Below are 53961 nucleotides of genomic sequence, written 5' to 3'. Positions count from 1 at the left end.
CCGCCACCGGGCGGTTGATCCGGGGGCTCGTCCTGGGGCAGACTCCACCTGTCGATCTGGCCCCCTTCAGTCCACAACGGTTTTGATTTTTCGGGTTTTGATTTTCGAGGAACGACATGGCCAAGAAATCCTTCTTCTGCATCGACGGCCACACTTGCGGCAATCCGGTGCGGCTGGTCGCCGGCGGCGGGCCATTGCTGCTAGGTTCGACGATGATGGAACGGCGCGCGCATTTCCTCGCCGAGTATGACTGGATCCGCACCGGATTGATGTTCGAGCCGCGCGGTCACGACGTGATGTCCGGCTCGATCCTCTACCCGCCGACGCGCGAGGATTGCGACATCGCCATCCTGTTCATCGAAACCTCGGGCTGCCTGCCGATGTGCGGCCACGGCACCATCGGCACGGTGACGATGGCGATCGAGCACGAGCTGATCAAGCCGAAGACGCCAGGCGTGCTGAGGCTCGACACGCCGGCCGGCCTGGTCATCGCCGAATACAAACAGGTCGGCGAATATGTCGAGGAGGTGCGCATCACCAACGTGCCGTCCTTCCTCCATGCCGAAGGTTTGACGGTCGAGTGTCCCGGGCTTGGCGAGATCACCGTCGATGTCGCCTATGGCGGCAATTTCTACGCCATCGTCGAGCCGCAGGCGAACTACCGCGACATGGCCGACTATTCCGCGGGCGACTTCATCGCCTGGAGCCCGGTGGTGCGGCAGCGGCTCAACGAGAAATATACTTTCGTGCATCCTGAGAACCCAGGCATCAACCGGCTGTCGCACATGCTGTGGACCGGCAGCCCAACGGTCGCGGGAGCCGACGCCCGCAACGCCGTCTTCTACGGCGACAAGGCGATCGACCGCTCACCCTGCGGCACAGGCACCTCGGCACGCATGGCGCAGCTTCACGCCAAGGGCAAGCTCAAGGCCGGCGACAGCTTCGTCCATGAATCGATCATCGGCTCGCTGTTCAAGGGCAAGGTCGAAAAGAAGGTCACGGTCGCGGGAAAGCCGGCGATCATTCCCTCGATCGGCGGCTGGGCGCGCACGACCGGATTGAACACGATCTTCATCGATGACCGCGATCCGTTCGCGCACGGGTTCATCGTCAAATAGTCGATTCATCACGCCAGGGAAGGCGCGCAAACGCAAAAGGGAATTCTGTCAGGAACGCAACGATTCTTCTCATCACCTAATTTTGACGGCGATTTCTTCGAAGCGGGGCGCATGATGAAGTCGAATCGTCAAAGACATTGCGTTATGCCAATGGTAGGGTCCGCGATAGTCCAGGGGTCGGGAGCGAAAAAACGGGCAATCGGACGGCGTGCCGCCAAAACACGCATCACGATTGAAAAATCACGTTGCAATCCGGCCTCGAAACTTTACGACTAGGGGAAATACGAAAAGGAATGCGTCTGCATGGGCGACATTCCAGGGGAGCCATGTACACATGCAGTATTTTGTCCAGCAGCTTATCAACGGGCTGACGCTGGGATCGATCTATGGGCTGATCGCGATTGGCTATACGATGGTCTACGGCATCATCGGCATGATCAACTTCGCCCATGGCGATATCTTCATGGTGGGCGCCTTCGCGGCGCTGATCGTGTTCCTCATCCTCGGCGCGCTGTTCTACTCGGTGCCCGTGGTCATCGCACTGCTGGTCATGATGATCGTGGCGATGCTGCTCACCAGCCTCTACAACTGGACGATCGAGAAAGTCGCCTACAGGCCGCTGCGCGGCTCGTTCCGCCTGGCGCCGCTGATCACCGCTATCGGCATGTCGATCGCACTGTCGAACTTCGTCCAGGTGACCCAAGGACCGCGCAACAAGCCGATCCCGCCGATGGTCTCCGAGGTCTACAACATCAACGGTGTCAGCGTGTCGCTGAAGCAGATCATCATCGTCATCGTCACCGCGCTGTTGCTGGCGCTGTTCTGGTATCTGGTCAACAAGACCTCGCTTGGCCGCGCCCAGCGCGCCTGCGAACAGGACCGCAAGATGGCGGCGCTGCTTGGCATCGATGTCGACCGCACCATCTCGATCACCTTCATCATGGGCGCCGCCCTCGCCGCCGTCGCCGGCACGCTGTTCCTGATGTACTACGGGGTCGTTGCCTTCTCCGACGGCTTCACGCCTGGTGTGAAAGCCTTCACGGCCGCAGTGCTCGGCGGCATCGGCTCGCTGCCGGGCGCCGTACTCGGCGGGCTGCTGATCGGCTTCATCGAAAGCATGTGGTCGGCGTATTTCTCGATCGACTATAAGGACGTCGCGGCGTTCTCGATCCTGGCGATCGTGCTGATCTTCCTGCCTTCCGGCATTCTGGGCCGGCCAGAAGTCGAAAAGGTCTGAGATCATGGCCGTCACCGTATCTCCCGAGCGCGACACCGTCGCCACTCCTGTCCAACGCGCCCTCAAGGAAGCGTTCTATGCCGGCGCCATCTCGTTTGGCCTGTTCGTGCTGTTCATCGGGCTGAAGACCGGCCAGAACATGTCCAATGAACTGGTCGTGACGACGCGTTGGGGCCTGCTCGCCGCCGTGGTCATCGCCACGGCCGTCGGACGCTTCCTCTATGTCGCCTACGGCCAGCCGTTTATGGCCAGCCAGAAGATAACCAATGTTGCCACCGGCCTGTTGCCGGCCAGCGTGGCGTCACGGTTCTTCCAACTGCCGTGGTTTATCGCGGCCGTTGTGGCGGTGGTGCTGCTGTTTGCATTGAACAGTTCTCTCGCCGGATGGGTGGGAGCAGAACCGGCTGGCTATCTGCAATTCCTGCGCGCCGTTGCGGTCATCTACGTGCTGGCTTGCGTGATCTACTACTTCCGCGCCTTCATCCATGCCAACTTCACCAAATTGGGCATCACGGCGTTGGTGCTGTACCCGATCCTAGTGATCGCGGTGCTGTCGCTGAACGCCTGGTCGATTGTCGGCGGGATGCAGGGTTCGCTGAAATGGGTCGATAATTTCGGCATCCAGATCCTGATCTATGTGATGCTGGCATGGGGCCTGAACATCGTCGTCGGCCTCGCTGGCCTGCTCGACCTCGGCTACGTCGCCTTCTATGCACTTGGCGCCTATGCGTATGCACTTCTCGCCACGCATTTCGGCCTGTCTTTCTGGATCCTGTTGCCGGCCGCGGGCGCCATGGCGGCGCTGTGGGGTGTGCTGCTCGGCTTCCCGGTGCTGCGCCTGCGCGGCGACTATCTGGCAATCGTCACGCTGGCTTTCGGCGAGATCATCCGCCTGGTGCTGATCAACTGGCGTGAGGTCACCAACGGTTCAGCCGGCATTTCCGGCATTCCCAAGGTCAGCTTCTTCGGCCTGATGTCGTTCAACGTGTCAGACCCGAACTACATTGCCAAGGTACTGGGCATCGCCCAGTCGGGCGCCTACTACAAGATCTTCCTCTACTACCTGATCCTTGGCCTTTGCCTGCTCACCGCCTTCGTCACCATCAGGCTGCGCCGTCTGCCTGTCGGCCGTGCATGGGAAGCCTTGCGCGAGGACGAGATTGCCTGCCGCTCGCTCGGCATCAACACCACCACCACCAAACTGACCGCCTTTGCAACCGGTGCCATGTTCGGTGGCTTCGCCGGCTCTTTCTTCGCCGCGCGGCAAGGCTTCGTCAGCCCGGAATCCTTCGTCTTCCTGGAATCGGCCATCATCCTGGCCATCGTCGTGCTCGGCGGCATGGGATCGCTGGTCGGCATCGCGGTTGCCGCGATGGTGATGATCGGCGGCACCGAGGCGCTGCGCGAACTCGACTTCCTCAAGCAGATCTTCGGGCCGGACTTCACGCCCGAACTCTACCGCATGCTTTTGTTCGGCATGGCCATGGTCATCGTCATGCTGTGGAAGCCGCGTGGCTTCGTCGGCAGTCGCGAACCGACGGCTTTCCTGAAAGAGCGAAGGGCGGTCTCCGGGTCCTTTACCAAGGAAGGACACGGCTGATGAATGCGAACCCGATCGAGAAGACCAACACCGGCATGAACGACGCTATCCTGCAGGTCGAACACCTGTCGATGAAGTTCGGCGGCCTGGTCGCCATCGGCGACCTGTCCTTCACCGCCAGGCGCGGCGAGATCACGGCGCTGATCGGTCCCAACGGCGCCGGCAAGACCACCGTGTTCAACTGCATCACCGGCTTCTACAAGCCGTCGGAAGGCATGATCACGCTCAACCGGGCCGACGGCTCGAGCTACCTGCTGGAGCGGCTGCCCAACCACGAGATCCCGGCGCGCGCCACGGGGGCGCGCACCTTTCAGAACATCCGCCTGTTCTCGGGTATGACGCTGCTGGAGAACCTTTTGGTTGCCCAGCACAACAAGCTGATGAAGGCATCCGGTTATACGGTGCTTGGCCTGTTCGGCTTCAGCGGTTATCGCAAGGCCTCGGCCGAATCGGTGGAGCTCGCCAAGCACTGGCTGGAGAAGGCGGATCTCGTCGACCGTGCCGACGATCCGGCCGGCGATCTGCCCTATGGCGCGCAGCGGCGGCTCGAGATCGCGCGCGCCATGTGCACCGGGCCGGAGCTTCTGTGCCTCGACGAGCCGGCAGCCGGTCTCAACCCGAAGGAATCGCTGGCCCTCAATGCGCTGCTGATGGACATCAAGAATACGTCGGGCACCTCGATCCTGCTGATCGAGCACGACATGTCAGTGGTCATGAAGATTTCCGACCACGTCGTGGTGCTGGAATATGGCCGCAAGATCTCCGACGGCAACCCGCAGTCGGTGCGAACCGATCCACGCGTCATCGCTGCCTATCTCGGCGTCGACGACGAGGAGGTCGAGACGGTGCTGACCGAAGTCGGCGACGAGGACGTCATCGAACAACTCGACACCGGTCCGGATTCCGCGCATGGGCCGGGCACGTCGTCGTCGTATCTCGCTGGGCCGGTGAGCGACACGGTTAGCCACAGCGAAGGTGAGCGCGTCACGGTGTCCAAGGGCGCCTCGAAGGCGGCGCAGGTCGATGCGCGCGCGGCGAGCGTGGCAAGCAGGCCAATCGTCGCCAACCCGGCCCCGGCAGCCAAGCCGGCGGCGAAACCGGCAGCGAAGAAACCGGCGGCCAAGAAAACGGCCGCGACGAAAACGGCCGAGACGAAAACGATGGGCAAGGCGCCGGCGGCGAAGGCCGAAGGCGTTTCGAACCGCCTCGCTGCCCCACGTGGCGGCAAGGCCGACAATCTGACCCGCATCAAAGGCATCGGTACGGTCAACGAGAAGAAGCTCAACGAACACGGCATCTTCCATTTCGACCAGATCGGCGCCTGGAAGAAGGCCGATGTCGAGGCGGTCGAAGCCTATCTCGCCTTCGATGGGCGCATCGCGCGCGAGGAATGGGTCAAGCAGGCCAAGCTGCTCGGCCAAGGCAAGGATACGGAATTCTCGCGCCGCGTCGATGCGGGCAAGGTGGCGACCAGCCATGCTTCCGGAAAGGCTGCAAAAGCGGCTTCGAAGACTACAAACGTGGCTTCAGAGAAGACCGCAAAATCGGCTTCGAAGACCGCAAACGCGGCTTCCGGGAAGACTGCTGCCAAGCCTGCCGCAGGCAAGCGCGGAGGGGGCAAGTGATGGCCGGGACAACGCTGCTCGATATCAAGGGTGTGCAGACCTACTACGGCAACATCCGGGCGCTGAACGGCGTCGACGTTACCGTCAAGGAGGGTGAGATCGTGGCGCTGATCGGCGCCAACGGCGCCGGCAAGTCGACGCTGATGATGACCATCTTCGGCGCGCCACGGGCTCGCGCGGGCACGATCACCTTCGCCGGCACCGACATCACCCAGATGCCGACGCACGAGATCGCGCGCATGCGCATCGCGCAATCGCCGGAGGGGCGCCGCATCTTCCCGCGCATGACGGTGATGGAAAACCTGCAGATGGGCGCCAGCCTCGACAACCTCAAACATTACGACGAGGACGTCGAGAAGGTGTTCACGCTGTTTCCCCGCCTGAAGGAGCGCATCGCCCAGCGCGGCGGCACGCTGTCGGGCGGCGAGCAGCAGATGCTGTCGATCGGACGCGCGCTGATGGCGCGGCCGAAACTGCTGCTGCTCGACGAGCCGTCCCTGGGGCTGGCGCCGCTGATCGTCAAGCAGATATTCGATGCCATCCGCGAGTTGAACCGCACGCAAGGGCTGACTGTGTTCCTGGTCGAGCAGAACGCGTTCGGCGCGCTCAAGCTCGCCACGCGCGGCTACGTCATGGTCAACGGCAATGTGACGATGAGCGGCACCGGCAAGGAACTGCTCGCCAATCCGGAAGTGCGCGCCGCCTATCTCGAAGGCGGACATCATTGAGTTTGGAGCGGGATGTGCATCCGGCATTCCGCTCCAAATTGTTTGTCACATGATCTTTGTCCGAAAGTCTGGAACTTTTCGGGATCATGCCAGGGAGACTTCACCATGCAAGGCATTCTCTATGAGGAACCGTCGATCTGGCAGTTCTTCTTCGTCACCTGCCTGCTCGGCGGCTGGGCTGCCTGGATGACCGGCAAGGCCAGCGCCCAGACGTGGCGCAGCTTTATCCAGCTGTTCGCCTATCTGCTGGGGCTCGGCATCGGCATCCGCTTCATCCATCATGCGCTGTTCGACGGCACGATGTTCTCGCTGCATTACTATGTCGTAGACACCATCGTGCTGATGATATTGGGCTTCGTCGGCTATCAATACACACGAACCAACCAGATGGTCACACAGTATAATTGGCTCTACGAAAGAGCTTCGATTTTGAGCTGGAAACCGAAAGGTTGACGTTCATCATTAACGCCGCGTCAGGGATGAAACGGCGTGACAAGTGCCTGAAAATCGGCAAACTATGCTTTCTGCGATAAGGGTGGGCATCGCATGAAAGCTTCATCCACGCCCACTCCGTTAATGGGAGCGTTTAAATGAAAAAGTCACTTTTGTCCGCCGTGGCCCTGACCGCGCTTATCGCGTTCAGCGGCAATGCGTGGGCTGACGTACTGTTCGCCGTCGCCGGTCCGATCACCGGCCCGAACGCGGCCTTCGGCGCACAGCTGCAGAAGGGCGCCGAGGCGGCCGTCGCTGCGATCAATGCCAAGGGCGGCATCAATGGCGAGCAGATCAAGCTCGAAATCGGCGACGACGTCTCCGATCCAAAGCAGGGCATCTCGGTCGCCAACAAGTTCGTCGGCGACGGCGTCAAGTTCGTGATCGGCCACTTCAACTCGGGCGTGTCGATCCCGGCCTCGGAAGTCTACGCCGAAAACAACATCGTCGAAATCACGCCGGCCGCGACCAACCCTAAGTTCACCGAGCGCGGCCTGTGGAACGTGTTCCGCACCTGCGGACGCGACGACCAGCAGGGCGCCATCGCCGGCGCCTACATCGCCGCGAATTTCAAGGATGCCAAGGTCGCCGTCATTCATGACAAGACCCCCTATGGCCAAGGCCTTGCCGACGAAACCAAGAAGGCAATGAATGCCGCTGGCGTCAAGGAAGTCATGTATGAAGGCATCAATGTCGGCGACAAGGACTTCTCGGCGCTGATCGCCAAGATGAAGGAAGCCGGCGTCACCCTGATCTATTGGGGCGGCCTGCATACCGAAGCCGGCCTGATCATCCGCCAGTCCGCGGATCAGGGCCTGAAGGCTCCGATGATGTCGGGCGACGGCATCGTGACGGACGAGCTTGCGGCGATCGCGGGCGACGCCGTTGCCGGTACGCTCAACACGTTCGGCCCCGACCCACGCCTGATCCCGGCCAACAAGGAACTCGTCGAGAAGTTCCGCGCGCAGGGCTTTGAGCCGGAAGCTTACACGCTCTACGCCTACGCCGCCGTGCAGGTGGTCGCCGAGGCGGCCGCTGCCGCCAAGACGAACGACCCGCAGGCCGTTGCCAAGGCGATGCATGAAAGCGGTCCGTTCCCGACCGTCCTGGGCGATCTTGCCTATGACGCCAAGGGCGACCCGAAGCTGCCGGGCTACATCATGTACGAGTGGAAGAAGAAGGACGACGGAAAGTATTCCTGGTTCCCGAAGTCGTAATCCGCTCAGACAGATCTGAGACCAATGATGCCCGGCGCCACGCGCCGGGCATTTTCTTTGGGCGCATTCCTGTGGCCGATGACCCTTCTTCGCCGGCTCCCCTTGGGCCGGAGAGATCGCATCCAGGATCGAAATTGTCGCCCTTGTTCCGTCCGTTCGCGCGAATGCGTGCGAGTGTTGGCCGGATAATTGATTTAAATCGGTTTAAATGCGCGTTGATTTTGTTTGCACTGCAGCATTTTCACGCTAATCATGGCGCCGGTTTCTCTTCCCTTCCGCTGCTGGAGCCCAGTCCTTGGCCATCACGAAGATCCTCGTCGCCAACCGGTCAGAAATCGCCATCCGCGTCTTTCGCGCGGCCAACGAACTGGGCCTTAAAACCGTGGCGATCTGGGCCGAGGAAGACAAATATTCGCTGCACCGCTTCAAGGCCGACGAGAGCTACCAGGTCGGGCGCGGCCCGCATCTCACCAAGGACATGGGGCCGATCGAGAGCTATCTGTCGATCGAGGAAGTGATCCGCGTCGCCAGGCTTTCGGGCGCCGATGCGATCCACCCGGGTTACGGGCTTCTGTCGGAGAGCCCCGAATTCGCCGAGGCCTGCGCGCAGGCCGGCATCACCTTCATCGGGCCGAAGCCGGATACGATGCGCCGGCTCGGCAACAAGGTCGCGGCGCGCAATCTGGCCATAGAGGTCGGCGTGCCGGTGATCCCCGCCACCGATCCGCTGCCCGACGTCATGGACGCGGTCAAGAAACTGGCCAAGGAGATCGGCTATCCGGTGATGCTGAAGGCCTCGTGGGGCGGCGGCGGACGCGGCATGCGCGCCATCCGCGCCGAGGCCGATCTCGCCCGCGAAGTCACGGAAGGCAAGCGCGAGGCGAAAGCCGCCTTCGGCAAGGACGAGGTCTATCTCGAAAAGCTGATCGAGCGCGCCCGCCATGTCGAGGTGCAGGTGCTTGGCGACACCCATGGCAACGCCGTGCATCTGTTCGAGCGCGACTGCTCGATCCAGCGCCGCAACCAGAAAGTCGTCGAGCGTGCGCCCGCGCCCTATCTCGAAATGTCGCAGCGCGACGAGCTTTGCGGCCACGCGCTGAAGATCGCGCGCGAAACCAGCTACATCGGCGCCGGCACGGTCGAGTTCCTGCAGGATGCCGATACCGGCAAGTTCTATTTCATCGAGGTCAACCCGCGCATCCAGGTCGAACATACCGTCACCGAGATGGTGACCGGCATCGATATCGTCAAAGCCCAGATCCACATTCTCGACGGCTTCGCCATCGGCACGCCGGAATCGGGCGTGCCGGCGCAGCGGGACATCAGGCTGAACGGCCATGCCTTGCAGTGCCGCATCACCACCGAGGATCCCGAGCATAATTTCATCCCGGATTACGGCCGCATCACCGCCTATCGCGGCGCCACCGGCTTCGGCATCCGCCTTGACGGCGGCACCGCCTATTCCGGCGCGGTCATCACCCGCTTCTACGATCCGCTGCTGGAGAAGGTGACGGCCTGGGCGCCGACGCCGGCCGAGACCATCGCGCGCATGAACCGCGCCTTGCGCGAGTTCCGCATCCGCGGCGTCGCCACCAACCTCACCTTCCTCGAAGCGATCATCAATCACCCGAGCTTCGCCGACAATTCCTATACGACGAAGTTCATCGACACGACGCCGGAGCTGTTCCAGCAGGTCAAGCGTCAGGACCGGGCGACCAAGCTCGTCAACTACCTGGCTGACGTCAGCGTCAACGGCCATCCCGAGACGCGCGGCCGGCCGATGCCGAAGGCCGATGCGGCGGCGCCCGTGGTGCCCTATCTCAACGGCAACGTCCCCGCCGGCAGCAAGCAGAAGCTCGATGTGCTCGGCCCGGAAAAGTTCGCCGCCTGGATGCGAGAGCAGAAGGAAGTTCTGGTCACCGATACGACGATGCGCGACGGCCATCAGTCGCTGCTGGCGACCCGCATGCGCACGCATGACATTGCCGGCATCGCCGGCACCTATGCGCGCGCCCTGCCGCAGCTTTTGTCGCTCGAATGCTGGGGCGGCGCGACCTTCGACGTGGCTATGCGCTTCCTCACAGAGGACCCGTGGGAGAGGCTGTCGCTGGTGCGCGAGGCAGCGCCCAACCTGTTGCTGCAGATGCTGCTGCGCGGCGCCAATGGCGTCGGCTACACCAACTATCCCGACAATGTCGTGCAGCATTTCGTCAAGCAGGCGGCTGCCGGCGGCATCGACCTGTTCCGTGTCTTCGATTGCCTGAACTGGGTCGAGAACATGCGCGTCGCCATGGACGCGGTCGGCGCCGAGGGAAAGCTCATCGAAGCGGCGATGTGCTACACCGGCGATATTCTCGATCCGGCGCGGGCCAAGTACGACCTCAAATACTATGTCGGGCTGGCCAGGGAATTGCAGGCCGCCGGCGCCCACATCATCGCGGTCAAGGACATGGCCGGCCTGCTGAAGCCGAGTGCTGCCCGCGCGTTGTTCAAGGCGCTGCGCGAGGCGACGGACCTGCCGATTCATTTCCACACCCACGACACGTCGGGCCTGTCGGCGGCGACGGTGCTGGCGGCGGTGGAGAGCGGCGTCGACGCCATCGACGCGGCGATGGATGCCTTCTCCGGCAACACGTCGCAGCCTTGCCTGGGCTCGATCGTCGAGGCGCTGAAAGGTACCGAGCGCGATCCGGGCCTCGACCCGCAATGGATCCGCAAGATCTCGTTCTACTGGGAAGCGGTGCGCAACCAGTACGCCGCCTTCGAAAGCGACCTGAAAGGACCGGCCTCGGAAGTCTACCTGCACGAAATGCCGGGCGGACAGTTCACCAACCTCAAGGAACAGGCGCGCTCGCTTGGGCTGGAGACGCGCTGGCACGAGGTGGCGCAGACTTATCACGACGTCAATTTGATGTTCGGCGACATCGTCAAGGTAACACCGTCGTCCAAGGTTGTCGGCGACATGGCGCTGATGATGGTGAGCCAGGATCTGACGGTCGCCGATGTCGAGAACCCGGCCAGGGACATCGCCTTCCCGGACTCGGTCGTCTCGATGCTGCGCGGCGATCTCGGCCAGTCGCCGGGCGGCTGGCCGCAAGCGCTGCAGAAAAAGGCGCTGAAGGGCGACAAGCCGATCACGGCGCGGCCCGGCTCGCTGCTGAAGCCCGCCGATCTCAAGGCCAGCCGCAAGGAGATCGAGGAGAAGCTCGAGCGCAAGCTCTCTGAATACGAGTTCGCCTCGTGGCTGATGTATCCGAAGGTGTTTTCCGACTTCGCCGCGGCGCAGGAAGCCTACGGCCCGGTCAGCGTCCTGCCGACGCCGACCTATTTCTACGGCATGAAATCGGAAGACGAGATCTTCGTCGACATCGAGAAGGGCAAGACGCTGGTGATACGGTGCCTGGCCATCGGCGATGTCGACGACAAGGGCATGGTCACCGTGTTCTTCGAGCTCAACGGCCAGCCGCGTCGCGTCAAGGTGCCGGACCGGGCGCATGGCGCCTCCGCCGCCAAGGCGCGCCGCAAGGCCGAACCCGGCAACGAGGCGCATGTCGGCGCGCCGATGCCGGGCGTGGTTTCCGCGCTTGCGGTCGCCGCCGGCCAGGCTGTGAAGGCCGGCGACGTGCTGCTCTCCATCGAGGCCATGAAGATGGAGACGGCACTGCATGCCGAGCGCGACGGCACGGTCGCCGAGGTGCTGGTCAAGGCCGGCGACCAGATCGATGCCAAGGATTTGCTGATCGCCTTCGCCTGAAGGCTCACTCAAGCGGGCAGGCTGTCGGCTTCTGTCGGCAGCCCTTGGCGCGCTGTTCGATAACCGCTTGACCCCGTGCCCCCGGTCGGGCATCGAACCGCTGAAATTCGCCGTGGCACGGTCCCCGAGTCGCGGCGCAGAACCGATTTTTTGGAGAAAAACATGGCCGACGATATCACCGAGACCAGCCAGACTGTTGCCGCCGGCCAGCTGCGTGCCCTCATCGAGCGCATCGAGCGGCTCGAGGAAGAAAAGAAGACGATCGCCGACGACATCAAGGAAGTGTTCGCCGAGGCCAAGGGCACCGGTTTCGACACCAAGGCGATCCGTACCATCATCCGTCTGCGCAAGAAGGATCAGGCCGAACGCCAAGAGGAAGACGCCATCCTCGATCTGTATATGGCCGCGCTCGGCATGGTGTAGAGACTGTTTGGAAATTCTACTCTGGCGGCCATCTGATGGCGTTTTCTGCGCTTCCGGTGCTCACGGACCAATGTCCGCTCCGCTCCGGTTCTCGAAACCACCACCATATGACTCGCCAGAGCGAATTTCGAAAAAGCCTCTAAGGGCTCGGCAACGATCTAAACCTGGGTGATGCTGGAGCGGCATCGAACCATGAGCGAATTCGACTTTGGCGGCCGTCGCGCCTCGGAATTCCGCCATCGCGGCTTCTGGTCGCTGTTCGCTGAACGGCATCCGGAAGAAAGGGCGCGGTTGGCGCGGCGTGGACCCTGGTTCTGGCAGCGCGGATTGCCTGATTTTGCCCTGGTCCTGTCCATGTATGTCGCGCCGGCGCAGAACCATGTCGGCGTCTTCTTCGGCCGCAACGAGAAGTTCGGCGCCACGCAAAGCTGGGCGCGGCTGAAGCCGTTCCAGCCGGCGATCGAAGACAGGCTGAAGCTCAGGCCGGAGCAAAGTTGCGAAGGCCTCGGCATCAATTCGATGTGGCGGGTGAACTGCTATGCCGAGGACAACTGGCCGGCGATGACCGACTGGCTGGTGACGGAATGCTCGCGTGTAGAGCAGGCTGTTACCGAAGTGCTGGGGCAGAGCTAGGTGATCGCGGATTTCTTCCGCTCGCGCTGGCTTGGCCAGGTGCCGCTCGACCGGCTGTTCTGGCGCGACATGATTCTCGCCGGGACATTGATCAATATGGCGTCTTCGGCGCTGGCGCTGGTCCTGCTCGGCCTCAAGCTGCCGCTGTGGCTGGTTCTGGCGGTGCATTTCGCGCCGGTGCCCTACAACATCTTCCTGACGTCGGCCGTGTGGCGGACGGCCGAGAGCGGCGCCAAGGCGTCGCTGATGCTGCTGGGCTCCGCACTCTGGCTTATTGCCACCGTGGTCGTCTGAAGAACGGCACCAGGCATGAAAAAGGGCGGCCGAAGCCGCCCTTTTCCGGAGCTATAGGCTGCCGTTCAGGCGGCCGGTTCGAATTTCAGCGCCACACCGTTGATGCAGTAGCGCAGGCCGGTCGGCGGCGGGCCGTCCTCGAATACGTGGCCGAGATGGCTGCCGCAGCGGGCGCAGTGGCATTCGGTGCGGACCATGCCGTAGCTGCGGTCGATGGTGTTCTCGACCGAACCTGGCACCGGATCGTTGAAGCTCGGCCAGCCGGTGCCGCTCTCGAACTTCAGCTTGGATTCGAACAGCGGCTGGTCGCAGCCGACGCAGGAAAATGTGCCGGCGCGCTTCTCGTAGAGCAAGGCGCAGCTTCCCGGGCGCTCGGTGCCGTGGCCGCGCATGACCGCATATTGCTCCGGCGTCAGCCGGGCGCGCCATTCGGCGTCGGTGCGGGTGACGGGATAGGTGTGGGTGTCCATGTGATCTCCTCAGCCTTGGCGGCTCGTTATTGGTTGCAACCTCATATTCGCCCGAAGATAGGCGTTTGTTACCGGCATGGCCAGTTCTGGCGCACTCAATGCTTCCTTGAAAGCTGCTTAGTCGCGCCTTCGAGCCCGGCCAGCGTCAGCGGAAACATGCGGCCGCCGAAGATGTCGCGGATCATCGCGATCGAATGGGTAAAGCCCCAGTTCTTCTCGCTCTCCGGATTGAGCCACACCGCATTCGGCCACTGCCGCAGCAGACGGGCGAGCCAGACAGCGCCGGCTTCCGGGTTCCAGTGTTCGACCGAGCCGCCGGGATGGGCGATCTCATAAGGGCTCATCGAGGCGTCGCCGACGACGATCACCTTGTAGTCCGGCCCGTATTTGTGGATGAGGTCGAAGGTCGGGACCGTTTCGGCATGGCGTCGTCGATTGTCCTTCCACACGCCCTCGTAGAGGCAGTTGTGGAAATAGAAATATTCGAGCTGGCGAAGTTCGGCGCGGGCGGCCGAAAACAGCTCCTCGACGCTTTTGATGTGATCGTCCATCGAGCCGCCGACATCGAAGAACATCAAAAGCTTCACGGCGTTGCGCCGCTCGGGCCGCGTCTGCACGTCGAGATAGCCGTGCTCGGCGGTGGCGTGGATTGTGCCGGGCAGGTCGAATTCTTCCTCAGCGCCCTCGCGCACCCAGCGGCGCAGCCGCTTCAGCGCGATCTTGATGTTGCGGGTGCCGAGTTCGACCGCATCGTCGAAATTCCGGAATTCGCGCTTGTCCCACACCTTCACCGCGCGGCGATTGCGGCTTTCATGCTGGCCGATGCGCACGCCTTCGGGATTGTAGCCATAAGCGCCGAAGGGCGACGTGCCGCCAGTGCCGATCCATTTCGAGCCGCCCTGGTGGCGGCCCTTCTGCTCCTCGAGCCGCTGTTTCAAGGTCTCCATCAGCTTGTCGAAACCGCCGAGCGCCTCGACCAGTCTTTTCTCTTCCTCGGTCAGGTGCTTTTCGGCAAGCCGGCGCAGCCATTCCTCGGGAATGTTGGCGACATCCACCGCATCCGGTCCGCCCAGCGCCTCGATGCCCTTGAAGACATGCGCGAACACCTGGTCGAAGCGGTCAATATGGCGCTCGTCCTTCACCAAGGCGGCGCGGGCGAGGTAATAAAAACCTTCGACGTCGTAGTCGACCAGCCCGGCTTCCAGACCCTCCAGCAGCGACAGATATTCCCTGAGCGAGACGGGAACGCGTGCAGCCTTCAGTTCGAGGAAGAAGGGGATGAACATGGCCGGTTATAGCAAATCATACTCGACGAAGCCCGTGCGGCGGGCGACGTGGTCGTAAAGCTTGCGTGCGGTGGTGTTGGTCTCGTGCGTCATCCAGTAGACATTCTTGACGCCGATCTTGCCGGCTTCCTGCTTGACCGCCTCGATCAGTGCCGCACCGATACCCTTGCCGCGGACGTCCGGGTCGGCGAACAAATCCTGCAGATAGCAGTTGTTTTTCTCCGACCAGCCGGAGCGGTGGTACAGGTAGTGCGTGAGACCGACCGCTTTGCCGTCCAGTGTGGCGATGAAGCCTTTCGGCTCGAATTCACCCGGAGTGAATAGCCGCTTCCAGGTGACGGCGTAGACCTCTTCCGGCAGCTTGGTCTCGTAGAAGGTCAGGTAGTCGGTCCACAGGCGGCGCCAGTCGGCATGGTCGGATTGGGCAAGCGGGCGGACGGTGATCTCGGTCATTTCGTTTCCTCCGAAGGGGTCAGGTCGAAGCTGCCCACCTGTTCGGCTAACGGCAACGGTCCACAGCCGGGGAAAGCGCTAACCCTGCCTGCGCGCCATGAAGGCCAGCCGCTCCAACAGATGGACATCCTGCTCGTTCTTCAGCAATGCGCCGTGCAGCTTGGGCAGCGCGTTCTTCGGGTCGGCGCGCAAATCCTCCGGCGCGATATCGTCGGCGACCAGCAGGCGGATCCAGTCGAGCGCCTCGGAGGTCGACGGCTTCTTCTTCAGCCCCGGCACTTCGCGGATCTCGTAGAACTGGGTGAGCGCCGCGCGCACCAGATCGTGCTTGATGCCGGGATAGTGGACGCCGACAATCCTGTGCAGCGTCTCGACGTCGGGAAAGCGGATGTAGTGGAAGAAGCAGCGGCGCAGGAAGGCGTCCGGCAGCTCCTTCTCGTTGTTGGAGGTGATGATGACAATGGGACGGATTGCGGCGCGGATGGTCTCGCCGGTCTCGTAGACGAAGAACTCCATCCGATCGAGCTCTTGCAGGAGGTCGTTGGGAAACTCGATGTCGGCCTTGTCGATCTCGTCGATCAGGAGCACGACCTTCTTGCCGGCGGCGAAGGCTTGCCAGAGCTTGCCGCGCTTGATGTAGTTCTTGATGTCGTTGAACCTGGTATCGCCGAGCTGGCTGTCGCGCAGCCGCGACACGGCATCATATTCGTAAAGACCTTGCTGGGCCCGCGTCGTCGATTTGACGTGCCATTCGATGAGGTCGAGGCCGAGTGCCGCCGCCACCTGGCGGGCGAGTTCGGTCTTGCCGGTGCCGGGCTCGCCCTTGACCAGCAAGGGCCGCTCCAGCGCGATCGCCGCGTTGACCGCCACCATCAGATCCTTGTCGGCGACATAGGCCTCCGTGCCTTCGAAACGCATTTGTGCTCCTTGGTTCATTCCGGGAGACCGTAAGGAGGCGGCTCGGCCCGCGCAAGGGTGGGGTGTCCGTGACGACCGTGCGAGACCCGCGGGGAAAGAACGCCAATTCTCTGGCGCTTAGCCGACCGGCGGCCTATATTGGGCGGGACGGTCTGCGCTTCCCGGCAGGAGAACATTTTCCCCGGGGCCTTAACGATCCTTAGGGAGCTGTCCCTGGGAAGACCCGTGGGTTTTCTCACACGGCGCCCACCTACTTTGTAGGTTCCCGGGATCGCTCTCTCCACCGGTTGTGTGGATCGTCACTTCTTGCCCATCTCCGCGTATTCCGGTGGATGTTGCGGTAGAAAACGTCGCTCCTAAAACGCCCTCCAGATTTGACCTTTCTATCGTCGCGGCATGACATCTCTCAAAGACCTGAAAAAACAGCTTCGCCTCGAGGCTCTCGGCCGCCGCGATGCGCTTGATGAATTCTGGCGTGTGGAAGTCGCGCTCGAAATGGCCGAGACGGCGCGCGACCAGCTCGCCATCGAACCCGGCCAGATCGTGTCGGGCTTCTGGCCGATGCGCTCGGAGGTCGATGTGCGGCCGCTGATGTTCGCCCTGCGCGAAAAAGGAGCAAGGCTCTGCCTGCCTGCCATTCTCGACAGGACGACAATCGTCTTTCGCGAGCTGGTGCGCGGTGCGCCGATGGTCGAGATGGGTTTTGGCACGGTCGGCCCGCACCACGAGGCCGAGGTGCTCGACCCCTCGGTGATGCTGGTGCCGCTCGCCGCTTTCGACGCGCGCGGCCATCGCATCGGCTATGGCGCCGGCTATTACGATCGCGCCATCGCCAGACTGGTCGACAAGGGCCATGCGCCCCGGCTGATCGGCATCGCCTTCGACTGCCAGGAAGTTCCGCAGGTTCCGGACGAGCCCCACGACATCATCATCCCGGAAATACTCACCGAGACCGGGTTGCGCCGCTTCACGCCAAAATTGTAGATAAATGGACGCATGATCTTTCACTGGCGTCATGCAGCTTTTGCTTCGCTGACTTTCGGTGCGGGATCATATGAGACTTCTCTTCCTCGGTGACATGGTAGGCAAGACGGGACGCACGGCGGTTTGGGAACAACTGCCCGGCCTGATCTCGGACTTCAAACTCGATTTCGTCATCGTCAATGGCGAGAATGCCGCCGGCGGTTTCGGCATCACCGAGGAGATATTCCGCGAGACCATCGCCGCCGGCGCCGATGTCGTCACCACCGGCAACCATGTCTGGGACCAGCGCGATGCGCTGGCCTTCGCGCCACGCGAGGAACGCTTCCTGCGGCCATCCAACTTCCCCAAGGGCACGCCCGGGCGCGGTTCCGGCGTCTACATCGCCAGGAGCGGCGCGCGCGTGCTGGTCGCCAACATCATGGGGCGCGTGTTCATGCATCCCGAGCTCGACGATCCGTTCCAGGCCGGTGAACGCGAGCTTGCCGCCTGTCCGCTCGGCGAGCAGGCGGATGCTGTGGTGATCGACTTCCACGCCGAGGCGACGTCGGAAAAGATGTGCTTCGCGCATTTCGTCGATGGCCGCGCCAGCCTCGTCGTCGGTACCCACACCCACCAGCCGACCGCCGACCACCAGATCCTCAATGGCGGCACCGGTTACTTATCCGACGCCGGCATGTGCGGCGACTATGATTCCTCGCTCGGCATGGACAAGGAGGAGCCGCTCAACCGGTTCCTGTCGAAAGTGCCGAAAGGCCGGTTCGAGGCGGCGAACGGACCGGCGACATTGTGCGGCGTCGGCGTCACCATTTCCGACCGTACGGGACTGACCGAGAAGATCGCGCCGTTTCGTCGCGGGCCGCGCCTGGAAGAAACGGCTCCGTCCTTCTGGTCGTGACATTGATATAGGGGGTCGCAATACCTAACTGCCGGCGACACTGCTCTAGATCGTAGAGGGGACGACCTCCATGCAGCTTATCGAATTCCTTGCGCCGCATTTTCAATTTGTTTCCGATCCAACTGCCTGGGTCGCGTTGTTGACGCTGGTTGTGCTCGAGATCGTGCTCGGCATCGACAATCTGATCTTTATCTCGATCCTGACCAACAAGCTGCCGGAAGCGCAACGCGCCCGCGCCCGCCGGCTCGGCATCTCGGCCGCGCTGATCATGCGGCTGGTGCTGCTCGCCACCATCTCGATCATCGTCCAGCTGACGACGCCGGTGTTCACGGCGTTTGGACACGGCTTTTCCTGGCGCGACCTGATCCTGATCGCCGGCGGCCTGTTCCTGGTGTGGAAGGCAACCAAGGAAATCCATCACACGGTCGATCCCGACGACCACAAGGACTCGATGATGGGCGAGACGCTGCAGATCAGCCTTGCCGGCGCGATCTTCCAGATCCTGCTGCTCGACCTCGTCTTCTCGATCGATTCGATCATAACCGCCGTCGGCATGACCGACGAGATCGCCATCATGTACATCGCGGTGATCGTCGCCGTCAGCGTCATGATGCTTGCCGCCGGGCCATTGGCGGACTTCATCGCCAAGAACCCGAGCATCGTCATGCTGGCGCTGGGTTTCCTGCTGATGATCGGCATGACGCTGATTGCCGACGGCATGGGCTATCACGTGCCCAAGGGCTACATCTATGCGGCGATGGGTTTTTCTGCGCTGGTCGAGGGCCTCAACATGCTGGCGCGGCGACGCAAGAAGGCGAAATCCGGCGACCGGCACTGAGGCTTGCCGGGCGAAACTAATGCCCCGGCACGCCCTTTGGGTGACGGTCGCCGATCAGGCCCAATGTCAGGCCTTGCTCTAGCCAGGCCTTGGCGCCGGCCAGGACGAGCGTGAAGCCGCCGGTCGAGCCGACGGCTTCCTTCACCTGCTCGTCGCCATTGCCGGCAAAGCCGAAATTGCGGACCTCGACAAAGGTCGCATCAGGCATTTCGGTGAAGGTCCAGACCACCGTGGTCGGCGGATCGCTCCATTGCATGACGATCTTCTCGTTCTTGACGATCTCGCTGACGTTGACCGTTGTCGAGACGCCATACATGCGCCATTCCCAGCGAACCTCATTGCCGCTGTCCAGCCGGCTGCTGCCGTCGGTGAACCAGAATTTGGTGGTGATGGCCGGATCGACGATGGCCTCGAACACCTCGGCGACGGGCCGCCGGATCAGCATGCCTGCTTCGGCGGTTGGTGTTTCGCGGATTTCCATGGTGGCCTCCTTCGAAAGGTCGTTCATCGCACGAAAGGTCGTTCATCGCACCGCGACCGGCGTCTACGCGGTTCCAGACAGCAAACGCCAAGCGCCATCCCGGAGTTGCCTCACCCCCAAGTTGCCTCAGGCCAGATTTATCTGCCAGGAGACGCCGAACCTGTCGTTCAGCCAGGCGAAGCGGCGGCTGAAGCCGTAATTGTCAGGCGGCATCAGGAACGCGCCGTCCTTTGCCAGGATCTCGACAATGCGGTTCAGCTCCTCTTCGGAGGAACAGTCCACGTAGAGCGAGACCGAGGGTGTGAAGGTGAAGGCGTGATGCACCGGGCTGTTGAAGGCCATGACCTCCAGGCCGGCGATGGATACGCGCGCCAGCTTGACCACGCCTTCCGGGCCATCCTCGCCGGCGCCGTAGCGCGTTACGTCAAGGATCTTGCTGTCGGGAATGGTCTCGCAATAAAGGGTCATGGCCTCTTCGGCCTTGCCCTCGAACATCAGGAATGGCGTTACTTTCGTCATCGCGAATCTCCCTCTCCCTCATTGTTTCAAATGTTGGTCGCGTTGGCGGGTTCGCCCCTCATCTCGCTGCGGTAATAGCCGTCGCGCAAGTTGATGCTATATTCGACATAGGCCTTCATGCAGGCCAGCATCTGCGACCAGCCCTCGCAGTTGAGGTAGGACTTCTTCAGCCCTACCGCGCCCTCCTGCCAGCCGCTTTCGGCGATGGTGACGAAGGTGCCGCCATCGTCCAGCGGCTCGAAATTCATCTCGATACGGGTCTTGTAGGCGGGCTTGCCGTCGGCGTCGGTGGCATCCCAGCGCAGCACGATGCGGCTGTCCTTGACCACTTCGTCGACCTCGACCGGCACCTTGCCCCACCAGACGACGCCCGCGCCGGCTTCAAGCGGCGCGCTGGCGCCGCCGATGGTGGTGAAATAGCCGCTCAGCTTCTTCGGATTGACGACGGCGTCGAAGACTTCGGCGACCGGCCTGCCGATGCGTCCAGAAACCTTGAATCCAAGAGACATATCCACAGCTCCTTCCTTGATTGACCCGAGAATATGTTATAGAAATATAACATGTCAAGCCGATCGCAAGACGACAATGTTTTCAAGGCGCTGGCGCATCCACGCCGGCGCGAAATGCTGGACCAGCTGAAGGAAGAGCCGAAGACCACGGGGATGCTGTGCGATGCCTTTCCCGACATCGACCGCTGCACCGTCATGCTGCATCTCAAGGTGCTGGAGGAGGCCGAGCTGATCGTGGCGCGCCGCGAGGGACGCGAGCGCTGGAACCATCTCAACGCGCTGCCGATCAAGCAGATCCACGATCGCTGGATCAGCCAGTATGCCGGCCACGCGCTCAGCATCATCGACCGGCTGAAATCGGATCTCGAGGCGTGAGCCGCGCTGTCTCTCCCGCAGCGAACGCGGCGCGGCTGGACGAATTGAGCCGATTTATCTATAAGCCGGCCATTCCGACAGAGAACGCCGTGCTTCCGCGAGTTGCACCCGGGACGCTCTGAAATTTTGAATTCGAGCATTTTGCAAAAGCGAGGTGAGCCACCTCGTCGCAGCGTGCTCTAGCCGAACACGACAGGGGTGCCATGGCTGGCCATTCACAGTTCAAGAACATCATGCACCGCAAGGGCCGTCAGGATGCGGTGCGGTCGAAAATGTTTTCCAAGCTGGCGCGCGAAATCACCGTTGCCGCCAAGAGCGGAACGCCCGATCCTTCTATGAACCCGCGCCTGCGCCTGGCGATCCAGAACGCCAAGGCGGTGTCGATGCCGAAGGACAACATCCAGCGCGCCATCAACAAGGCCTCGATGGGCGATGCCGAAAACTACGAAGCGGTACGTTACGAGGGCTATGGTCCCGGTGGCGTCGCCGTCATCGTCGAGGCCCTGACCGACAACCGCAACCGCTCGGCCTCCAACGTGCGCGCCGCCTTCACCAAGGCCGGTGGGGCGATGGGCGAAACCGGATCGGTGTCGTTCATGTGGGATCGTGCCGGCGAGATCTACTATCCGGTGTCGGCCGGCAGTGCCGACAAGGTCATGGACGCGGCGATCGAAGCCGGCGCCGATGATGTGGAGTCGGACGAGGAAGGCCATACGATCTATTGTGCCTTTGAGAACCTCGGCGAGGTGTCGAAGGCACTGGAAGCCTCGCTCGGCGAAGCGGAATCGGTCAAGCTGATCTGGAAGCCGCAGAACACCGTTCCGGTCGACGAGGAGCGCGCACAGTCGCTGATGAAGCTGGTCGCCACGCTCGAGGATGACGACGACGTCCAGAGCGTCTACGCCAACTTCGAAGTCGACGAGGCGACGCTGGCCAAGCTCAGCGCGGCATGAGCGCAGCTCAACCCGGCGTGGACGAAAAGCGGCTGCCCGGCATCCGCATCACCTATTGCACGCAGTGCCAATGGCTGCTGCGTGCCGGCTGGATGGCGCAGGAGCTGCTCTCCACCTTCGGCACGGATCTCGGCGAAGTGACGCTGGTGCCCGGCACCGGCGGCATCTTCACCATCTCCTGCAACGAGGTGATGGTCTGGGATCGCAAGCGCGACGGCGGCTTTCCGGATGCGGCCAAACTGAAGCAGCTGGTGCGCGACGTCATCGACCCGGATCGCGACCTCGGTCATGCCGATCGGAAAACAAAGGCGTAGAGGTCGCCAGCGCTGCCGTCATTTTCCTCGCCATGCACCGAAGGCGGCGCCAATCGCGATGCCCATGGCAATGCCCACCGGAAAGTCGTCAAGGGCGGTGCCGATCGCGGCGCCGATACCAACTCCGATTGCCATGCCGAAGGCCATAGTCGAATATTGATCCTTCAAAACGCGTCTCCCGACGATCGTCCTGAACTTTTCAGGCGCTGGAAATGACTCCTGCCGTCAACGCGCGGCGAACCAGAGGGATGCCATAGCGGCTATTGCCGTGATGGCGCGGACATGGTTCCACATCACCCATTCATCAAGGTAGCGGCACCACAGCATTGCGCCTTCGCTGCTGGCCGGGTCGACGGCCGCCAATGCATCGTTGAGCGGCACGTTGAAGACCATGGTCACGATCGGGTTGCCGACGAGATAGATCAGCGCGCCGGCGAGAAGCCAGAACGAGCCCGGCTGGCTCCAACCGATGATGGCGCCGGCGATAAGCACAAGGCAGATCAGTCCGGTCCCGAAAAGTGCGGTCATGAAAGCCGGGGTGATGACGGTGACGTTGATCGAGTTCATCGCGGCGATGCCGCTCGCCGCAGGCAGGCGGGCGAGCGCCGGCATGACGAAGTTGGAAAAGGCAAAGAACACGCCGCCGACGACGCCGGAGCCGATTGCGGCGAAGAAGATCAAGGTGGGGAGAGATTTCGCGATCATGTCGGTTGCTCCAGAAAATATGAATAATCCTCACATTTGCAAAACGTGATAAACCCTCGTATTTTTCGAGTCAAGCCATTGCCTGGCCATTTTGTTGAAATCGGAGCCATCATGGAGGACACCGCAGCCCCTGTTTCCCCGCAGGAACAGCTTGCGTCGCCACGGCGCGCGCCAAGCCAGCAGCGCAGCCGCGAGCGGGTCGAGCGCATGCTGGCCGCCGCCTCGGCGCTGATCGCGGAGCAAGGCAGCGATGCCATGCGAATGGGCGAGGTGGCGGAACGGGCAGGCGTTTCGATCGGCTCGCTCTACCAGTTCTTTCCCGACAAGCGGGCGCTCATCTGGGCGCTGGCCGAGCGCTACACCGCCGAGAGCCAGGCCTGCATTTCAGCGGCGCTCAAGGATGTCCGTGATGCAGAAGGTCTGCGGCGGGCCTTCTCGGAATTGGTCGACATCTACTACCGGCTGTTCCTGGCCGAGCCGGTGATGCGCGACATCTGGTCGGGCACGCAGGCCGACAAGGCGCTGCGCCAGCTGGAACTCGCCGACAGCCGAGCCAACGCTGAATTCCTTGTGGCGGTGCTGAAGCGATTGCGTCCGGGCGCCGATCCGGTGGCGCTGGAGACCATCGCGTTTTTTGTCTGGCAGATGGGCGAAGCCGCGATGCGGCTGGCGATCTCGGTCGAGCGGCAGGAGGGCGACAGGCTGGTCGCCGCCTACAAGCGCATGGCGCTGCGGGAATTGCTCGCCGAGTAAGACGCTCTCACCCTCCCCCTCGTGGGGACGGTCGCTGCGAAGCAGCGGGGTGGGGGCGGCGCCGGACCCCCACCCGGACCTTTGGTCCGACCTCCCCACAAGGAGGAGGTAGAGGCCCCAGCTTGAGGCGATCTGCCTTGCGGCCAACAAAAAACCCGCCTCGGAGGCGGGTTTCTGATCTGCGGCAATGCCGAAGTGCGCTTAGAGGCCGAAACCCTCAAAACGCTTCTTGAACTTCGACAGACGGCCACCGCGGTCGAGCAGGGTCTGCTGGCCGCCGGTCCAGGCCGGGTGGGTGGTCGGGTCGATATCGAGGTTCATCGTATCGCCTTCCTTGCCCCAGGTCGAACGGGTCGTGTACTCGGTGCCGTCGGTCATGACGACCTTGATGGTGTGGTAGTCGGGATGAATAGCGCTCTTCATGGGTCGGTTCCTGGCTTGTCGGCGCGGCTCACGGGCCAATGGCCTGCGTCGATGCGCCCCTTTTTAAAACTCGAAGCCGCAGCTATTGAGGAGCCACGGCTTCTAAAACGGTCGGCGTGCCTATACATCAGCCGGAATTGAATCACAAGGCCGCGGCGAGCGCATATTGAGGCGCACACACCGAGGCGGCTAGAGGAAACACCGAGATGGCGCAATCCAGCAGCGCAGACGAGCGTCGACGCTCGCTCAAGCCGCTCAGCCGCCTGTTCCCCTATATAACGCATTACCGCACGCTGGTTGTCGGTGCCCTCATCTCGCTGACCATCGCGGCGGCAACGACTTTGGCGCTGCCGCTGGCCGTGCGGCGCATGATCGACCATGGTTTCTCCTCAGCCAACACCATCTTCATCGCCGAATATTTCGCCGCCCTTGTGGCAATGGCTGCCGTGCTGGCGGCCGCATCGGCCGGCCGCTACTATTTCGTCATTACACTTGGCGAGCGCGTCGTCGCCGATATCAGGCGCGATGTCTTTGCCCATGTGACGACGCTGTCGCCTGCCTTCTTCGACACCGCCCAGTCGGGCGAGATCGTGTCGCGGCTCGCCGCCGACACCACGCAGGTCAAATCGGCAGTCGGCGCCACCGCCTCGGTCGCGCTACGCAACGTCATCCTTGGCCTCGGCGCGGTGGGGATGATGGTCGTCACCAGCCCGAAGCTGTCAGGCCTGGTCATTGCGGCCATTCCCGTCATCGTGCTGCCGCTGGTCGCCTTCGGGCGGTCGGTGCGGCGCAAGTCAAGGCAGGCGCAGGACACGCTGGCCGAAGCGACCGCCTATGCCAGCGAGCAGATCGGCGCGGTGCGCACCTTTCAGGCCTTCACCAATGAGAAGCTGGTCACCGGCCATTTCTCCAGCGCCGTGGAGGCTGCTTTCGAGGCGGCGCGCGCCTCGATCTTCGCGCGCTCCTTCCTCACCTTCTTCGCCATCTTCACCATCTTCTCCTCCGTTGTCGCGGTGCTGTGGTTCGGCTCGCGCGACGTGCTCGAAGGCACGATATCGCCGGGCACGCTCGGCCAGTTCCTGCTCTATTCAGTGTTCGCCGCCGGTGCGCTCGGCGCGCTGTCGGAAGTCTGGGGCGAACTTGCGCAGGCCGCGGGTGCGGCAGAAAGGCTGACCGAGATCCTGGCCGAGAAGCCGGCGATCCAGGCGCCGGCCGATCCGAAGCCGCTGCCGGCGGTCGCCAGGGGAGCGATCGTCTTCGACGACGTCTCCTTCTCCTATCCGGCCAGACCCGACCGCGCCGCCGTCCACGGGCTGAGCTTTCAGGTCATGCCCGGCGAGACGGTGGCGATCGTCGGTCCTTCGGGTGCGGGCAAAAGCACGGTCTTCTCGCTGATCTTGCGCTTCTACGATCCCGAAACCGGCAAGGTGCTGATCGACGGCGTCGACGTGCGCGAGGCCGATCCCGCCTCGGTGCGCGAACGCATCGCGATCGTGCCGCAGGACGTCACCATCTTCGCGGCCACCGCGCGCGACAATATCGGCTTTGGCCGGCCGGGCGCCGGCAAAGCCGAGATCGAGGCGGCGGCGAAGGACGCGCTGGCCGACGAATTCATCCTCAAGCTCGACAAAGGCTATGACAGTCAGGTCGGCGAGCGCGGCGTGACGCTGTCCGGCGGCCAGCGCCAGCGGGTGGCGATCGCCCGCGCCATCCTGCGCGACGCGCCGATCCTGCTGCTCGACGAAGCCACGTCGGCGCTCGACGCCGAAAGCGAGACGCTGGTGCAAACGGCGCTCGAACGGCTGATGCAGGGCCGCACCACCATCGTCATCGCCCATCGGCTGGCAACCGTGCTGAAGGCCGACAGGATCCTGGTCATGGATGGCGGCTCGATCGTCGAGGAAGGCACGCACCATAGTCTCGTCGCCAAGGGCGGCATCTATGCACGGTTGGCCAAGCTGCAGTTCGAGACCGGCGCCAGCGCCTTCCGGGGCGCGGCGGAGTAGGCATTTTCCGATCCGGCGGGCTGTTGCCGCCGGTCGCCGAAAGCCGGAATGGCGCGATGGCCGGTTTCAGCCGCCGTAGCGCTGCTTCAGGTGGTTGACGAAATACGCGGCGTTGAGCTTTTCGCCGGTGGCGCGCTCGAGCAGCTCCGGGGTCGACCAGCGCGATCCTTGCGACCATATCTTCTTGCGGCGCCAGTCGTTGATATCAGCGAAATTCCCTTTCGCCAGATCGTCATCGACCGACGGATGCTCCCGCGTCAGCGCGGCCCATTGCTGCGCCGCCATCATCGCGCCCAGCGTGTAGGAGGGGAAGTAGCCGAAGGCAGCACTTGGCCAATGCACGTCCTGCATCGGCCCGTCGGCAGGATTATCAATGGTCGAGAGGCCGAGATAGTCGCGCATCCTGGCGTCCCAGGCTTCGGGCAGATCAGCCACCTCCAGCCGGCCCGTGACAAGTTCCTGCTCCAGTTCGTAGCGCAGGATGACATGCAGCGGATAGGTCACCTCGTCGGCGTCGACCCGGATCAGGCCGCGCTCGACATGGTGCACATGCGGCAGGATATGGTCGAGCGACCAGGCTTCGCCGAGATGCTTTTCCACCACCGGCAGAGCCCAGCGCCAGAAGGCGGGGTTGCGGCCGATTTGCTTTTCGACGAACAGGCTCTGGCTTTCATGCACGGCCATGCCGCGGGCCTTGCCGAGCGGCCAGTGCGACCATGCCTTGGGCAGGTTCTGTTCGTAGAGCGCGTGCCCGGTCTCATGCAGCACGCCCATCAGCGCCGACAGGAAATCCGATGTCTTGTAACGGGTGGTGATGCGCACGTCGCTCGGCACGCCGCCGCAGAAGGGATGGTGCGACACCGAGAGCGAGCCGTGTGTCAGGTCGAAGCCGACCGCCGCCATCATGGCAAGGCCGAGTTCGCGCTGGCGGTCGATCGCGTAAGTGCCCGAAAGCGGCTTCAGAGGATGCTTGCGCAGCCGCGCTTCCTGCACTGCCAGCGCCTCCGGCACAAAACCTTTGAGGAAGGCCTTCAACTCGGTGAAGACAGGGGTGATGTCGGCGACGCGGTTGCCGGGGTCGTATTGCTCCATCAGCGCGTCATAGGGCGCGAGGCCGAGCACGTCGGAGCGCAGGGCGGCCTCTTCGCGCACCAGCGCCACCACGCCCTCCAGCGCCGGCTGAAAGCCCGCCCAATCATTCTTGGGGCGCAGGTCGCGCCACAGCTGCTCGCAACGCATGCGCGCCGTCGTCTGGCGTTCGACGAATTCGACCGGCAGGCAGGTCAGGTTGGTGTATTGGCGCCGCAGTTCGGTGAGTGCCGCGCGCTGCTCGTCGTCGAGCACCTCACCTTCGGCGGCGGCGATCCAGTCGGATATCTCCGGTGCGGTCGCCCTGGTGTGGTACATGCCGGCAAGGGCCGCCATCGCCTCGGCACGCTTTTCGCCACCGCCCACGGCCATGTGGGTCGCTTCATCGGCACCGAGGATGGCCAGCGCATGCTCGAGCGCTTCGAGCTTGTGGCCGAGATCGTCGAGTTTCTGAAAGGACATGGCGGCTTCCGTGATTGAGGACGGCGCGAAAAGACACCAACGCAAAAGCGTTGGCAACCCTCAGAGATCGTCCGGCAGATGCGCCTTGCGCCGACGCCGTCGCGCATGAAATGCTGACGGGCCAAATGAAGGGGAAGCAAATGATCGGCAACATCCTGGTCGGGCTGGTGGCCTTGGTCCATGTCTACATCGTCTATCTCGAGATGGTGCTTTGGGATACGCCGCGCGGGCACAAGACATTTCGCCTGACGCCGGAATTCGCCAGCGCCTCGAAGGTGCTCGCCGCCAATCAGGGTCTTTACAACGGATTTCTCGCCGCCGGCCTGATCTGGGGGCTCACCCTCGGCGCGGCCGGTTTCCAGGTCAAGGTCTTCTTCCTGTTGTGCGTGGCCATTGCCGGCCTCTACGGCGCGGCAACGGTCGGCCGCAAGATCCTGTTCATCCAGACCGTGCCGGCTGTGCTCGCCCTGATCGCGGTCTGGCTTGGCTGGTAGGCAAACTCGGCCGATCAGGAAAAAGGGCGCCCGCGGGATTGGGGCCCCGAAGGCGCCAGGTGGTTCCTTCCTCTGGGACCTTTCCAGGCGGGATAGCCTCAGCCGTTCGGATAGTTTCCGCCGTCGGAGCCGTCGCCCATCATGAAACCGCTGCCGGTGTCGCCCCTCAGCCGCTGGTCGACATTGTCGAGGCGGCGCAGCAGGTCACGATACTGCGCTGGCGGGATCCTGCCGTGATCCGACGCGGCGATCTTCTCGGCGGCCTGGCTGATCTGGTTGGTGCGCATTTCCAAGTGTTCGGCGACCGCCGGGGTGATGTTGTTAGCCTGTCTTGCGTCCACGATGCCCTGACGGACGCCCTGCGCCTGTTCGATGAGAGCCTCGACACGTGGGCCCTTCACCTCGGTCGGCGGGGCGGCGTCGAGCGCGCCCTTGTGATGGCCCGCGGCATAGGCGCCGGCAAGAGGGGCGGCAATCAGTATTGCGGCAAGGGTTGCAGTCTTGAGAGATGCTGAAGAGCGCATGACGGCGCCTCCTTTTGCTGGGGAAAAGGGAGCGGCCTTGCCGCCCCGCGTTCCGGACGCGGGCCGTCCGGTTCCGTCGCGTCGCGATGGGAGGCATCGCCGGCGGTTCTCGGCCCTGCGCAGCAAGCTAGGAGCGCTCCGGCGCGAAGTGTAATTAAAAAAAGATAATCTTTTCAGGCCTTGCCGGTCGCGCTTTGCGCCCTAGAGTTGAGCCGGCGAACAAATTCGCGTGACATCGCGTGATGATGGATCAACGTTCGGTGAGCTTGAGTTCAATGCGGCGGTTCTTGTTGCGCGCCTCTTCGGTGTCGGCGGGATCGAGCGGCTGGAACTCACCAAAGCCGGCGGCGACCAGCCGGTTGGCAGGCACGCCGTTCTCGATCAGGAACTTGACCACCGAGGTCGAGCGCGCCGTCGACAGTTCCCAATTGTCGCGATAACGGCCGGTGCCGGACAGCGGCTTGTTGTCGGTGTGGCCATCGACGCGCAGCACCCAGTTGATCTCCGGCGGAATTTCCTTCTGCAGCTCGATGATGGCATCGGCGAGTTTCTTCATCTCGACCTTGCCTGCATCGTTGATCACCTCGGAGCCGGTCGGGAACAGCACTTCCGACTGGAAGACGAAGCGGTCGCCGACGATACGGATGTTCTCGCGATCGGCGAGGATTTCGCGCAGGCGGCCGAAGAAGTCGGAGCGGTAGCGGTTCAGTTCCTGCACGCGCTGGGCCAGCGCGACGTTGAGGCGGCGGCCGAGATCGGCGATCTTGGTGTTGGAATCGCGGTCGCGCGTTTCGGACACGTTGAGCGCGTCCTCGAGCGCGCCGATCTGCTTGCGCAGTGCGGCGATCTGCTGGTTGAGGATCTCGACCTGGCTCAGCGCCTGCTGGCTGATCTGGCGCTGGTTGTCGAGTTCTCCGCCGAGCTCCGCGGCCCGCCGGTTGGCGGCGTCGCCGGCGCCGGCGCCTTGCGCCAGCAATTGTTCGAGCCGGCTCTTCTCGGCCTCCGCCGCCGACAGCGATGCCTGCAGATTGGCGAGCGAATCATCCTTGTCCTGTGCTGTCGAGCGCTCCAGCGCCAGAAGCTGGGTCAGTTCGTTGATCTGCGAATTGAGGCGTGACAGCGCCGTATCCTTGCCGGAGATTTCGCGGCCGAGCAGGAACTGCGCCAGCACGAAGACGGTGAGCAGGAACATGATGGCCAGCAGCAGCGTCGACAGTGCATCGACGAAGCCCGGCCAATAGTCGATGCGGCGATCGGCGCGCCGCGCCCGTGCCAGGGCCACGCTAGTGTACTCCCTGCTTCTTCAGGGCGTCGGCGATCTTTTCCAGCGTGTTGCGCATCGCCTTCTGCTCGTCGGACTGAGCCTCGACCCAGTCGCGCATGATCTGCTGCTCGGAACGCATGTTCTTGACCAGGCCGGAAATGCCATCGGCAAGATTGGCCATGGCGGTGGCAACGCGCGGGTTGGAGCCGCCGCCGTTCTCCTGCATGCTGCGCAGCTTTTCGGACAGCACGCGGATCTCGTCGGAGGATTCGGTCTTGGCGGGGTCGGAAACCACGATGTCGGACGAGAGGTCCGTGACCGAGGACAGCCAGTTCTCGAGCTCGGTGTAGAAGCGCGTCTGGGCGCGGCCGGCCTGCAGGTCGAGGAAGCCGAGCACGAGCGAGCCGGACAGGCCGAACAGCGAGGACGAGAACGCGGTGCCCATGCCGGCCAGCGGCGCCGACAGGCCCTGCTTCAGCGAATCGAGCACCGCGGCCGCGTCACCCGTGCCGGGATCGAGCGACTCGATGGTCTCGCGGATCGAGCCGATCGTGTTCAACAGGCCCCAGAAGGTGCCGAGCAGGCCGAGGAACACCAGCAGGCCGACAAGATAGCGCGAGGTGTCGCGGCTTTCATCGAGGCGCGTGGCGATGGAATCGAGCATGGTGCGCATCGAGGAGGTCGAGAAGGCCATCGACGACGAACGGCCGATCATCGCCTTCATTGGCGCCAGCAGCACCGGTTCGGTGGTTTCCGAGCCGGCCCGGAAGGAGTTGACCCATCGCACCTCGCGAAACAGCCGCCCGACCTGGACGAAGGCCAGCAGGATGCCGACGGCGAGCACGCCGACGATCAGGCCGTTGAGGCCGGGATTGGTGACGAAGGCGGTCGAGATCTGGCGGGTCAATATCGCGGCGATAAACGCCACGATGGCCAGGAAGATGACCATGGTGAGCAGGAAGACCTGCGGGCTCGACAGTTTATGTGGATCGTAGATCAGGACGTCGGAGCGCCTGCCCATGCCGAAGGATCTGAGAAAAGCCATTCGTGCCCCGTTTCCGATGCCGCTGCCGCCGATCACGTCGTTGGCGACTCTAAACGGAATTGTGACCAAATTGAATGGCGCTTGGCAATATTGCCGTCGGGCTAATGTGCAGCGCGTCCAATCTCAAATGCGGTTGATTACCAGACAGTCGACCATGGCCGCCAGATGCAGGCCGGCGCCGGTGACGACGAAGCCATGCCACAGCGCGTTGTGGAAGCGCAGTCCCTTCCAGGCGAAGAAAACGACGCCGCAGGAATAGACGACGCCACCGGCGACAATGAGCACGATCGACGTCGTCGGCAGCGTCTCGACGAGCGGCTTGACCAGCACGACCCCGCTCCAGCCGATGGCGAGATAGAAGACGATCGCCAGGCGGTCGAAGCGGCCGGGGAAGAACACCTTGATGGCGATGCCCGTTACCGCCGCGACCCAGACCAACACGATCATCCAATTGGCCAGCGGCGAGCCGTCGAGCTGGGCCAGAAACGGCGTGTAGGTGGCCGCGATCAGGAGATAGATCGCGGCGTGATCGAAACGCCGCAGGACCCATTTCACAGGCGAGGTCACCGGCCACAGATTGTAGGTGAGCGATACCGACAGAACGGTGAGCAGCGAGACGACATAGAAGGCGGCGGCAATGTATTCGCCAGGCCCGACCCGAGACGCCGCCAGCGCCAGCAACGCCGAGCCGGCCGCGATCGCCAGCACGATGCCGACCGCATGGACGATGCCGTCGGCGATCATCTCCGCGCGGGAGTAGTGCCAGCGCCCGACAAAGGGGATTTCGAGTGCGGCGGGGATTTCGAGTTGCGGCGGTGTGTTCGTCATCAATGATCCTGCGTCACCCTATCTGGGCAGCCGCCGGACAGTATTTCAAGCTTTGGTTGCGGTTTTGCGACTGCGGCGGTTCAGCGCGGCGGCATTTGTGCCTTTACGCAATTCCCCAGGGAAAGCTGCGCGCCTTTCCCGGAATTGCTTCAGCGGGGCGCGAGGGGCTTTTTCACCGTCTTCAGCAGCGCGCGCTGGATGATCTCGTTGCCGGCGACGACCGAACCATGGTCCAGCATGTCCTGTCCGCCATCCATGTCGGAGACGAAGCCGCCCGCCTCGCGGATGAGGAGCAGGCCAGCGGCGATGTCCCAGGCCGACAGGCCGATTTCCCAAAACCCATCCATGCGGCCGGCGGCGACATAGGCGAGATCGAGCGAAGCCGAGCCAAGGCGCCTGACGCCGGAGACCTCGGCCATGACGTGGCGCAGCTCGATCAGGAAATTGCCGTGCTGGCCGCGTCCCAGATGCGGCACGCCGCAGCCGATCACGGCGTCGACGAGCTTGGTGCGGCCAGCGACGCGCAGACGGCGGTCGTTCAGAAAGGCGCCGCCGCCGCGCTCGGTCGTATAGAGTTCGTCCATCGCCGGATTGTAGATGACGCCGGCGACGATCTGGCCCTGGCGCTCGAGCGCGATCGAGACGGCGAACAGCGGAATGCCGTGCAGGAAATTGGTGGTGCCGTCGAGCGGATCGACGATCCAGCGGTGCTGGCTGTCGTCGCCGGCGACGATGCCGCGCTCTTCCATCAGGAAGCCATAGCCCGGGCGTGCCTTCGACAGTTCGGCAAAGACGATGTCCTCGGCCTTGCGGTCGGCCTGGCTGACATAGTCGCCCGGCCCCTTCATCGAGACCTGCAGGTTCTGGACCTCGCCGAAGTCGCGCGACAGCGAGCGGCCGGCCTTCATTGCGGCCTGGACCATGACGTTGAGAAGGGCTGAGCGTGCCATCGTATGTCTTCCTGTGCCCGCATTAAACTCTGTCTTGATGCATGTCGGTGACCCAAAACCGGGGCCACTTTTGGGCGACATGCATCAGTCGGCGCGGCGCACGTATGTGATTTCGTTGGTGTCGACGATGATGCGTTCGCCGGCGCCGATGAAGGGCGGCACCAGAACGCGGATGCCGTTCTCCAGCACCGCCGGCTTGTATGAGGATGCCGCCGTCTGGCCCTTCACCACCGGGTCCGCCTCGGTGATCGCCAGGGTCACGTAGTCGGGCAGCGAGATGCCGATCGGCCTTTCCTCGTAGAGCTGCACCGTCACCATCATGCCGTCCTGCAGGAAGGCGGCGCGGTCGCCGACGAAGTCCTTGTTCAGTTCGAGCTGCTCGTAGCTCTGGGTGTCCATGAACACCAGCGCGTCGTCCTGTTCGTAGAGGAAGGAAAAATCCTTCAGGTCGAGGCGGATCTGCTCAACCGTCTCGGCCGAGCGGAAGCGCTCATTGAGCTTGGTGCCGTTGATGAGGTTCTTCAGCTCGACCTGGTTGTAGGCGCCGCCCTTGCCAGGCTTGACGGTGTTGGTCCTGACCGCCACCCAGAGGCCGCCATCGTGCTCGATGACGTAGCCGGGACGGATTTCGTTGCCGTTGATCTTGGCCATGATGAGGTGATCCGGGATGCTGCCAACGGCCAGCCGTTGGTATGGGATTGTCGCTGGGAAAGCGATTTCGGGCTTCCAAGACCACAAATCGCCCGGAGAGGCAAGGGACGCGGGATCGGCTCTGGCCGGCCAGCCGGCATCAGGTCTCGATTTTGATGGCTTCGCCGACGGCCTTTGCAATGGCATCCGCGGCATTCGCCAGCCGGTTGAGGTGCGGGGAGCGCAGCGCCACGACCTGCAGTGAAAGATCTAAATCTTCGATATCGACAAGCGCGAGGCCGTCGGGGAGTCCTCGCGCCGCGAGCCGCAATGGCATCAGGCCGAGGCCGTGCCCACGACGTACCCACTCCATCTGCATTGCCGGATCCTGAATTTCGGCCGTCACAACGAGCCGATGCCGTTCGCCGCCCAAACTTGAGAGGAGTTTCTGACGCGCGTCGCAGGGCTCGGGGCTAAGAACCCAAGACATATGAGCCCCAGCGTCTGCAAGATGGGTTTCGGTGCCGCCAGCCTGCACGATGCAGAGACGTTCGATGCCGAGCGCGTCCGAGCACTGACGATCGGCAGGTCGCAGAACGATCGCCGCGTCGAGTTGGCCGCGTTCGAATTGCTCGATGAGTTCCGTGCTCCAGCCAGTCTTGAGCCGCAGCGATAGTTTGGGGAACGCAGCAGCCGCGCCGGCGATAGCGCCCGCGACGCTTGCATCGGACAAGCCGTGTGCCAGGCCGACACGCAGTACGCCTTGCGGCTCGGCATCTGCAGCGAACGCCTTCAGAGCCTGGACCGAAGCCAGTATGTGCTTTGCACGCGCCAGCACCTCCGATCCCGCTGCCGTCAGGCGCGGAGGCTTCTGCCGACGATCGAGAAGCGTGGTCCCAAGCATCTCTTCCAGCCGCTGGATCTGCCGGGTAACGGCCGGCTGCGTCAAAGGCAGGCGGCGGGCCACATTCTGGATCGAGCCTTCCTCAGCGAAGAGAACAAGCGTGCGCAGCTCCTCCAGCATCGTCGAATTACTCCAGATGCATAATCATTCTGATTATTATGAATTTGAAATCGGCGCGCAGGCAAGCGATTTTCCCTTGGCGGGTTGCCAAAAGGAAAGGGAAGACAATGAAGGCCATCGAATTGCAGGCCCCCGGCGGCATCGAAAATCTCAGACCGGTGGAGCGGCCGATGCCGGAACCAGGCCGCCAGGAGATGATCATCAGGGTCAAGGCGACCGCGCTCAACTACCGGGATGTCGAAATTGCCCGTGGCAGCTACCACACTGCCTTTGCGCTGCCGCTGATTCCGCTTTCGGACGGTGTCGGCGAAGTGGTTGCGGTTGGCGCCGAAGTGACCCGCTTCAAGGCCGGCGACCGCGTCTGCGGCACGTTCTGGCAGCGCTGGGTCGGCGGTAGCTTTGCCATGGCCGAACCTTCCTATCAGCGTGGCGGTCCCATCGATGGTCTGCTCAGCGAGTTCGCGCGGCTGGACGAACAGGCAGCCGTGCTTGCGCCACCGCATCTGAGCGATGTCGAAGCGGCGACTTTGCCTTGCGCCGCGGTCACGGCCTGGCATGCGCTGTTCACTGAAGGCCGGATGAAGCCGGGCGATACGGTGCTCAGTTTGGGCACTGGCGGCGTGTCGCTGTTTGCTGTGCAGTTCGCCGCGGCAGCGGGCGCACGCGTGATCGTCACCTCAAGCAGCGATGACAAGCTCACGCGGGCTAAGGCGCTTGGCGCGCATGACGGCATCAACTACCGCAGCGATCCGGACTGGGCGGGGGCGGTGCTGGCGCTGACCGATGGCCGTGGCGCCGACCACATCATTGAAGTCGGCGGACCACAAAGCTTCGACCAATCGTTGAAGGCTGCGGCGCGCGGTGCCCAGATCAACGTCATCGGCTATCTCGGCGGCAGCGAAGGGTCGATCAATCCGCTCGACATCTTTCGCCGCCAGGTCAGGGCGCGCGGCATACCGGTCGGTTCGCGCGAGTCCTTCGAGGCGATGAACCGAGGCATGACCGTCAACCGGATGAAACCCGTGATCGACAAGGTGTTTGCCTGGCAGGATGCGGCCGCGGCCTTCCGGCACCTCGAACACGGATCGCCCTTTGGCAAGGTCGTCCTGGATCACATGCAATGACCGCATGAGCCGGTCTCAAGGCAGGCGGTTCGCCTTCTGCAAGGCCTGCTTGGTCTGGTCGTCGCTCAGCCCTTGCAGGAAATCATCCATCTGAGGATCGATGAGACCGGCGCGGCGCGCGACGATGTACCAGGCGGCGGCGAGCACCAGGTCGGGGTCGACGCCGATGCCTTCCATATAGAGTTTCGCCAAGCGGTTTTCGGCGGCGACATTGCCGCCTTCGGCTGCCTGCTTCGTCCAGCCGAAGGCGGATTTCAGGTCGCGCGCGCCGCCGCGGCCCTCGATCATCCAGGCGGCGAGGTCGATCTGCGCGGTGTCGTAGTTCTGCCGCGCGGCCTGCGCCAACAGGCGCCTTGCGTGCGCGTCGTCGCGGGTCTTGCCGCCGACGCCGTTGGCATATATCTGGGACATGGCGTACTGCGCGTCGGCGAGGCCGGTCGCGGCGGCGCGCTCATAGTAGGAGACCGCCTTGCTCCAGCCTGCGTCGCCGGGATCCTGCTGGACCAGCATCTGCGCGAAATTGAATTGCGCCAGCCGGTTGCCGGCTTCGGCGGCGGCCTGCATCAGCGCATAGGCCTCCTTCTCGTCCTTCTTGACGTAGCGCCCGTCGAGCAGCATCAGCGCGTACTGGAACTGGGATTCCGGCACGCCCTGTTCGGCGGCAAGCGCATACCATTTCGCCGCCTCCGCCGCATTGAGCGGCACGCCGAGCCCGCGCGACAGGATCTCGGCCACCAGCGTCTGCGCCGCCGGGTCGCCGTTTTGGGCGCGGACCAGCGCGAGGTTGTAGGCGGTCTTGTAGAGCCCGCGCTGGAAGGCGCCGTAGGCCGCGTCCGCCGGCTTGGCCCCGAAACGGTCGGGGTTGATGTTGTCGGCCGATGGCAAGGGCGCGGGCTCTGCCGTGGTGGCGGGCTGCGGCAGCTGGTTTTCGATCGGCTTGTCGGTATGCATGCCGGTATCCGGCTTGGGCTGCGGCAAGGGTACCGTTTCGGCGGCGGCAGCGGTCTGGATCATGACCGCCGCAAGCAGGGCCTGAAGGGGAAGCCTTGCCAGTGCCACGTCAATCCTCGAAGCGCGGCGCGGTTTCGTCGAGCGACGCGTTGGCTTGGGCGATCGCCGCCTTCGGATCGACGCCGTCGGCGAACACCGCACTCGACAGGGCGACGAATTCGGCGCCGGTGGCGGCCACCGTCTCGACGGATGCGAGGTCGGATCCAGCCATGACGATGCAGGGGATCTGGATCATGTCGGCCCACCATCGTCCCAGCGACAGGTTGCGCGGGTGCGGCTCGGGCTTGTTGTCGTAGCCGAAGCGGCCGAAGAAGATGTAGTCGGGCCGCGTCTCGCCAAGCTCAAGCGCATCGTCACGCGTCTTGGCGCCGCCGGTGCCGACCATCATCTTGGCCTGGAAATGCCCAATCGTTTCGGCTAGCTCGGTCTTGGAAACCTCGACATGGATGCCATCAGCCTGGACACGGCCCGCGATGCGGGTGTCGCCGGCAATGATGACGGCCACGCCCGCCGCCAGCCCCCCCCGGACCCTTTTTTAGGCAAACGCCTGGAAGGAGGCCTCGTCCATGCCGTTCTCCGGCAGGATCAGCGAAGCGACGTCGCCGCCGTCGAATGCGGCCGCGATACGGTCCGCCGGCACGCCTGGCGGCGCGATCAGCACAATGCGGCAGCGGTTGGGAGGCGTGGCGTCGTTCATGGTTCTTCGATCCCGAGTTTCGCCTATGCCGGGCGAAGATGGTTGGATTGCGGCATAGAGCAAACTGCCCGCTTTGAACAGGCGGACGGGCGGGATCGCTGGTCGAAACGCGTCCAGGTATCTCGTGAGCGGTTGCGGTCGTCAGGCCGGGACCCGCGACCTCCACAGCGTCCAGCCGAGATTCATCCCGGCGGCAGCGATCAGGATGGCGGCCGCGCCGACGACTTGGCTGAGATGCAAGCGATGGCCGAAGGCGGTGACATCGACCAGGATGGCGACGACCGGATAGATGAAGGACAGCGATCCCTGCAGGTGTGTCGGCAGTTTCTGGATGGCGCCATACATCAGGATGTACATCAGGCCGGTGTGGACGACGCCCAGCGTCGCCAGCATGGCCCAGCTCCATGGGTCGGCGGGGAGATGCGAGAGATTGGCGAAGGGCGCCAGCATGACGACGCCGACACAGACCTGGATAAGCGCGATCAAATGCGGCGGCGTGCCCTTGAGCTTCTTGGTGACGATGGCAGCGACTGCCCAGAAGAAGGCCGCGGCCAGCGCCATCAGGATGCCGGCGAAATAGTTGGTGCCGACATCGCCGGCGTCAGGGCCGGCACCGACGATCAGCACCATGCCGGCGAAGGCTATTGTCAGCCAGGTCAGTTTGGTCAGTGTCAACCGCTCGGCGAAGAAGAGCGCGCCGAAGCCGACCAGCATGAAGGGCTGGGTGTTGTAGACGGCGGTGGCGATGGAGATCGACGCGCGGGAGAACGCACTGAAGAGCAGAACCCAGTTGACGACGATGGCGGCACCGCCAAGCGCGGCGAGGCCGATGATGCGCAGCGTCAGTCCGTTGCGCAGCAGCCCCAGCCCGGCGCAGATGACGAGCAGCGTCAGCGCGCCGAATGCGCAGCGCCAGAACACCACATCCATGATCGGCTGGCCGGACATGATCACGAACCAGCCGATCGTTCCCAGGATCGCCATGGCGGCGGACATTTCGATCGTGCCGCGTACCGTATCGTTCATGATGGACCTCTCAAACCCGTTTGAGGCTGCATAATCTCATGCGATGCGGGTGCTTTCTATCTTCTGAGAAAGGGAATATGGATAGATGTCCTAATTATATTAGGCATCTGGTTCGAATCTGTGAGAAATCTGAAATGCTTGACGATCTCGACCGAAATCTCCTCGAAATACTGGTGAGGGATGCGCGGACCTCGCTGAAGGATCTGGCGGCCCAGGTCGGGCTGTCGTCGCCGAGCGTTTCGGAGCGGCTTCGGCGGCTCGAGGAGCGCGGCGTCATCCGGGCCTTCACCGTCGAGATCGATCCGCTGGCGCTCGGCTATACGCTGCAGGCGATCGTGCGCATCAAGCCTTTGCCGGGCAAGCTGCACATTGTCCAGAAGCTGATCGAGGAGATTGCCGAGTTTGGCGAATGCGACAAGGTGACGGGCGATGACTGCTTCGTCGCACGGCTGTTCGTGCGCTCGATCGGTGATCTCGACGGCATTCTCGACCGCATCGCCGACAAGGCCGAGACCAGCACTGCCATCATCAAGGCGCAGCCGATCCGCCGGCGGCCACCACCGCTCGGGGCACCGCCGGCCTGATTGCCTTGACTCCGCGTGGCCGAGGTGGAAATGCGCGGCCGCCCACCAAATGTCAGTCATCCACCGGATGATTGTCCGGGAACGGTGATTGCCTGAACAACGAGGAAGACATGGCGCAGAATATCTACGACCAGCCGGATTTCTTCGCCGGCTACAGCCAGCTTGGCCGTTCGGTCGAAGGCCTGGAGGGTGCCGCCGAATGGCCGGCGTTGCGTGCGATACTGCCTGAAGTCGCCGGCACAAGAATCGTCGACCTCGGCTGCGGCTTCGGCTGGTTCTGCCGCTGGGCGCATGAGAAAGGGGCGCGAGAGATCCTTGGCCTGGACCTGTCGGAGAAGATGCTCGCCCGGGCGAGAGCCGCCAGCCCGGACACCGGCATCACCTATGAGCGGGCCGATCTCGACCAACTCAGCCTGCCGCCAGGCGCCTTCGATCTCGCCTACAGCTCGCTTGCGCTCCATTATGTCGAAGACGTCGCGCGGCTGTTCGAGACTGTGCATCGAGCCCTTTCGCCCGGCGGCCATTTCGTCTTCTCGACGGAACATCCGATCTACATGGCGCCGACCAAACCCGGCTGGCTGATCGATGCCGAAGGCCGCAAGACGTGGCCCGTCGACCAGTATCTGGTGGAAGGCCCTCGCAAGACCGACTGGCTTGCCAAGGGCGTGGTCAAATATCACCGCACGATCGGCACCACGCTGAACAGCCTGATCCGGTCCGGCTTCACCATAGAGCATGTCGAGGATTTCTGTCCGACGGCCGAGCAGATCGCGGCCAGGCCGGAACTGGCGGAAGAGCTCGAGCGGCCGATGTTCCTGCTGGTTTCGGCGCGGCGATAGCGCCGGCGCCAGCCATTGGCCGGGCGCGCGGCGGCGGCCCCAAATTTGCTGTCGCCCGACGCGCAATTCTAGGCTATTCAGGCCGTTGACTCGCTTTCCCTCCAGACCAGTCCCTCCCCATGTCAGGCCTGCTTCTCGATCCGTGGTTCTACGCGGCCGCCATTCCGGCGGTCATTCTGGTCGGCCTGTCCAAGGGCGGGTTCGGCGGCGCCGTCGGCTTCGTCGGCGTGCCGCTGATGGCATTGACCATGCCGCCGGTGCAGGCGGCTGCCATCCTGCTGCCCATCCTGTGCCTGATGGACATCGTCTCGGTGTGGACATGGTGGGGCGTTTACGACCGCAAGATGTTGATCGACATGATGCCGGGCGCCGTCATCGGCATCGGCCTCGGCTGGCTGACAGCAGCCCTGGTCACCGAGGAGGCGGTGCGGCTCATCGTCGGCGCCGTCGCCATCATCTTCGTGCTGCGCTGGCTCTATCTGCAGTTTCGCCATGGCTCGAGCCACGCCGCCGAACCCAACCGCGTGGCTGCCGCCCTATGGGGAACCGTCGCCGGCTTCACCAGCTTCGTCGCGCATGTCGGCGGGCCGCCCTTCCAGGTCTATGCCTTGCCGATCCGGCTCGACCCCAAGGTGCTGTCGGGCACGGCGGCGATCTTCTTCGCCGCCACCAATGCGTTGAAGCTCGTGCCCTATTTCGCACTCGGCCAGTTCGACACCGCCAACCTGACGGCGTCCGCCGTGCTGATGCCGCTGGCGCCGGCGTCGACCATCGCCGGCGCCTGGCTGGTGCGGCGCATGCGGCCGGAGATTTTCTACCCCTTCACCTATGCCACGGTGGCGGTGGTGGCGCTGAAGCTGCTATGGGACGGCGTCGCCGGCCTTATCTAGCAGGCGAGGCGGGTGTTCAGCCGCTCTCAGTGTTTGGGGGATCAGGCGGCGCTGGGCACAAGGCGACGGCTTCCGCCGAAGGCCAGCACGGCGCCCGTCACCAGGACCAGCACCATGCCGGCTAGAATGCCGATGTCATCCGCGGTCGGCTTGAGCACCATGTCGGCGACGATCACCAGCATCACCGCATAGTCGAAGCGTGCCGCGCTCATCATGCGCTGGCCAATGGCAAGCACGGAAGACGTGACGCCTTCCGTGGCGATCATCGCAGCCATGCGCTCGCCGGTCGGCTTGAAGATGAACATGCCGATCGAGAAGGTGGTGGCGTAGCCGACCAGGCCGATGACGATCCAAAGATCGGAGAAGCCGACCCAGAAGCCGCACATGACAAGGCCGAAGAGCAAGGTAAGCATCGACATCGGTGCGAAGAAACGCCCGCCCAACTGCCCACTGGCACGCATCGCCTGAAGCTTGTCCTCGATGTTGCCGGCGCGTTCGGCAAGCATACCGAGCAGAAACAGTACGAAGCCGCCGCCGACCCACAAGGTGGCTGAGACGATGTGGAGAAATTTGACGATCGAATACCAGTCCATCGGTTGCTCCTGGAATATTTTCGGGTTGCCGCGGCGGAGCGGACATGCGCCAGCCGTCAGAGGAGCGGGCGTTTAGCGCAGCGCCTGTTTCGGAACGATGTCGCGAAAAACCGCCTGTGTTTCGGCGGTTCGATCGGCGCGGCTCCCGGCAACAGCCCGGTGCGCGGTTTCGCCAGAGCGAATTTCGAAACAGGCTCCGAGCCTGAAGCGAGGTTTGGTCCGTGTGCTGTTACGGCACAGGAGCGGGGCGTTCGGTCAAAAAACATCGGCGCCGTTAAGGGTCCATTAAGCTTTACAGGCGTTTACTATGTCCATCCAGTGATCTGGATTCTTACCGAGTGGTTGGAGCCACTTTGTTTGACGCCTCCCTGTTAAACTCCTGAGAGCCGCCTTATCCGCGGCTCTTTTTTTGTCCGCATTCCAGCGACATTGCGCGCACGGGATCGCTGTTAACCTTCTGTTAAACATGTGCTTGCCTTCACCCCTGGCGAAGCGCATTTTCAAGCTTCAGTCTTATAGGGTCCCGGGTGTATCGGCAGTGAGCCGAATCGGCCGGTTGCAAGTGCAGGGGCGTATCCATGAACGAGGCTTCGAAGGGCAGTGCGAAAACCGTCAAACTGGCGGAGCGCCGGGTTTTTTCGCACTCCTTCAAACCGCTCTACCAGGAAGGCATGGGCCTGGTCGAACAGGCAGCGGAATATCTCGACGGCAAGGGCCGGGCCGAGGCCAAGAAGCTGTCGCGGCTGGCCGCCACGCTCTACGCGGCCGAATCGATGCGGCTGACCACCAGGCTGATGCAGGTTGCCTCGTGGCTGCTTTTGCAGCGCGCGGCCAATTCCGGCGAGATGACCCGCGACCAGGTCGCTTCGGAAAAATCCAAGGTGCGCCTCGACACGGCTTCCGCCCATAACGAGGCGGCCGGCTGGGCCGAACTGCCCGACGATTTCCTCGACCTCGTCACTCGCTCGCTGCGCCTGCAGGCGCTGGTGCGCCGCATGGACGAGGAGATCTACGGCGCCAGCGCCATGGTAGACATGCAGCCCGTGGCCCGCCGGGCCAATCCGGTTTCGGACCAGATCAGCCTGCTCAACACGGCTTTCGCCCGCAATTAGCTCCGTTTCTGGTTTGTTCACATTTTGCTGGCATCGCTGTCCGCCGGAGGTAAACTGGCGGGATGGGGGACGCGATTCGCATTATCGGGATTGATCCGGGGCTCAGGCGCACCGGCTGGGGCATCGTAGAGAGCCTCGGTAATTCCTTGCGCTTCGTCGCTTCCGGCACCGTGCGCTCCGAGGACAAGGCGGCGCTGGCAACGCGGCTTTGCCAGTTGCATGACGGGCTCGCCGAGGTTCTGCATGCGGCCATGCCGCACGAAGCGGCCGTTGAACAGACCTTCGTCAACAAGGACGCGGTGGCGACGCTGAAGCTCGGCCAGGCGCGCGGCATCGCCATGCTGGTGCCGGCGCGCGCCGGCCTCGTCGTCGCCGAATATGCGCCCAACGCCGTCAAGAAGGCGGTGATCGGCGTCGGCCATGGCGACAAGAAGCAGATCCACATGATGGTGAAGGTGCTGCTGCCGAAAGCGACCTTCGACACCGAACATGCCGCGGACGCGCTGGCGATCGCGATTTGCCACGCGCATCACCGGCAAAGCGTTGCTTACCGGATGGCGGCATTGGCATCATGAGAGGCTTTGCGGAATGATCGGCAAGCTCAAGGGCACGTTGGACGAGATCGACGAGGATCATTGCCTCGTCGACATCCATGGCGTCGGCTATGTCGCCTATTGCTCGGCGCGCACGTTGGCAGCACTGCCTTCTCCCGGCGAAGCGGTGGTGCTGTTCATCGAGACCTATGTGCGCGAGGATATGCTGCGCCTTTATGGCTTCCAGTCGCAGCTCGAGCGCGAGTGGTTTCGGCTGCTGATGAACAATGTGCCGGGCGTCGGCGCCAAGGTGGCGCTTGCCATCCTGTCGACGCTGACGCCGGCCGACCTCGCCAATGCGATCGCGCTGCGCGACATCGCCATGGTCAGCCGTGCGCCGGGTGTCGGCAAGAAAGTGGCCGAGCGCATCGTCACCGAATTGAAGAACAAGGCGCCGGCCTATGCCGGCGCCGCCTCCGGAACCATCGGCCTGAAGCAGGAACTCGGCGATGGCGTGGCGCCCGCGCCGATCACCGATGCCGTCTCGGCGCTGGTCAACCTCGGCTATTCGCGCGACACCGCCGCCAATGCGGTATCGGCGGCGCTGAAGACGGCGGGCGAGGACGCGGACGCCTCGAAGCTGATCCGCTTCGGGCTGAAGGAACTGGCGCGGTGAGGGCTCGCTTGTCCGTTTCCCGGCCATATGCGAGGAAGACGGCATGAGCCTAGCGCCCCGCCTGATTGCTCCCGAAAAACGCGGCGAGGATGCCGAGCAGACCTTGCGGCCGCAGACGCTTGACGATTTCGTCGGCCAGGCGGCGGTGCGGGCCAACCTCAAAGTGTTCATCGAAGCTGCCAAGGGCCGCAACGAGGCGCTCGACCATGTACTGTTCGTCGGTCCGCCGGGGCTGGGCAAGACCACGCTGGCGCAGATCATGGCACGCGAGCTCGGCGTCAATTTCCGCTCGACCTCCGGGCCGGTCATCGCCAAAGCCGGCGATCTCGCCGCACTGCTCACCAATCTCGAAGAAGGCGACGTGCTGTTCATCGACGAGATCCACCGGCTGAACCCGGCGGTGGAGGAAATCCTCTACCCGGCGATGGAGGATTTCCAGCTCGACCTGATCATCGGCGAGGGGCCGGCGGCGCGTTCGGTCAAGATCGACCTTGCCCGGTTCACGCTGGTCGCCGCCACGACGCGGCTTGGCCTGCTCACCAATCCGCTGCGCGACCGTTTCGGCATTCCGGTGCGGCTTAATTTCTACACGGTCGAGGAATTGGAACAGATCGTGCGGCGCGGCGCGCGCATCCTGCAGATGCCGCTCGGCGACGATGGCGCGCTCGAGATCGCGCGGCGCGCGCGCGGCACGCCACGCATCGCCGGCCGGCTGCTGCGCCGCGTGCGCGATTTCGCCTCCGTGGCCGGCGACGGCCATGTCGACCGCCTGATCGCCGATGAGGCCCTGACCCGGCTGGAGGTCGACGCGCTCGGCCTCGACGCGCTCGACCGGCGCTACCTCTCCATGATCGCCCGCAATTTCGGTGGCGGGCCGGTCGGCATCGAGACGATCGCGGCCGGCCTGTCCGAGCCGCGCGACGCCATCGAGGACATCATCGAGCCCTATCTGATCCAACAGGGCTTCATCCAGCGCACGCCACGCGGACGCATGCTGACGGCCAATGCCTGGCGCCACCTCGGCCTCGACGCACCGAAGGATCTGGCGCAGCAGCAGATCAACCTGTTCCAGGAAGAGTAGCGGCGCCAATGATCAGGCGCGGGTTCCAGACCCAATGATCAAGCATCTGTGAACGCCCTGCGCAAAATCTACTCGTCTTTGCCGATTTGCCGGCGCAATCGTGGACTTTATCGGCGCTGCCTCGCGGCACGACGCCGCGATCCAAGTGCCGGAGCCACAGAATGATAACCAGACGCGGGTTCCTGCGCTTCATGGGCGGGTCGTTCCTGTCGGTCGCCGCGTTCAGCGCCTATGCGGTCGGCATCGAGCCGATGCTGCTGACGCATGTGAAGCGCTATGCGCTGACGCCGCCGCACTGGCCGGATGGGCTGAAGCTGCGTGTCGTCGCCCTGGCCGACATCCATGCCTGCCGGCCGTGGATGACGCAGGAGCGCATCGCATCGCTTGTCGAAGAGGCGAATGCCCTGCAACCGGACCTGATCGTGCTGCTTGGCGACTACATCGCCGGCATGCGCCTGGTTTCGCAAAGAGTGACGCCTCCGCAATGGGCGGGCGCCCTGTCAGGGCTCAAGGCGCCGCTCGGCGTGCTGTCTATCCTTGGCAACCACGACTGGTGGAACGACGGCTTCGCGCAACGGGCAGGGGTTGGTCCGACGATCGCGCGCAAGGCATTGGAGAAGGTCGGCATTCCGGTGCTCGAGAACGACGCCGTGCGCTTGGAAAAGGATGGGCATGGTGTCTGGATCGCGGGGCTCGCCGATCAGCTGGCCCTGCTGCCGACCAAAAAGGGCGACAGGCCCAAGGGGCTGGACGATCTCGACGGCACGCTGGCCAAGGTCAGCGATAGTTCCCCTGTCATCTTGCTGGCGCACGAACCGGATATCTTCCCGAAAGTGCCGTGGCGGGTTTCGCTGACGCTGTCGGGACACACCCATGGCGGGCAGGTGCGGCTGTTCGGTTATTCGCCGATCGTGCCGTCGCGTTACGGCAATCGCTACGCCTACGGCCATGTCGTGGAAAGCGACCGCAACCTGATCGTCTCAAGCGGACTTGGCTTCAGCAATTTGCCCATCCGTTTCGGAATGCGTCCGGAAATCCTGTCGATCGACCTTGGCTGATGCGTGGTTCAGCGCAGGTTGCGGATTGCCTTCATCACGTCGGGCTCGGCCTTGTCGCCGTTGAAGGCGTCGACGATGCCGAACGCGCCGCCATAGCTCCACACCGACCATGAGAAACCGTGCGCCTCGGCGCGGGCGATCATGTCCTTGACATAGGCGGCTCGATACTCGGGCGGCATCACGTAGGAATTGCCGTATTCCTGGCGGATCATGCCGAACTCGCCCAGCGTGATGTTTTCCGGCTTGATGCTGTTGGCCTTCGCCCACGCCTCGACCTTCTTGAACGGCGCGTCCATGAGGCCGTTGAGCTTGTCGGGGCTGTCCATGCTGGCGACCTGTTCGTCGAGATAGGCAAGCAGGCCGCTCTGCCGTGTCCATGGCGCCTCGGCCTTGATCCGGGCGCGGATGGTGTCCAGCGTCATTTCGAGCTGTGCCTTCGGCATGGCGGTCAGCGGATAGGGCAGGCCGGTCACATAGGGGATGAAGTCGCCGGCCCAGGTCGCGCCTTGGTGGGTGAGCAGGAACGGATCGTAGGAATGGAAGGTCCAGATGACGTTGTCGTCGGGGATGGCCTTCGGATCGATCTTCTCCAGCGACGACGCGGCGGAATAGCAGGCGCCGGACAGCACCAAGGTGAGTTTCGTCGCCGAGGATCGGGCGGCGGCGAGCAATTTCTGCTGGCGGTCGGGCCACAGGCTGGTGCCGTCGCTATCGCAATCGACGATCGGTTCGTTCATCAATTCGAAGGCGACCTTCTTGGGATCCTCACCGGCCAGGGTGCGGGCCATCTTGCGCACCATGGCGACATAAAGGTCGAAGGTCCGCGGGTCGTCCATCACCTCTGCCATGCCGATCTTGCGGCTGCCGCCGGCGGGGATCAGATGCATGTCGACGATCACCTTCAGGCCGGCGCGGTTGATCATGCGCACCGAGTCCAGCACGCTGGCATAGAGGTCGTCGCGCAACGCTGTCGTCTGGTCGGATAGCAAGGGCGACGGGTCAACCGGCATGCGCAGGAAATCGAAGCCGGCGTCCTTCAGCCTCCTGAGATCGTCTTCCCCAAGGAATTTGCGCCACTCGGGATAGGGCAGGATGGCCTTGGCGTCGCTCCATTGATCTTCGCCGGGCCAGGTGACCCACTGGTCGAGATTGAGACCGCGCTTCATCGAGAAGGTCGCCGCATGGCCAGGCAGCGACAGGGCCGCCAGCACCAGCAGCAGCCCCGCCATCAAACTCTTGATCATCGCCGTCAACAGTGCCATCCGATGCTAGGTCACGCGGGGAACAGGTGCCTCGCCGCGACTGAAAAAGGAAGCGCAATGGGCGATCATGGTGAATCGGCGACGCTGCTGGCCGGGCTCTCCGGCGTACTGACCGCGTCCGGGCATCGGCTGATGGCGCGAGTCTACTATGCCGACACCGATTTTTCGGGTGTCGTCTACCATGCGCGTTATCTCGAATTCCTCGAGCGCGGCCGCTCCGACTATCTCAGACTCACCGGCGTGCATCACACCGAACTTGCCGACGGCAAGCATGGCGAAAGAATAGTCTGGGTGGTGCGGCGCATGGAGATCGACTTCCGTATCCCCGCCCGCATCGACGACATCCTGACCGTCGACACCCGTACCGAGGCCATTTCCGGAGCTCGCATCTTCATGGTGCAGCAGCTCAAACGCGGCGACGAGGTGCTGGTCGAGGCCAAGGTCGAGGCGGCGATCATCGGCGAGAGTGGCCGGCCGAGACGCTTTCCCAAGGAATGGATCGCGGCGTTCATGCCTAGGTCTGGTGCGTAGGCTGATTGAACGGATTGCCCCTGGCGGCGCTAAAGCTCATCAATCTGGTTTTCAGCGGGGGTGGCGCGCCAGAAAATAGTATGACAGTGTCATACACTGTGCTATGAAACTGTGCTATGAAGGAGGGGCAAGGAAACATTCGCCATGAGAACCAGCAAGCCCATAAGCGTAACGCTCGGACGCCAGCAGAGCAGCCTTGACGCCCGCCTGGCGTCGGGAGCGTATGATTCCGCGAGCGAAGTCATGCGTGCCGCGCTTCGCGCCCTTGACCGCGAGGAACAGGTCATCGCCGCCATCATGCGAGCCAAGGTGCAGGAGGCTCTCGACGATCCGCGCCCGGACATCCCTGCCGAGGACGTGTTCAAGGCATTGCGCGAGCACCATGCAGACCGGATGAAGGCCGCCAAGCGTGACGCATAGGGTGGTTTTCAGACCCTCGGCGCAGTCCGATCTCTTTGCCATTTACAACTACATCGAAAAGGAAAGCGGTGCCGCGCGTGCCGGTGGCTATATCGACCGCATTGAGGCAGCGTGCATGGCACTATCCACGTTCCCGGAACGTGGCATCGTTCGCGACGCCATCGGATCCGGCGTCCGCGTCGTCGGCTTCGAACGTCGTGCGTCGATCCTGTTTCGGGTCGACGCAGAGCAGGTGCTGATCCTGCGTATCCTCTATGGCGGGCAGGACTACCCCACCTATTATGTGGACGAAACGGACTTCTAGCCGCATCGCACAAACCTTATGTCTGCCCTTATGTCTGCGCCCCGGCCACGCCATCGGGCGCGGCAATGCGCCGCGCCTTACGGACTAACCCATCCTTAACCATAACGGTTCATGAAGAGATTGGTGAAGATTGGCGCTATCCAGCGCCTTCCTTTCACCAATATTTGCCCCGAAAAGGCCGCGAAAGGCTCGACTTGGGGTGCCCGGTAGCTTCGTGCGAACCGACCACAAGGGATGCCAGGGGCCAGCCGCCAGCTTCGCCCGGAAATCTTAAGGACGTAACGATGGAAAATATCGCACTCGCCGAACCGGGCGCGCAATTGTCGATTTGGGCGCTGTTCATGCAGGCCAGTTGGGTGGTCAAGCTGGTCATGATCGGGCTGCTTTGTGCCTCGGTCTGGACCTGGGCGATCATCATTGACAAGCTGGTTGCCTATGGCCGCATGCGGCTGGCTCTCAACCGCTTCGAGCAGGTCTTCTGGTCCGGGCAGTCGCTGGAAGAACTCTACCGCACGCTCGCCGACCGCAAGACGTCAGGCATGGGCGCCATTTTCGTCGCCGCCATGCGCGAGTGGAAGAAGAGCTTCGAGAAAGGCGCGAAAACGCCGCTCGGGCTGCAAACCCGCATCGACAAGGCCATGGACCTGGCGCTGACCCGCGAGATGGAGAAGCTGGAGGGGCGCCTCGGCTTCCTCGCCACCACCGGCTCGGCCGCCCCCTTTATCGGCCTGTTCGGCACCGTCATCGGCATCATGACCTCGTTCCAGGCCATCGCCGGCTCCAAGAACACCAGCCTTGCGGTGGTCGCGCCCGGTATCGCCGAGGCGCTGCTGGCGACGGCCATCGGCCTGCTCGCCGCCATTCCCGCCGTCATCGCCTACAACAAACTGTCGTCCGACGCGAGCAAGATAGCGGTGCGCATGGAAGGGTTCTCCGACGAGTTCTCCGCCATACTCTCGCGCCAAATCGATGAAAAAGTCGCGCCGAAGGCCTGAGGAGCACAAAAGATGGGTATGTCCGTAGGCATGGCAGGGCGCGGCGGGCGCGGCCACCGGCGGCGCGGCCGTCACCATGGACTGATGTCGGAAATCAACGTAACGCCGATGGTCGACGTCATGCTGGTGCTGTTGATCATCTTCATGGTCGCCGCACCGATGCTGACGGTCGGCGTGCCGATCGACCTGCCGGATACGCAGGCCAAGGCGATGAATGCCGACACGCAGCCGATCACCGTCTCGATCGATGCCGCGGGTAAGATCTATCTGCAGGAGACCGAGATTCCGATCGAGGAGTTGGTGGCCAAGCTGCAGGCGATCTCGAAGACCGGCTATGAGGAGCGCATCTTTATTCGTGGCGACAAATCCACCGACTACGGCACGGCGATGAAGGTGATGGCCCGCATTTCGGCCGCCGGCTACAAGAACATCGGCCTGGTTTCACTGCAGGAACAGGATCAGTAGCAAGACGATGAAGACCGGCCTCACCACATCGGTGATCCTGCACACGGCGGTGCTGGCCTTCGGCTTGTTCACCCTGTCGGCTCCGGCCGCGCTGCCGTCGGCCGATGTCGAGTCGGTCGCGGTCGATATCGTGCCGATGGAAGCCATCGCGCAGACATTGCAGGGCGACAAGAAGGCCGTGATGCATGAAAAGCCCGCGCCGTTGCCGACGCAGCGTCCCGATATCGTGCCGAATGCGCAGAAAGTCGGCGAGAACAGCGTCGACACCGACAAGCCGATAACGCCGGAAGCCAAGCCCAAGCCGGTCGATACGACGTCGGCTCCGCCACCCGCACCGACTCCCAAGGAAACGCCGAAGACCGAAGACGTGCCGAAGCCGCAGGAAAAGCCGAAGCCCATTCCGGCGACGGAGGTTGCGCCGGCGCCGCAGCCCAAGGAAGAGGTCAAGCCCGAGCCGGTCAAGCAGGTGGAGCCCAAGCCGACGCCGGCCAAGCCGGCGCCGACCCCGCCGCCGCAGGACAAGACCGCCGCTATCGATCCGACGCCCGAGGTCAAGCCTGATGCGGTCGCCGAGGCCATAGCGAAGGACCCGCCGACCGAAGAGACCCAATTGCCAAGCTCGGCGCCGGCGCCGGAAGCGCGGCCGAAGCCGCAGCCGGCACAGGCGGAAAGCGCCAAGGCGCCGGACCGGAAGGATGCCGACAAGCCGGTCAAGGAAGCCTCGTCCAAGCCAAAGTCCGACGACAAGCAATTCAACGCCGACGAAATATCTGCTCTCCTCGACAAGCAGAAGCCGTCCGGCGGCGGCGCCAAGCGTTCGACCCAGCAAGCCTCGCTCGGCGGTGACAAGGATCAGGGCCAGAAGCTCTCGAAGTCGGAACAGGGGGCTCTGGAAAGCCAGCTGGGCGGCTGCTGGACGCTGCCGGCCGGGCTGGAAGGCTCGGAGAGTTTCGTCGTGGTGGTGCGTTTCAACCTGGACAACTCCGGCAAGCTCGATGGTCGTCCATCGGTAGAAAAATCGAGCGGCAACCGGCAGTTCGATGAGAGCGCGGTCCGTGCGGTGCAGAAATGCGACGTGGCCGGGCTGCAGGTTCCCGCCGGCAAGCAAGACATCTGGAACGACATCCGGGTCACCTTCGATCCAAGGGAAATGCTCGGCCTCTAGGTCCGGTTATCCGAAAATCAGTATGAGAAGCGAGAAGACATGAAATCAATCCTCAAGCCGCTCCTGATGGTCGCAGCGATGGCGATGGGCATGACCGCCGCTGGCACGCTGCCGGCACTGGCGCTGGTCGAACTCAACGTCAACAAGGGCAATGTCGAGCCGTTGCCTATCGCCATCACGGATTTCCAGGGCGGCGATGCGCTTGGTGCCCAGATCTCGCAAATCATCACCGCCGATCTCAAGCGCTCCGGCCTGTTCGCGCCGATCGACAAGAGTGCTTTCATCGAGAAGATCTCGAACCCGGATGCCGCACCCCGCTTCGACGACTGGAAGGTGATCAACGCCCAGGCGCTGGTCACCGGCAGCGTCAGCAAGGAAGCCGACGGGCGCATCCGCGCGCAGTACCGGCTTTGGGACACCTTTGCCGGCCAGCAGATGGCCGGCGAGCAGTTCTTCGCCAACGATGCCAACCAGCGCCGCGTCGCCCACATCATCGCCGACGCCATCTACGAGCGGCTGACCGGCGAGAAGGGCTATTTCGACACGCGCGTCGTCTTCATCGACGAGTCCGGCGCCAAGAACGCGCGCAAGAAGCGCCTTGCCATCATGGATCAGGACGGCGCCAACGTCCGCTATCTCTCGGACGGCCGGTCGATCGTGCTGACGCCGCGCTTCTCGCCGAACCGGCAAGAGATCACCTACATGTCCTATGAAAGCGGCCAGCCGCGGGTCTATCTCCTGCAGATCGAGACCGGGCAGCGCGAACTCGTTGGCAACTTCCCCGGCATGACGTTCGCGCCGCGCTTCTCGCCCGACGGCCAGAAGGTGATCATGAGCCTGCTGCGCGACGACGGCAATTCCAACATCTTCGCCATGGATCTGCGCAGCCGCTCGACGACGCGGCTGACCAATTCTACCGCCATCGACACCTCGCCCTCCTATTCGCCGGATGGCAGCAAGGTCGTGTTCACATCCGACCGTGGCGGCCGCGCGCAGATCTACGTGATGGGCGCGGACGGCTCCGGCCAGACCCGCATTTCCTTCGGCGACGGTGTCTATTCGACGCCGGTATGGTCGCCGCGCGGCGACCTTATCGCCTTCACCAAGCAGACCGGCGGCGAATTCCAGATCGGCGTCATGAAAACCGACGGTTCGGGCGAGCGCATCCTGTCGTCGGGCTTCCAGCAGGAAGGGCCGACCTGGGCGCCGAACGGCCGCGTCCTGATGTTCTTCCGCGACGCCAATGGTGGTCCGAAACTGATCTCGGTCGATCTCACCGGCCGCAACGAGCAGCCGATCCCGACTTCGAATTTTGCGTCCGATCCGGCTTGGTCGCCGCTGCTTGAATAGGGGAATTGAAGAACTGAGGAATTGAAGAACTGAGGAATGGAGAAGCAGAGAGGCTACGTTGGGCGCGCCAGGGACCTCGAGGTCTACAAGCGGGCCTATGCGGTTTCTCTCGAGATTCACAAAGCCACCCTTGCCTTTCCGAAGATCGAGCAATATGCGCTCGCCGATCAATTGCGCCGTTCGAGCAAGGCGATCTGCGCCAATCTGGCTGAGGGGTTTGCCAAACAGCCTCACTCCAAAGCTGAATTCGCGCGGTTCATTTCGATGGCGGTGGGATCATGCAGCGAGGTGGAGACGTGGATTTCCTACGCATCCGACCTTGAGTACATCTCGAAGACACAACTCGACAGGTGGCAGCAGTTCTATAGCCATATCTATGGGATGCTGGTGAATCTCAGAGCAGCGCTGAAGTGACCTCTTTCTCCAACTCTTCAATTCTCCAGTTCTTCAATTCCCCTTTTTCCACGCCTTCGTCGCGTTTTGGCCGTATTTCCGCCTAGGGTCCGCGCCAATTGTGGCCTCAAGCCAAACAGCTGCGGACGGGCAGCTAAACCTAATATTAACCGTGTTTCTTGAATGCCGGTTAACCCAAACGTGGTTACTGGGTGATCAACGAAATCACTCGAATACGATCACTCGAAATACGAAGGAGAGGCGGCATGGGCCGTATCGCAGCACTTACCAGAAACCCGGTCATGATCGCGCTGGTGGCGATGCTCGCCATCGCCGGTTGCGCCTCGAAGAAGACGCCGAACAGCGCCGCTGATCTCGGCCTCAACGGCGCGGGTGCCGCAACGCCCGGCTCGGCGCAGGACTTCACCGTCAACATCGGCGACCGCATCTTCTTCGACACGGACTCGTCCTCGATCCGCGCCGATGCGCAGACGACGCTTGCCCGCCAGGCGCAGTGGCTGAACCAATACAAGCAGTATGCCATCGTCGTAGAAGGCCATGCCGACGAACGCGGCACGCGTGAATACAATTTGGCGCTTGGCGCCCGCCGCGCCGCGGCGGCCCGCGACTTCCTCGTTTCCAAGGGTGTCGCTTCCAGCCGCCTGAAGACCATTTCCTACGGCAAGGAACGCCCGGTCGCGGTGTGCGACGACATCTCCTGCTGGTCGCAGAACCGCCGCGCGGTCACCACGCTCAGCGGCGCCGGTTCCTGATCGGCGCAGGGCCGTCCAGCGGTGCGCCAGGAGAGGGCGCTGCGGTAGCGGCAGAAATGCAACACAGCTTTGCGAAAGGCGGCCTCCGGGCCGCCTTTTTCGTATCCGGCTGCCCGAAACAAAATTTGGCCGAAGTCTCGCGCCCTGCTATGAGCCGAGGGCGCTTGGCTGGTCTCATGGTGATTGGAAGGCGCGGACAACTAACGACATACGCGAGAGGCACATGCATTTGAGATCGGTTCTGAGCGGCACGCTTGCGCTGCTGCTCCTATCAGGCGTCACAGCCTCGGCTAGCGGCTTGGGGGCTAGTGGCCCGGGGCAATCAACCGACAGCGGCTTTTCCTTCCATCTGCCGTCGATCGAGTTGCCCAGCCTGTTCGGCGACAAGAAGAAACCGGATCAGGTCCAGCTTGCGCAGCAGTCGAATGGCGCCGGCGCAACCGCGCTCGAGGATCAGCTGCGGCAGATGAACGGCAAGATCGAGGAACTCAATTTCCAGATCCTGCAGATGCAGGAACAGATCCGCAAGCAGCAGGAAGACAACGAGTTCCGCTTCCAGCAGCTCGAAGGCGGGGCGCAAGGCGGACAAGCACCGGCACAGAAGAAGTCGGATGCGGGCACCAACAACGACGTGGCCTCGGCCCCCGCAACCAAGGCGCCGGCCGATGCCGGCGCCGCGGCCGGCCACGATCAGTCCACTGGCGGCAAGCCGGGCGAGGACGTCCTCGTCGCATCGCCCGCTGGGGCCCCGGGCAAGGTGCTCCCC

61 protein-coding genes, 1 other RNA gene and 2 pseudogenes (1 of these 64 only partly in view) are annotated in these 53961 nt (G+C 63.2%); 41 read left to right on the top strand and 23 right to left on the bottom strand.

Features of this window, described 5'->3' with window-relative positions; translation table 11 throughout:
* The 12 genes from LB577_RS12675 to LB577_RS12620 all read left to right on the top strand — a co-directional run.
* Positions 1-86, top strand: the end of a protein-coding gene (locus tag LB577_RS12675; protein WP_224686942.1) for an NAD(P)/FAD-dependent oxidoreductase. It extends 1165 nt beyond the left edge of the window; only the last 86 of its 1251 coding nucleotides appear in the window; its start codon lies beyond the left edge, outside the window; its stop codon occupies positions 84-86.
* A 30-nt stretch (positions 87-116) separates the two neighbouring features.
* Complete coding sequence (locus tag LB577_RS12670; RefSeq protein ID WP_224686941.1) at positions 117-1118, top strand: 4-hydroxyproline epimerase; 1002 nt, start codon at positions 117-119, stop codon at positions 1116-1118.
* A gap of 334 nt (positions 1119-1452) precedes the next feature.
* Positions 1453-2355, top strand: coding sequence for a branched-chain amino acid ABC transporter permease (locus LB577_RS12665; RefSeq protein ID WP_023766091.1), 903 nt, complete (start codon positions 1453-1455; stop codon positions 2353-2355).
* Positions 2356-2359: 4 nt separating this feature from the next.
* On the top strand, positions 2360-3955 hold the full coding sequence (livM, locus tag LB577_RS12660; protein WP_224686940.1) for a high-affinity branched-chain amino acid ABC transporter permease LivM: 1596 nt from the start codon (positions 2360-2362) through the stop codon (positions 3953-3955).
* Positions 3955-5580, top strand: a complete 1626-nt coding sequence (locus tag LB577_RS12655) for an ATP-binding cassette domain-containing protein (RefSeq protein WP_224686939.1) — start codon at positions 3955-3957, stop codon at positions 5578-5580. Before livM ends, LB577_RS12655 begins: the two co-directional genes overlap by 1 nt.
* Entirely contained in the window at positions 5580-6308 is a 729-nt protein-coding gene (locus tag LB577_RS12650) for an ABC transporter ATP-binding protein (protein ID WP_027042060.1), read from the top strand. Before LB577_RS12655 ends, LB577_RS12650 begins: the two co-directional genes overlap by 1 nt.
* Before the next feature lie 105 nt (positions 6309-6413).
* Positions 6414-6761: a DUF6867 family protein gene (locus LB577_RS12645; RefSeq protein WP_023777625.1), complete on the top strand. Its 348-nt coding sequence runs from the start codon at positions 6414-6416 to the stop codon at positions 6759-6761.
* Positions 6762-6898: 137 nt separating this feature from the next.
* A complete protein-coding gene (locus LB577_RS12640) occupies positions 6899-8017 on the top strand; it encodes a branched-chain amino acid ABC transporter substrate-binding protein (protein ID WP_224686938.1) in 1119 nt (372 codons plus the stop codon).
* Between the two features lie 295 nt (positions 8018-8312).
* Positions 8313-11771, top strand: coding sequence for a pyruvate carboxylase (gene pyc / locus LB577_RS12635; RefSeq protein WP_224686937.1), 3459 nt, complete (start codon positions 8313-8315; stop codon positions 11769-11771).
* Between the two features lie 162 nt (positions 11772-11933).
* A complete protein-coding gene (locus tag LB577_RS12630) occupies positions 11934-12194 on the top strand; it encodes a DUF2312 domain-containing protein (RefSeq protein ID WP_010912082.1) in 261 nt (86 codons plus the stop codon).
* Positions 12195-12386: 192 nt separating this feature from the next.
* Entirely contained in the window at positions 12387-12827 is a 441-nt protein-coding gene (locus LB577_RS12625) for a hypothetical protein (RefSeq protein WP_224686936.1), read from the top strand.
* On the top strand, positions 12828-13121 hold the full coding sequence (locus tag LB577_RS12620) for a hypothetical protein (protein WP_224686935.1): 294 nt from the start codon (positions 12828-12830) through the stop codon (positions 13119-13121).
* A gap of 65 nt (positions 13122-13186) precedes the next feature.
* On the opposite strand, the gene msrB is transcribed toward LB577_RS12620, so the two are convergent.
* The 4 genes from msrB to LB577_RS12600 form a co-directional block, all read right to left on the bottom strand.
* On the bottom strand, positions 13187-13591 hold the full coding sequence (gene msrB, locus LB577_RS12615) for a peptide-methionine (R)-S-oxide reductase MsrB (RefSeq protein ID WP_013892492.1): 405 nt from the start codon (positions 13589-13591) through the stop codon (positions 13187-13189).
* 95 nt (positions 13592-13686) lie between these two features.
* The gene (locus LB577_RS12610) at positions 13687-14877 is read right to left on the bottom strand and encodes a vWA domain-containing protein (protein ID WP_224686934.1); all 1191 of its coding nucleotides are present in this window, start codon (positions 14875-14877) and stop codon (positions 13687-13689) included.
* A 6-nt stretch (positions 14878-14883) separates the two neighbouring features.
* Positions 14884-15330: a GNAT family N-acetyltransferase gene (locus tag LB577_RS12605; protein ID WP_224686933.1), complete on the bottom strand. Its 447-nt coding sequence runs from the start codon at positions 15328-15330 to the stop codon at positions 14884-14886.
* A 78-nt stretch (positions 15331-15408) separates the two neighbouring features.
* On the bottom strand, positions 15409-16248 hold the full coding sequence (locus LB577_RS12600) for an AAA family ATPase (RefSeq protein ID WP_224686932.1): 840 nt from the start codon (positions 16246-16248) through the stop codon (positions 15409-15411).
* Between the two features lie 146 nt (positions 16249-16394).
* Here LB577_RS12600 and ssrS point away from each other — a divergent pair.
* From ssrS to LB577_RS12580, 4 genes are all read left to right on the top strand, one after another.
* Positions 16395-16550, top strand: a non-coding RNA gene (gene ssrS, locus LB577_RS12595) — 6S RNA.
* A 94-nt stretch (positions 16551-16644) separates the two neighbouring features.
* Positions 16645-17232: a 5-formyltetrahydrofolate cyclo-ligase gene (locus tag LB577_RS12590; protein WP_224686931.1), complete on the top strand. Its 588-nt coding sequence runs from the start codon at positions 16645-16647 to the stop codon at positions 17230-17232.
* Positions 17233-17302: 70 nt separating this feature from the next.
* Positions 17303-18127 (top strand): YmdB family metallophosphoesterase, encoded by an 825-nt coding sequence (locus LB577_RS12585; protein WP_013892499.1) that lies wholly within the window; start codon positions 17303-17305, stop codon positions 18125-18127.
* Positions 18128-18197: 70 nt separating this feature from the next.
* On the top strand, positions 18198-18965 hold the full coding sequence (locus tag LB577_RS12580) for a TerC family protein (protein WP_031249992.1): 768 nt from the start codon (positions 18198-18200) through the stop codon (positions 18963-18965).
* A 16-nt stretch (positions 18966-18981) separates the two neighbouring features.
* Here LB577_RS12580 and LB577_RS12575 read toward each other — a convergent pair whose 3' ends face one another.
* The 3 genes from LB577_RS12575 to LB577_RS12565 form a co-directional block, all read right to left on the bottom strand.
* Positions 18982-19446, bottom strand: a complete 465-nt coding sequence (locus tag LB577_RS12575; protein WP_224686930.1) for an SRPBCC family protein — start codon at positions 19444-19446, stop codon at positions 18982-18984.
* A 126-nt stretch (positions 19447-19572) separates the two neighbouring features.
* Positions 19573-19965 (bottom strand): VOC family protein, encoded by a 393-nt coding sequence (locus tag LB577_RS12570; protein WP_224686929.1) that lies wholly within the window; start codon positions 19963-19965, stop codon positions 19573-19575.
* 26 nt (positions 19966-19991) lie between these two features.
* Positions 19992-20474, bottom strand: coding sequence for an SRPBCC domain-containing protein (locus LB577_RS12565; RefSeq protein ID WP_224686928.1), 483 nt, complete (start codon positions 20472-20474; stop codon positions 19992-19994).
* Between the two features lie 51 nt (positions 20475-20525).
* On the opposite strand from LB577_RS12565, the gene LB577_RS12560 reads away from it, so the two are divergent.
* From LB577_RS12560 to LB577_RS12550, 3 genes are all read left to right on the top strand, one after another.
* Positions 20526-20849: an ArsR/SmtB family transcription factor gene (locus tag LB577_RS12560; RefSeq protein ID WP_023766111.1), complete on the top strand. Its 324-nt coding sequence runs from the start codon at positions 20526-20528 to the stop codon at positions 20847-20849.
* A 203-nt stretch (positions 20850-21052) separates the two neighbouring features.
* Positions 21053-21802: a YebC/PmpR family DNA-binding transcriptional regulator gene (locus tag LB577_RS12555; RefSeq protein ID WP_023766112.1), complete on the top strand. Its 750-nt coding sequence runs from the start codon at positions 21053-21055 to the stop codon at positions 21800-21802.
* Positions 21799-22116, top strand: coding sequence for a SelT/SelW/SelH family protein (locus tag LB577_RS12550; RefSeq protein ID WP_013892508.1), 318 nt, complete (start codon positions 21799-21801; stop codon positions 22114-22116). Before LB577_RS12555 ends, LB577_RS12550 begins: the two co-directional genes overlap by 4 nt.
* Positions 22117-22134: 18 nt before the next feature.
* On the opposite strand, the gene LB577_RS12545 is transcribed toward LB577_RS12550, so the two are convergent.
* Positions 22135-22284, bottom strand: a complete 150-nt coding sequence (locus LB577_RS12545) for a hypothetical protein (RefSeq protein ID WP_023777640.1) — start codon at positions 22282-22284, stop codon at positions 22135-22137.
* A 57-nt stretch (positions 22285-22341) separates the two neighbouring features.
* Positions 22342-22821: a DUF1772 domain-containing protein gene (locus LB577_RS12540; protein WP_224686927.1), complete on the bottom strand. Its 480-nt coding sequence runs from the start codon at positions 22819-22821 to the stop codon at positions 22342-22344.
* A 111-nt stretch (positions 22822-22932) separates the two neighbouring features.
* Between LB577_RS12540 and LB577_RS12535 the strand changes: the two genes are divergently transcribed.
* Complete coding sequence (locus LB577_RS12535) at positions 22933-23574, top strand: TetR/AcrR family transcriptional regulator (protein WP_224686926.1); 642 nt, start codon at positions 22933-22935, stop codon at positions 23572-23574.
* A 201-nt stretch (positions 23575-23775) separates the two neighbouring features.
* Here LB577_RS12535 and rpmE read toward each other — a convergent pair whose 3' ends face one another.
* Complete coding sequence (gene rpmE, locus LB577_RS12530) at positions 23776-23997, bottom strand: 50S ribosomal protein L31 (protein WP_010912060.1); 222 nt, start codon at positions 23995-23997, stop codon at positions 23776-23778.
* 206 nt (positions 23998-24203) lie between these two features.
* Here rpmE and LB577_RS12525 point away from each other — a divergent pair, with 206 nt between their 5' ends.
* Positions 24204-26003 carry an ABC transporter transmembrane domain-containing protein gene (locus LB577_RS12525; RefSeq protein WP_224686925.1) on the top strand — a complete coding sequence of 600 codons (1800 nt, stop codon included), beginning with the start codon at positions 24204-24206 and terminating at the stop codon, positions 26001-26003.
* A gap of 66 nt (positions 26004-26069) precedes the next feature.
* On the opposite strand, the gene LB577_RS12520 is transcribed toward LB577_RS12525, so the two are convergent.
* The gene (locus LB577_RS12520) at positions 26070-27554 is read right to left on the bottom strand and encodes a carboxypeptidase M32 (RefSeq protein WP_224686924.1); all 1485 of its coding nucleotides are present in this window, start codon (positions 27552-27554) and stop codon (positions 26070-26072) included.
* 140 nt (positions 27555-27694) lie between these two features.
* On the opposite strand from LB577_RS12520, the gene LB577_RS12515 reads away from it, so the two are divergent.
* Positions 27695-28048 carry a DUF1304 domain-containing protein gene (locus LB577_RS12515; protein WP_224686923.1) on the top strand — a complete coding sequence of 118 codons (354 nt, stop codon included), beginning with the start codon at positions 27695-27697 and terminating at the stop codon, positions 28046-28048.
* A 98-nt stretch (positions 28049-28146) separates the two neighbouring features.
* Here the strand turns inward: LB577_RS12515 and LB577_RS12510 are convergent, their stop codons facing one another.
* The 7 genes from LB577_RS12510 to LB577_RS12480 all read right to left on the bottom strand — a co-directional run bounded on the left by LB577_RS12510 (position 28147) and on the right by LB577_RS12480 (position 34313).
* On the bottom strand, positions 28147-28572 hold the full coding sequence (locus tag LB577_RS12510) for a hypothetical protein (RefSeq protein WP_224686922.1): 426 nt from the start codon (positions 28570-28572) through the stop codon (positions 28147-28149).
* Positions 28573-28822: 250 nt separating this feature from the next.
* On the bottom strand, positions 28823-29854 hold the full coding sequence (locus LB577_RS12505; protein ID WP_224686921.1) for a peptidoglycan -binding protein: 1032 nt from the start codon (positions 29852-29854) through the stop codon (positions 28823-28825).
* A gap of 1 nt (position 29855) precedes the next feature.
* A complete protein-coding gene (locus tag LB577_RS12500) occupies positions 29856-30881 on the bottom strand; it encodes a MotA/TolQ/ExbB proton channel family protein (RefSeq protein ID WP_013892516.1) in 1026 nt (341 codons plus the stop codon).
* Positions 30882-31004: 123 nt separating this feature from the next.
* Positions 31005-31709 (bottom strand): PAQR family membrane homeostasis protein TrhA, encoded by a 705-nt coding sequence (trhA, locus tag LB577_RS12495; RefSeq protein ID WP_224686920.1) that lies wholly within the window; start codon positions 31707-31709, stop codon positions 31005-31007.
* Positions 31710-31858: 149 nt separating this feature from the next.
* On the bottom strand, positions 31859-32659 hold the full coding sequence (locus tag LB577_RS12490) for an inositol monophosphatase family protein (RefSeq protein ID WP_013892518.1): 801 nt from the start codon (positions 32657-32659) through the stop codon (positions 31859-31861).
* A gap of 84 nt (positions 32660-32743) precedes the next feature.
* Positions 32744-33310 (bottom strand): elongation factor P, encoded by a 567-nt coding sequence (gene efp, locus LB577_RS12485; protein WP_013892519.1) that lies wholly within the window; start codon positions 33308-33310, stop codon positions 32744-32746.
* A gap of 139 nt (positions 33311-33449) precedes the next feature.
* The gene (locus LB577_RS12480; protein WP_224686919.1) at positions 33450-34313 is read right to left on the bottom strand and encodes a LysR family transcriptional regulator; all 864 of its coding nucleotides are present in this window, start codon (positions 34311-34313) and stop codon (positions 33450-33452) included.
* Between the two features lie 107 nt (positions 34314-34420).
* On the opposite strand from LB577_RS12480, the gene LB577_RS12475 reads away from it, so the two are divergent.
* The gene (locus LB577_RS12475; RefSeq protein ID WP_224686918.1) at positions 34421-35437 is read left to right on the top strand and encodes a zinc-dependent alcohol dehydrogenase family protein; all 1017 of its coding nucleotides are present in this window, start codon (positions 34421-34423) and stop codon (positions 35435-35437) included.
* Positions 35438-35452: 15 nt separating this feature from the next.
* Here LB577_RS12475 and LB577_RS12470 read toward each other — a convergent pair whose 3' ends face one another.
* From LB577_RS12470 to LB577_RS12460, 3 genes and pseudogenes are all read right to left on the bottom strand, one after another.
* Positions 35453-36496: a tetratricopeptide repeat protein gene (locus LB577_RS12470; protein WP_224686917.1), complete on the bottom strand. Its 1044-nt coding sequence runs from the start codon at positions 36494-36496 to the stop codon at positions 35453-35455.
* A gap of 1 nt (position 36497) precedes the next feature.
* A pseudogene (locus LB577_RS12465) lies at positions 36498-37145 on the bottom strand (thiamine phosphate synthase).
* Positions 37146-37286: 141 nt separating this feature from the next.
* Positions 37287-38171 (bottom strand): DMT family transporter, encoded by an 885-nt coding sequence (locus tag LB577_RS12460; protein ID WP_224686916.1) that lies wholly within the window; start codon positions 38169-38171, stop codon positions 37287-37289.
* A gap of 134 nt (positions 38172-38305) precedes the next feature.
* On the opposite strand from LB577_RS12460, the gene LB577_RS12455 reads away from it, so the two are divergent.
* The 3 genes from LB577_RS12455 to LB577_RS12445 all read left to right on the top strand — a co-directional run bounded on the left by LB577_RS12455 (position 38306) and on the right by LB577_RS12445 (position 40484).
* Positions 38306-38755 carry an Lrp/AsnC family transcriptional regulator gene (locus LB577_RS12455; RefSeq protein ID WP_140573076.1) on the top strand — a complete coding sequence of 150 codons (450 nt, stop codon included), beginning with the start codon at positions 38306-38308 and terminating at the stop codon, positions 38753-38755.
* 110 nt (positions 38756-38865) lie between these two features.
* The gene (locus LB577_RS12450; protein ID WP_224686915.1) at positions 38866-39594 is read left to right on the top strand and encodes a class I SAM-dependent methyltransferase; all 729 of its coding nucleotides are present in this window, start codon (positions 38866-38868) and stop codon (positions 39592-39594) included.
* Positions 39595-39713: 119 nt separating this feature from the next.
* Positions 39714-40484, top strand: a complete 771-nt coding sequence (locus tag LB577_RS12445; protein ID WP_224686914.1) for a sulfite exporter TauE/SafE family protein — start codon at positions 39714-39716, stop codon at positions 40482-40484.
* A 41-nt stretch (positions 40485-40525) separates the two neighbouring features.
* Here the strand turns inward: LB577_RS12445 and LB577_RS12440 are convergent, their stop codons facing one another.
* Positions 40526-41077 (bottom strand): DUF2269 family protein, encoded by a 552-nt coding sequence (locus LB577_RS12440; RefSeq protein WP_224686913.1) that lies wholly within the window; start codon positions 41075-41077, stop codon positions 40526-40528.
* Between the two features lie 578 nt (positions 41078-41655).
* On the opposite strand from LB577_RS12440, the gene LB577_RS12435 reads away from it, so the two are divergent.
* The 5 genes from LB577_RS12435 (at position 41656) to LB577_RS12415 (ending at position 45537) form a co-directional block, all read left to right on the top strand.
* A complete protein-coding gene (locus LB577_RS12435; RefSeq protein WP_140573080.1) occupies positions 41656-42189 on the top strand; it encodes a DUF1465 family protein in 534 nt (177 codons plus the stop codon).
* A gap of 62 nt (positions 42190-42251) precedes the next feature.
* Complete coding sequence (gene ruvC, locus LB577_RS12430) at positions 42252-42764, top strand: crossover junction endodeoxyribonuclease RuvC (RefSeq protein WP_013892528.1); 513 nt, start codon at positions 42252-42254, stop codon at positions 42762-42764.
* Positions 42765-42777: 13 nt separating this feature from the next.
* The gene (gene ruvA, locus LB577_RS12425) at positions 42778-43398 is read left to right on the top strand and encodes a Holliday junction branch migration protein RuvA (protein ID WP_013892529.1); all 621 of its coding nucleotides are present in this window, start codon (positions 42778-42780) and stop codon (positions 43396-43398) included.
* A 43-nt stretch (positions 43399-43441) separates the two neighbouring features.
* A complete protein-coding gene (gene ruvB, locus LB577_RS12420; protein ID WP_224686912.1) occupies positions 43442-44479 on the top strand; it encodes a Holliday junction branch migration DNA helicase RuvB in 1038 nt (345 codons plus the stop codon).
* Positions 44480-44640: 161 nt separating this feature from the next.
* Positions 44641-45537: a metallophosphoesterase gene (locus LB577_RS12415; RefSeq protein ID WP_224686911.1), complete on the top strand. Its 897-nt coding sequence runs from the start codon at positions 44641-44643 to the stop codon at positions 45535-45537.
* Between the two features lie 8 nt (positions 45538-45545).
* Here the strand turns inward: LB577_RS12415 and LB577_RS12410 are convergent, their stop codons facing one another.
* The gene (locus LB577_RS12410; protein WP_224686910.1) at positions 45546-46799 is read right to left on the bottom strand and encodes a glycoside hydrolase family 5 protein; all 1254 of its coding nucleotides are present in this window, start codon (positions 46797-46799) and stop codon (positions 45546-45548) included.
* A gap of 57 nt (positions 46800-46856) precedes the next feature.
* On the opposite strand from LB577_RS12410, the gene ybgC reads away from it, so the two are divergent.
* From ybgC to LB577_RS12360, 10 genes and pseudogenes are all read left to right on the top strand, one after another.
* Positions 46857-47330 (top strand): tol-pal system-associated acyl-CoA thioesterase, encoded by a 474-nt coding sequence (gene ybgC, locus LB577_RS12405; RefSeq protein WP_224686909.1) that lies wholly within the window; start codon positions 46857-46859, stop codon positions 47328-47330.
* Positions 47331-47474: 144 nt separating this feature from the next.
* Positions 47475-47750, top strand: a complete 276-nt coding sequence (locus tag LB577_RS12400) for a type II toxin-antitoxin system ParD family antitoxin (protein ID WP_224686908.1) — start codon at positions 47475-47477, stop codon at positions 47748-47750.
* Position 47751: 1 nt separating this feature from the next.
* Positions 47752-48054: a type II toxin-antitoxin system RelE/ParE family toxin gene (locus tag LB577_RS12395; protein ID WP_224686907.1), complete on the top strand. Its 303-nt coding sequence runs from the start codon at positions 47752-47754 to the stop codon at positions 48052-48054.
* A 284-nt stretch (positions 48055-48338) separates the two neighbouring features.
* A complete protein-coding gene (gene tolQ / locus LB577_RS12390; RefSeq protein ID WP_023766137.1) occupies positions 48339-49049 on the top strand; it encodes a protein TolQ in 711 nt (236 codons plus the stop codon).
* A 12-nt stretch (positions 49050-49061) separates the two neighbouring features.
* Positions 49062-49514: a protein TolR gene (gene tolR, locus LB577_RS12385; RefSeq protein ID WP_013892535.1), complete on the top strand. Its 453-nt coding sequence runs from the start codon at positions 49062-49064 to the stop codon at positions 49512-49514.
* A gap of 7 nt (positions 49515-49521) precedes the next feature.
* On the top strand, positions 49522-50679 hold the full coding sequence (locus LB577_RS12380; RefSeq protein WP_023777664.1) for a cell envelope integrity protein TolA: 1158 nt from the start codon (positions 49522-49524) through the stop codon (positions 50677-50679).
* Between the two features lie 66 nt (positions 50680-50745).
* A complete protein-coding gene (gene tolB / locus LB577_RS12375; protein WP_224687015.1) occupies positions 50746-52029 on the top strand; it encodes a Tol-Pal system beta propeller repeat protein TolB in 1284 nt (427 codons plus the stop codon).
* Positions 52030-52065: 36 nt separating this feature from the next.
* Positions 52066-52443, top strand: a complete 378-nt coding sequence (locus tag LB577_RS12370; protein ID WP_224686906.1) for a four helix bundle protein — start codon at positions 52066-52068, stop codon at positions 52441-52443.
* A 245-nt stretch (positions 52444-52688) separates the two neighbouring features.
* Entirely contained in the window at positions 52689-53195 is a 507-nt protein-coding gene (gene pal / locus LB577_RS12365) for a peptidoglycan-associated lipoprotein Pal (protein WP_013892538.1), read from the top strand.
* Positions 53196-53418: 223 nt separating this feature from the next.
* Positions 53419-53961, top strand: a pseudogene (locus LB577_RS12360) (tol-pal system protein YbgF); the annotation flags it as partial.

Source organism: Mesorhizobium sp. B283B1A (assembly GCF_020165735.1).
Lineage (GTDB): Bacteria > Pseudomonadota > Alphaproteobacteria > Rhizobiales > Rhizobiaceae > Mesorhizobium > Mesorhizobium opportunistum.
This window is presented reverse-complemented; position numbering and strand designations above follow the sequence as displayed.

What these genes read in the sequence shown, in the direction of transcription:
- LB577_RS12645 (WP_023777625.1), top strand. Translation starts at nt 6,414, where the DNA reads ATGCAAGGCATTCTCTATGAGGAACCGTCGATCTGGCAGTTCTTCTTC.
- tolB (WP_224687015.1), top strand. Translation starts at nt 50,746, where the DNA reads ATGGTCGCAGCGATGGCGATGGGCATGACCGCCGCTGGCACGCTGCCG.
- LB577_RS12435 (WP_140573080.1), top strand. Translation starts at nt 41,656, where the DNA reads ATGAACGAGGCTTCGAAGGGCAGTGCGAAAACCGTCAAACTGGCGGAG.
- LB577_RS12500 (WP_013892516.1), bottom strand. Translation starts at nt 30,881, where the DNA reads ATGGCTTTTCTCAGATCCTTCGGCATGGGCAGGCGCTCCGACGTCCTG.
- pal (WP_013892538.1), top strand. Translation starts at nt 52,689, where the DNA reads ATGGGCCGTATCGCAGCACTTACCAGAAACCCGGTCATGATCGCGCTG.
- ruvC (WP_013892528.1), top strand. Translation starts at nt 42,252, where the DNA reads ATGGGGGACGCGATTCGCATTATCGGGATTGATCCGGGGCTCAGGCGC.
- LB577_RS12600 (WP_224686932.1), bottom strand. Translation starts at nt 16,248, where the DNA reads ATGCGTTTCGAAGGCACGGAGGCCTATGTCGCCGACAAGGATCTGATG.
- LB577_RS12380 (WP_023777664.1), top strand. Translation starts at nt 49,522, where the DNA reads ATGAAGACCGGCCTCACCACATCGGTGATCCTGCACACGGCGGTGCTG.
- LB577_RS12655 (WP_224686939.1), top strand. Translation starts at nt 3,955, where the DNA reads ATGAATGCGAACCCGATCGAGAAGACCAACACCGGCATGAACGACGCT.
- LB577_RS12515 (WP_224686923.1), top strand. Translation starts at nt 27,695, where the DNA reads ATGATCGGCAACATCCTGGTCGGGCTGGTGGCCTTGGTCCATGTCTAC.
- LB577_RS12565 (WP_224686928.1), bottom strand. Translation starts at nt 20,474, where the DNA reads ATGTCTCTTGGATTCAAGGTTTCTGGACGCATCGGCAGGCCGGTCGCC.
- LB577_RS12555 (WP_023766112.1), top strand. Translation starts at nt 21,053, where the DNA reads ATGGCTGGCCATTCACAGTTCAAGAACATCATGCACCGCAAGGGCCGT.
- efp (WP_013892519.1), bottom strand. Translation starts at nt 33,310, where the DNA reads ATGGCCAAGATCAACGGCAACGAAATCCGTCCCGGCTACGTCATCGAG.
- LB577_RS12525 (WP_224686925.1), top strand. Translation starts at nt 24,204, where the DNA reads ATGGCGCAATCCAGCAGCGCAGACGAGCGTCGACGCTCGCTCAAGCCG.
- LB577_RS12410 (WP_224686910.1), bottom strand. Translation starts at nt 46,799, where the DNA reads ATGGCACTGTTGACGGCGATGATCAAGAGTTTGATGGCGGGGCTGCTG.
- LB577_RS12370 (WP_224686906.1), top strand. Translation starts at nt 52,066, where the DNA reads ATGGAGAAGCAGAGAGGCTACGTTGGGCGCGCCAGGGACCTCGAGGTC.
- LB577_RS12570 (WP_224686929.1), bottom strand. Translation starts at nt 19,965, where the DNA reads ATGACGAAAGTAACGCCATTCCTGATGTTCGAGGGCAAGGCCGAAGAG.
- LB577_RS12580 (WP_031249992.1), top strand. Translation starts at nt 18,198, where the DNA reads ATGCAGCTTATCGAATTCCTTGCGCCGCATTTTCAATTTGTTTCCGAT.
- LB577_RS12670 (WP_224686941.1), top strand. Translation starts at nt 117, where the DNA reads ATGGCCAAGAAATCCTTCTTCTGCATCGACGGCCACACTTGCGGCAAT.
- LB577_RS12540 (WP_224686927.1), bottom strand. Translation starts at nt 22,821, where the DNA reads ATGATCGCGAAATCTCTCCCCACCTTGATCTTCTTCGCCGCAATCGGC.
- LB577_RS12665 (WP_023766091.1), top strand. Translation starts at nt 1,453, where the DNA reads ATGCAGTATTTTGTCCAGCAGCTTATCAACGGGCTGACGCTGGGATCG.
- LB577_RS12535 (WP_224686926.1), top strand. Translation starts at nt 22,933, where the DNA reads ATGGAGGACACCGCAGCCCCTGTTTCCCCGCAGGAACAGCTTGCGTCG.
- rpmE (WP_010912060.1), bottom strand. Translation starts at nt 23,997, where the DNA reads ATGAAGAGCGCTATTCATCCCGACTACCACACCATCAAGGTCGTCATG.
- livM (WP_224686940.1), top strand. Translation starts at nt 2,360, where the DNA reads ATGGCCGTCACCGTATCTCCCGAGCGCGACACCGTCGCCACTCCTGTC.
- LB577_RS12550 (WP_013892508.1), top strand. Translation starts at nt 21,799, where the DNA reads ATGAGCGCAGCTCAACCCGGCGTGGACGAAAAGCGGCTGCCCGGCATC.
- LB577_RS12460 (WP_224686916.1), bottom strand. Translation starts at nt 38,171, where the DNA reads ATGAACGATACGGTACGCGGCACGATCGAAATGTCCGCCGCCATGGCG.
- LB577_RS12585 (WP_013892499.1), top strand. Translation starts at nt 17,303, where the DNA reads ATGAGACTTCTCTTCCTCGGTGACATGGTAGGCAAGACGGGACGCACG.
- LB577_RS12445 (WP_224686914.1), top strand. Translation starts at nt 39,714, where the DNA reads ATGTCAGGCCTGCTTCTCGATCCGTGGTTCTACGCGGCCGCCATTCCG.
- tolR (WP_013892535.1), top strand. Translation starts at nt 49,062, where the DNA reads ATGGGTATGTCCGTAGGCATGGCAGGGCGCGGCGGGCGCGGCCACCGG.
- LB577_RS12455 (WP_140573076.1), top strand. Translation starts at nt 38,306, where the DNA reads ATGCTTGACGATCTCGACCGAAATCTCCTCGAAATACTGGTGAGGGAT.
- ybgC (WP_224686909.1), top strand. Translation starts at nt 46,857, where the DNA reads ATGGGCGATCATGGTGAATCGGCGACGCTGCTGGCCGGGCTCTCCGGC.
- LB577_RS12650 (WP_027042060.1), top strand. Translation starts at nt 5,580, where the DNA reads ATGGCCGGGACAACGCTGCTCGATATCAAGGGTGTGCAGACCTACTAC.
- LB577_RS12450 (WP_224686915.1), top strand. Translation starts at nt 38,866, where the DNA reads ATGGCGCAGAATATCTACGACCAGCCGGATTTCTTCGCCGGCTACAGC.
- LB577_RS12475 (WP_224686918.1), top strand. Translation starts at nt 34,421, where the DNA reads ATGAAGGCCATCGAATTGCAGGCCCCCGGCGGCATCGAAAATCTCAGA.
- LB577_RS12510 (WP_224686922.1), bottom strand. Translation starts at nt 28,572, where the DNA reads ATGCGCTCTTCAGCATCTCTCAAGACTGCAACCCTTGCCGCAATACTG.
- LB577_RS12415 (WP_224686911.1), top strand. Translation starts at nt 44,641, where the DNA reads ATGATAACCAGACGCGGGTTCCTGCGCTTCATGGGCGGGTCGTTCCTG.
- ruvA (WP_013892529.1), top strand. Translation starts at nt 42,778, where the DNA reads ATGATCGGCAAGCTCAAGGGCACGTTGGACGAGATCGACGAGGATCAT.
- trhA (WP_224686920.1), bottom strand. Translation starts at nt 31,709, where the DNA reads ATGACGAACACACCGCCGCAACTCGAAATCCCCGCCGCACTCGAAATC.
- ruvB (WP_224686912.1), top strand. Translation starts at nt 43,442, where the DNA reads ATGAGCCTAGCGCCCCGCCTGATTGCTCCCGAAAAACGCGGCGAGGAT.
- LB577_RS12605 (WP_224686933.1), bottom strand. Translation starts at nt 15,330, where the DNA reads ATGACCGAGATCACCGTCCGCCCGCTTGCCCAATCCGACCATGCCGAC.
- msrB (WP_013892492.1), bottom strand. Translation starts at nt 13,591, where the DNA reads ATGGACACCCACACCTATCCCGTCACCCGCACCGACGCCGAATGGCGC.
- LB577_RS12630 (WP_010912082.1), top strand. Translation starts at nt 11,934, where the DNA reads ATGGCCGACGATATCACCGAGACCAGCCAGACTGTTGCCGCCGGCCAG.
- LB577_RS12575 (WP_224686930.1), bottom strand. Translation starts at nt 19,446, where the DNA reads ATGGAAATCCGCGAAACACCAACCGCCGAAGCAGGCATGCTGATCCGG.
- LB577_RS12520 (WP_224686924.1), bottom strand. Translation starts at nt 27,554, where the DNA reads ATGTCCTTTCAGAAACTCGACGATCTCGGCCACAAGCTCGAAGCGCTC.
- LB577_RS12440 (WP_224686913.1), bottom strand. Translation starts at nt 41,077, where the DNA reads ATGGACTGGTATTCGATCGTCAAATTTCTCCACATCGTCTCAGCCACC.
- tolQ (WP_023766137.1), top strand. Translation starts at nt 48,339, where the DNA reads ATGGAAAATATCGCACTCGCCGAACCGGGCGCGCAATTGTCGATTTGG.
- LB577_RS12610 (WP_224686934.1), bottom strand. Translation starts at nt 14,877, where the DNA reads ATGTTCATCCCCTTCTTCCTCGAACTGAAGGCTGCACGCGTTCCCGTC.
- LB577_RS12590 (WP_224686931.1), top strand. Translation starts at nt 16,645, where the DNA reads ATGACATCTCTCAAAGACCTGAAAAAACAGCTTCGCCTCGAGGCTCTC.
- LB577_RS12400 (WP_224686908.1), top strand. Translation starts at nt 47,475, where the DNA reads ATGAGAACCAGCAAGCCCATAAGCGTAACGCTCGGACGCCAGCAGAGC.
- LB577_RS12625 (WP_224686936.1), top strand. Translation starts at nt 12,387, where the DNA reads ATGAGCGAATTCGACTTTGGCGGCCGTCGCGCCTCGGAATTCCGCCAT.
- LB577_RS12640 (WP_224686938.1), top strand. Translation starts at nt 6,899, where the DNA reads ATGAAAAAGTCACTTTTGTCCGCCGTGGCCCTGACCGCGCTTATCGCG.
- LB577_RS12560 (WP_023766111.1), top strand. Translation starts at nt 20,526, where the DNA reads ATGTCAAGCCGATCGCAAGACGACAATGTTTTCAAGGCGCTGGCGCAT.
- LB577_RS12490 (WP_013892518.1), bottom strand. Translation starts at nt 32,659, where the DNA reads ATGGCACGCTCAGCCCTTCTCAACGTCATGGTCCAGGCCGCAATGAAG.
- LB577_RS12480 (WP_224686919.1), bottom strand. Translation starts at nt 34,313, where the DNA reads ATGCTGGAGGAGCTGCGCACGCTTGTTCTCTTCGCTGAGGAAGGCTCG.